This is a genomic window from Streptomyces sp. NPDC054975 (assembly GCF_053609105.1).
On sequence record NZ_JBSGWV010000021.1, the window covers coordinates 55,705 to 113,375 of the forward strand.

Sequence of the window (57,671 nt, forward strand, 5' to 3'; positions counted from 1 at the left end):
CCTCGGGCGGGAGGGGCGGGTGCCGGTGGGAGGGGCGTGGTCGCTCGGGGCGGGTGTCGGTGGGGGCGTGAGGACGGGTGCGGTGGGAGAGGCGTGGTCGCTCGGGGCGGGTGTCGGCGGGGGCGTGAGGGCGGGTGCGATGGGAGGGGCGTGGTCGCTCGGGGCGGGTGTCGGTGGGGTGCGGCATGATCGGGGTGTGACGCGACGCCTGATGCTCCTCGACACCGCCTCTCTCTACTTCCGCGCGTACTTCGGTGTGCCGGATTCGGTCCGGGCCCCGGACGGCACGCCTGTCAACGCCGTGCGCGGCCTGCTGGACTTCATCACCCGGCTCGTCCAGGACCACCACCCCGACGACCTGGTGGCCTGCATGGACGCCGACTGGCGCCCGCAGTGGCGGGTGGACCTGATCCCGTCGTACAAGGCGCACCGGGTCGCCGTGGAGACGGAGACCGGCCCGGACGTGGAGGAGATCCCCGACACCCTCTCCCCGCAGGTGCCGGTGATCGACGACGTCCTGGACGCGCTCGGCATCGCCCGCGTCGGGGTCGCGGGGTACGAGGCGGACGACGTGATCGGCACACTGGCCGGGCACGCGAAGGGCCCGGTGGACATCGTCACGGGCGACCGGGACCTCTTCCAACTGGTGGACGACGAGCGTGGGGTGCGCGTGCTGTATCCGCGCAAGGGCGTCGGCGACTGCGACCTGGTCGACGACGAGCTGATCCGTACGAAGTACGGGGTGCGGCCCGACCAGTACGCCGACTTCGCGGCGCTGCGCGGCGACACCAGCGACGGTCTGCCCGGGGTGAAGGGCATCGGCGAGAAGACGGCGGCGCAGCTGATCACGGAGTACGGCGATCTGGCGGGCGTGCGGACAGCGGCCCTGGACCGTACGTCGAAGCTGACCCCGGCCAAGCGGCGCGGGATCGTGGAGGCGGCGGCTTACCTGGACGTGGCGCCGACGGTCGTCCGGGTCGCCGGGGACGTCCCCCTGCCGGATGTCGACCCGGCGCTGCCGCGTGCGCCGAAGGACCCGGAGGCGCTGGCCGCCCTGGTCACGCGCTGGGGCCTCGGCGGGGCGGTCAGCCGCCTGCTGCCGGTCCTGGGGCGCTGAGGCGCCTTCGGCGGGCTGAGGCACTTCCTGCCGGCTGAGGCGGTTGGCTGGGCGCTCTGGGCCGCCGACCGCCCGGGATGCTAGCTTAGGTAAACCTAAGTTCGCAGAGTCAGGGAGACCGTCGTGGCAGAGCAGCCCGCGCGCAAGGCACCGCAGGCTTATGAAGCACGGGTGGTGCGCACGGAGCGGATCACCCCACACATGGTGCGGGTCGTGCTGGGCGGGGACGGCCTCGACGCGTTCTCGGTGGGCGAGTACACCGACCACTACGTGAAGCTGCTCTTCGCGCCGGAGGGCGTGAGCTACCCGGAGCCGTTCGACATGGAGCGGATCCGCGCGGAGTTCCCGCGCGAGCAGTGGCCGACCACGCGTACGTACACGGTACGGAGCTGGGACCCGGTCCACCGCGAGCTGACCGTCGACTTCGTGGTTCACGGCGACGAGGGCCTGGCCGGCCCGTGGGCGGCGCGGGCCCAGGCGGGCGATACGATGCGCTTCCTGGGGCCGGGCGGCGGCTACGCCCCGGACGCGGAGGCGGACTGGCACCTGCTGGTCGGCGACGAGAGCGCGCTGCCGGCGATCGCGGTGGCGCTGGAGCGGCTGCCCGGCGGCGCGACGGTGCACGCCTTCGTGGAGGTCGCGGACGCGGCCGAGGAGCAGAAGTTCGCCACGGCGGCGGGCATCGAGGTGACCTGGCTGCACCGGGGCGACCGCCCGACGGGCGCGGCCCTCCTCGACGCGGTCCGCACCCTGGACTTCCCGGCGGGCGACGTCCACGCCTTCGTCCACGGCGAGGCGGGCTTCGTGAAGGAACTCCGCCGCCACCTGCGCCTGGAGCGCGAGGTCCCGCGCGAGCGCCTGTCGATCTCGGGCTACTGGCGCCTGGGCAAGACGGACGAGGCCTGGCGCGCCATCAAGCGCGAATGGAACGACCAGGTGGAACGCGAACAGGAAAACTGACCCACCCCCCGCCGACCGAGGCGCCCACCCCGCCCGAGGCACCCCCCGCCGACCGAGGCGCCCACCCCGCCCAAGGCACCCACCCCGCCCGCGAACGCCCCACGCGCAGACGCCCGACCAACCCACGCCGACGCGGAACCGGGCCCCGACCGACGACCCGGAACCGGGCCCGGACCGACGCCTCACGCCCCCGGCAGTAGCCGGGTCTCGCCCGGTGGGAGTTTGGTCCACCAGTGGGCGTAGCGGCGGTAGACGTGGGGGTCGCGGTCGGCGAGGAAGGCCGTCAGGGCGCCGGCCTCCTCCGCGAGTCCCTCCCAGGTCTCCTCCGGCAGGTCGTGGAAGGCGGTCGCCTCGATGCCGCCCTCGGTCGGGCGCCACACCCCGGCGACGTAGCCGTCGACCAACAGGGTCGGCAGCACGTCTCCGTTCCTGCGGATGACTGCCGCGCGGTAGTCGGGCGGGATGACCCGAGCCCGGTCGGCGTAGGCCAGCAGGGTGCTGTCCCACATGGCCATGAGCCGGGGCGGGGCCGGGGTGGCCTCGTCCGGGCGGGGTGCGCCCGGTACGTCGAACAGGTCCTCGCCGTCCGGACCCTGACCCCGCTCCAGGTCGTCCGTCAGAGTCCCCAGGACCTTCCTCACCCTGGCCCGCTGGACCAGCGCGAACTGGGCCATGTCCCCCACCGTCGCGGGCCCGAAGCCCTCCAGGTAGCGGAGGACGAGCGTCCGCAGGGCCGCGTCGGAGGCCTCGGGCCCGGCCGGTGCAGGCGGGTCGGGAGGTGCGACGTACGAGGGGCGTTCCCCGAAGGACCACGGGGGCGTGGTCGGCGCGTGCACCAAGGGCGTGTAGTGCCGCAGCGCCCACCACGCGCCGGATTTCGGCGCGGCCCCCACCCGCTCCTGGATCCACGCCTCGTACTCCGCGCCCGTCCGGGGCCGGTCGGCAAAGGCCAGCAGCTCCGGAACGAGCACGTCCGCGTCCTCGGCGGTCAGCCCCGACGCCGCGAACCGGGGGTCGCCGATCCTGCCCGCTCTCAGCAGCGGATGCACCGCCTCCCGGAAGGTCCGGAAGTCGTCGGTGTGGACGGCATGCAGGGTGATCCGCATGAGCGTCGACTTGACGACCGTGCCGTCGGCGAAGGCTCTGTCGAGGTCGGCAGGGTCGAAGGCTACGGTCCGGTTCCACAGCGCGAGATACGGGGAGGCCGGCTGCTGGGCCTGCACCGCGACCACCTTCCGTACCGCCTCGGCCGCCCCGACCCGCTCCCGTCGGAGCAGCAACTGCCGGGCGAGCGTCGAACGGTTGAGGCCCCGCGCGCTGATCTTCATACCGGAATCCTCCCCCACCTCACGGGCGTGCGCGGACCGTGGCGAGGACTTCCCGGTCGGGCTGGAGGGTCAGGCTCGGCACGGGGCGTATCTCCCCGGCTCCGAGGTCCATGTCGAGCCGGAACCGGCGGGCCAGGACGGCGAGGATCAGGACGGCCTCGACCATCGCGAACCGGGTCCCCAGACAGGCCCGAGGTCCCCCGCCGAACGGGAACCACGCGTACTCGGGTATCTCCTCCGCGGGCTCGCCCTCCGCGGCGCCCCAGCGCTCCGGGCGGAACTCCTCCGGCTCGGCGAACCACCGCCCGTCCCGGTGCGTGGCCCACTGGCTGGACCACACGCGGGTCCCGGGCGGGATCGTCATCCCGCCGAGGGTCGCGCCCTCCCGGGCGATACCGGTGAGGAGCCAGATCGTCGGGTAGAGCCGGAGCGTCTCCTTCACCACCGCCTGGGTGTACGGCAGGCGGGCGTAGTCGTCGAAGCCCGGTTCCCGGTCGCCGAGGACCCGGTCGAGCTCCTCGGCCAGCGCGTCCCGCACGCGGGGGTTGTGGGAGAGCAGCTGCCAGGCCCAGACGAGGGTGGAGCTCGTGGTCTCGTGTCCGCCGATGTAGAGCGTGACGGTCTCGTCGCGGATCTCCTCGTCGGAGAGGTGCGCGCCGGTCTCGTCCTGGGCGGCCAGGAGCCGGCTGAGCAGGTCGGGCCGGTCGGTGTCCCCGTCACGGTGGCGGGCGACGACCCGGCCGACCTCGGCGTCGATGACGGCGGTCGCGCGCTTGATGCGGGCCCGTCCCGGTGTGGGCACCCAGTCGGGCAACAGGGCGCCGATCCCGCTGAATTCGGCGCCGATCTCCTTCTGCGCGACGTCCATGGCACGGCCGATGGCCTCGGCGTCGGCGGCGGTGTCGACACCGAAGATGGTGCGGACGGCGATCAGCTGCGTGAGCGCGGCCATCTCCTTCTTCACGTCGACGCGCTCTCCGTCTCCCCACCGGTTGGCCAGGGCGATGGCGCACTCGGCCATCGTGGCGGCGTAGGACCGCACCTGCTTGGGCCGGACGGAGGGCTGGACGAGGGAGCGTTTGCGGCGCCAGTCGGCACCCTTCGCGACGACCACGCCGTTCCCCAGCAACGTACGGAAGGCGATGCCCAGGTCGGGCTGGTCGAAGGTGCGCTCCACCTCGGTGAGGAGTTCCCCGATGGTCTCGGGGTGGGCGATGAAGAGCGCCGGGCCCGGCCCGAAGCGCCAGCTGACGAAGTCTCCGCGCTCGCGCAGCCGCTCGAAGAAGGCGAGCGGGTCCTTGCCGAACTCCGGCAGGTTTCCGAGCAGTGGCACGCCCCGTGGCCCCGGCACGATCTTCTGTCCGTCGGCCGTCTCCTCGACGGCGGCCGAACCGGCTTGCGTGGTCACGTGGGTCCCCTCCCAGCGGTCTTGCCCGGTGTGTACGTCCATGGAATCGGAGACGTCCGACACTCCGCCACCCCTGTGGACAACGCCCTGTGGACAACACCTCAGAACGTCGACAACACCCCGGGAAACGGGCCACACCCTCCGGCCGGGAGAGTCGGACAGCCCGACCCCTTCCCCGAACCCAAGAGGCCCGTGGCGTCAACCACGGGCCCCACAGGCGACATGACAGAACGTCAGCCGACCGAGCTGTACGCCACCACACCCCTCAGCAGCGAGTCGACGGCCTTTCGCGCGTTCTTGGCGACCGTGCTGTTCTCCTTGGGCGCGGCGGCGGCGATCTGCCCGAGGACGTCGATGACCTGCTTGCACCAGCGCACGAAGTCACCGGCGGGCATCTCGGCCTCCCGCAGGACCTCGTCGAGTCCCTTGTCGGAGGCCCACTGGTAGGCCGCCCAGGCGAAGCCGAGGTCGGGCTCGCGCTGGCCGACGCCCTCCGCCTGGTTGATCTTGAACTCTTCCTCCAGGGCGTCGAGACGCCCCCAGATCCGCACCATCTCGCCGAGCGCGGCCTTGGCGTTCCCGGCCGGAACCTTCGGCGGCACGGCGTCGTCGGACTGCCGGGCCTCGAAGACCAACGCCGAGACGCACGCCGCCAGTTCGGCCGGGGTCAGCCCCTCCCAGACCCGGTCGCGCAGGCACTCGCTGGCCAGCAGGTCGAGTTCGCCGTAGAGCCGGGCGAGCCGCTTGCCGTTGTCCGTGACGTCGTCACCGCGCAGATAGTCGAGGTCCGTGAGAAGCGCGACGATCCGGTCGAAGGTACGGGCGATGGTGTTCGTCCGGCCTTCGATCCGCCGCTCCAGCTGCCGGGTGTCGCGCTGCAGCCGGTGGTAGCGCTCGGCCCACCGGGCGTGGTCCTCGCGCTCGTCGCAGCCGTGGCAGGGGTGCGCCCGCAGCTCGGTGCGGAGCCGGTTGATCTCGCGGTCGTCGGCGGCGGGCGAACGCTCCCGGCGGTGCCGCTCCGGGTTCAGGTGCCCGGCCTTCGTGCGCAGGGCGGAGGCAAGGTCCCGACGGGACTGCGGCGAGCGGGGGTTGAAGGACTTCGGGATCCTCATCCGCTCCATGGCCTCGACGGGGATCGGGAAGTCGATCGACGCGAGCCGCTTGACCTGACGCTCGGCGGTGAGCACGAGCGGGCGCGGCCCGTCGTAGTGCTCGAAGCCCCGGTGGCCGTTGGTCCGCCCGGGAATCCCCGGGTCGAGCACGAGCGCGAGGCCGGCGAACTTGCCCGTGGGCACATGGATGACGTCGCCCGGCTTCAGCTTCTCCAGGGACGCGGCGGCCGCGGCACGGCGCTGCGCGGCGCCCTGCTTGGCCAGTTCGGTCTCACGGTCCTTGAGGTCGCGGCGCAGTCGCGCGTACTCCTCGAAGTCCCCGAGGTGGCAGGTCATGCCCTCGCGGTAGCCCGCGAGGCCCTCCTCGTTCTTCTGGACCTGGCGGGAGATGCCGACGACGGACCGGTCCGCCTGGAACTGCGCGAACGAGGTCTCCAGGAGCTCGCGCGAGCGGTGGCGGCCGAACTGGTCGACCAGGTTGACCGCCATGTTGTACGACGGCTTGAAGCTGGAGCGCAGCGGGTACGTGCGGGTGCCCGCGAGTCCGGCGAGGTGGCCGGGGTCCAGGCCGCGCTGCCAGAGGACGACGGCGTGCCCCTCGACGTCGATGCCGCGGCGTCCGGCGCGACCGGTCAGCTGGGTGTACTCGCCGGGGGTGATGTCGGCGTGCTGCTCGCCGTTCCACTTGACGAGCTTCTCCAGGATGACCGTCCGGGCGGGCATGTTGATGCCGAGCGCGAGCGTCTCGGTGGCGAAGACCGCCTTCACGAGGCCGCGGACGAACAGCTCCTCGACGACCTCCTTGAAGGTCGGCAGCATGCCGGCGTGGTGGGCGGCGATGCCGCGCTCCAGGCCCTCCAGCCACTCGTAGTACCCGAGGACGTGGAGGTCCTCGGACGGGATCGAGGCGGTGCGCGCCTCGACGATCTCGCGGACACGCTGCCGCGCCTCGTCGTTGTTGAGCCGCAGCCCCGCGTAGAGGCACTGCTGGACGGCCGCCTCGCAGCCGGCGCGGCTGAAGATGAAGGTGATGGCGGGCAACAGCCCTTCGGCGTCGAGGCGTTCGATGACCTCGGGCCGTCCGGGCGTCCAGATGCGGGAGCGCTGGCGGCGCTCGCGCTCCCGGTCGGCCTCGCGGACCATCTTGCCGCGCCGCCGCTCACGCGGGTTGTACGTCCGGGTGTTCTCCGTGCGGGCCAGGCGCAGCAGGTCGGGGTTGACCTCGCGGCGGGACGCGCCGCGGCCGCCGTGGTCGGTCTCCTCCTCGAAGAGGTCGTACATCCGGCGGCCGGCCAGGACGTGCTGCCAGAGCGGCACGGGGCGGCTCTCGGAGACGATGACCTCGGTGTCGCCGCGTACGGTGTCGAGCCAGTCGCCGAACTCCTCGGCGTTGGAGACGGTCGCGGAGAGTGAGACGAGCGTCACCGACTCGGGGAGGTGGATGATCACTTCCTCCCAGACGGCGCCGCGGAAGCGGTCCGAGAGGTAGTGCACCTCGTCCATGACCACGTACCCGAGGCCGCTGAGGGCCTGGGATCCGGCGTACAGCATGTTGCGGAGGACCTCGGTGGTCATGACGATGACCGGAGCGTCTCCGTTGACACTGTTGTCGCCGGTGAGGAGGCCGACCTTGTCGGGTCCGTACCGCTTCACGAGGTCGGCGTACTTCTGGTTCGACAGCGCCTTGATGGGTGTCGTGTAGAAGCACTTGCGCCCCTGGAGCAGGGCGAGGTGGACGGCGAACTCGCCGACGATGGTCTTGCCGGAGCCCGTGGGCGCGGCGACGAGCACGCCTTTGCCCGCTTCGAGGGCCTGGCAGGCCTCGATCTGGAAGGGGTCCAGACCGAACTCGTACATCTCGCGGAAGGGGGCCAGCGCCGTGGCCTGCTCGGCGTTGCGGGCGCGAGCAGCTGCGTACGCTTCGGCTGGTGTGAGGTCCTCTGTCATCTTGTTGTCGAGCCTACCCGCCACCTCTGACAGTGACGCGATCTTTAATGAGGGAGCGGAATCCCGGCCGGCGGCGCCAGCACGCGCAGCGCTCCGGGGACACAGGTGGCGGTGAGCGGCAGCGGTCCGAGCGGCTCGCCGTCGGCGTAGCCGGTGACACGGGGTGCGTCGAGCGTGACGGAGCGGACGCGGTGGACGGTGACGACCGGGTGGTCGAGGTGGGTGCCCCGGTAGACCCTCGGGAAGACCTTGATCAGCGTCGTACGGCTGCACTCCCCGACGACCGTGACGTCGAAGAGGCCGTCGTCCATGCGGGCGTCGGCGCAGATCCGCATCCCGCCGCCGTAGGACGTCCCGTTGCCGACGGCCACGAGGGTCGCGCCGACCTCCCGTTCGGTGCCGTCGTCGAAGGTGAGGCGGTAGGGGACGGGCCGGAACGCGGCCAGTTCGGCGATCATGGCGAGGTCGTACTTGAACCGCCCGGCGGGCAGCCGCATGCGGTTGCCGCGGTCGTTGACGCGCGAGTCGAAGCCGGAGGCGAGGACGGTGCCGAACCAGCGGTCGCCGACCCGGCCGAGGTCGATGTCACGCCCACCGCCGCCCTTGAGGAGCTCGGCGGCGAGCCGGCCCGCGGCCGCCGGTCGGCGGACGGGCAGGCCGAGGGAGCGGGCGAAGTCGTTGCCGGTACCGACGGCCACCACGCCGAGGGGGGTGCGGGTGCCGGCCAGGGCCTGGAGGGCGAGGGAGACCATGCCGTCGCCGCCGACGGCGACCAGCGCGTCGGTGCCGCCCGCGACGGCCTCGCGGGCGCGTCGCAGGGCGTCCTCCGCGTCGGCGCCGAGGACGGTACGGACCGAGTATCCGGCGTCCCGGAGCGCGCGGGCGGCCGGCTGCGCGGCGTGCGCGCCCCGGCCGCGTCCCGCGGTCGGGTTGACGAAGAGGGTGATCTCGCTGGTCATGGGTGTCCCCCCGGACGGAGTCTGGGGGGAGGACCCTACAAGATCAGGTGACGTCGTCGTAACTGCCGGGACCGAGGGCCCTGCCGCCGTCGGCGGCTCCGCCGGACTGCTCGGGCAGGACGCGGGCCGCGCCGACGGGTTCGACGGCTCCGACGGTCTCGGGCGTGAGGTCGAGGATGGAGGCCTCGTCGTCGTCCAGCTCGGCGTCCGGGTCGTTACGGGCCCGTCGCCGGTCGTTGAGCAGCGAGATACCGACCGCGATGAAGTAGAGGACGATGATCGGCCCGGAGAGGGCGATCATGCCGAGGGGGTCGGTGGACGGGGTGGCGACCGCGCCGAAGACGAAGATGCCCATGATCACGCCGCGCCACCAGCCGGCCATGCGCCTTCCGGTCACGACGCCGGCGAAGTTGAGCATGATCAGCAGCAGGGGCAGTTCGAAGGCGAGCCCGAAGACGAGCACCATGCGGGTGGTGAAGTCCAGGACGTCGTCGAGCGAGAGGAAGTTCGAGGCGACGTCGGGGGTGATGCTGATCAGGACCCGCACGCTGACCGGCATGATCAGGTAGGCGAGGTAGGCACCGGCGGCGAAGAGCGGCACGGCGACGGCCGCGAAGTAGTACGTGTACCGCTTCTCACTCTTGTGCAGGCCGGGCGCGACGAAGGCCCACAGCTGGTACAGCCAGACCGGGGAGGCGGCGAGCACACCCGCCAGCATGATCACCTTCACCGTGGAGGTGAAGGGCGACAGCATGGTCTGGTACGCGATGGTGACGCACTGACCGCCGGTGGTGGCGGCGATCGGGGAGCCGGGCGTGCACTTCGGCACGGGCGAGGAGAGGAAGTCCATGAGCTGCTGGCTGAAGAACGCGGCCACCACCGAGGCCACGATCACCGCGAGCATCGCCTTGGCGACGCGGTTGCGGAGTTCGCGCAGATGCTCCACGAGCGGCATCCGCCCCTCGGGGTCCTTCTCCTTCTTCGTGCGGGCAGGCTTGAGCAACCCACGTCCTCATCTCGTGCGGCAGGCCGGCGTGCGGCGGCCTTGGGGGTCGAACGGGGTCAGCGCTGCGTGGTGTCCGAGGGCTCGGTCACGGGGCGGGCGGAGGTGACGTCGCCGGGCGCGGCCTTGATGGTGCGCTGCGCGGCGGGCTGCTCGGCCGGCGGGTCGGCGGGGGCGGGCTGCTGGCCACCCTCCGTCTTCATCGCCTTCGCCTCGCTCTTCAGGATGCGCGCCGACTTGCCGAGAGAACGGGCCATCTCGGGAAGCTTCTTGGCGCCGAAGAGGAGAACGATGACAAGGAGGATCAGGCTGATCTCGAGGGGACCGATCTGACGGAACATAAGCGTGGTCTACCTTCTCATCGAGGCGGCTGGGGGTGGTGCTGGCGGTCGCCGCCCGGACTGGTGCCCGAACTCCGACCTCAGCGATCGTAACGCGCACGAGTAAACGCACGGCAATCCCCGTGCGTACACCCGTTTGCGACCCGCACCTCTTGATCTGGGCCGCGCTCAGCAGCGTACCCCGCGGTGTCTCACGGGAGGAGGGTGCTACCGGCCGCCCGGCAGGAGCGCAAGCCCGCGCTCCGGCCCACCGCCCCGCCCGCTAGCGCAACGCCCCGCCGGTCCGGGTCAGATCCTCGGCCGCCCTTTCGAGCTCCTCGGCGGCGCGGTTGATGCGCTCGGCGGTGTGGGTCACCTGGCGGCCGAGCCGCTGGGCCTCGAGGAAGACCTTGATGCCGAGGACACCGAGCACGGCGATGCCGAGGAATCCGAGGGCGATGGCGAGCATGGGCCAGAACATGGGGCGAGCCTAGACGGTTCGGAGTCAGACGGTGGAGTGCAGGCGCAGAGTACGGACGCCGCCGCCGGTGAGGAGTTCGACGATCCGCTCGCCCGCGGGCTTGCGGACGGCGCTGCCGCACTCGGGGCAGGTGAACGAGTAGAAGGTCGTACGGCGGCTGGCGCCGATGGCCAGGCGCAGGGAGCCCGCGGCGAGTTCGAAGCGGGCGCGGCAGTCGGGGCAGGCGGCCTTGAAGAGGACCGGTGCGATCGAAGCCGTCATTCCGTGCATCACGGACATGTCCCTCATCCCTCTCGATTCGCCCGCGGCCTCAGGCCTGGCCCTCGTAGGCCGCGAGCGCCGCGGCCGCCGCCTCCCTCGCGCTGTCGGCGAGGTCCTGCGGGGAGACGATCCGGCCGTCGCTGCCCAGCCGCAGCGCGAGGCGCCGCAGCGAGGCGGGCGCGGGGGTCCGCAGCGTGATGCGCAGCCCGCCGTCGGGCAGCTCGTCGGCCCGGTCGTGCGGGTAGTACTCCGCGACCCAGCGGCCACCGGGGCCCACCTCGACGACGACCTCGGGATCCTCGGCGGCCGGCTGGACCAGCCCCTCCGAGAGGTCCCGGAGCTCGATCTCCGGCGGCGCGGCGTGCTCGTCCAGGATCCGGATCTCGGCGACCCGGTCGAGGCGGAAGGTGCGGCGCGCCTCGGAGAGCCGGCACCACGCCTCCATGTACGTGTGGCCGACGGCGAACAGCCGGATCGGGTCCACCTCGCGCTCGGTCAGCTCGTCGCGGGCGGGCGAGTAGTACCGCACCCACAGCCGCCTACGCTCCGAGATCGCCCGGTCCACCTCCGCGAAGACACCGCCCTCGGACTCGAAGGTGACCGAGAGCCGCGCGCTCGCCCCGGCGGCCTCACCGGCGGCGGTCTCCAGCTTGGCGGTGGCCCGCAGCAGGGCTTCCCGGTCACTCTCGCGCAGCCCGGGCAGGGTCGACACGGCCCGCGCGGCGACCAGCAGGGCCGTCGCCTCGTCCGCGGCGAGGCGCAGCGGCTCGGCCACGTCGTCCGGGTTGTGCCACCAGATCCGGTCGCCGTCGGTGTCGATGTCGAGCAGGTCCCCGCCGCGGAAGCTCGTGCCGCACATCGGCAGCACGTCGAGGTCCGAGATCAGCTCGTCCTCGGTGATCCCGAAGGCGCGTGCCACATCGGCGACATGCGCGCCGGGTCGCTCGCGGAGGTAGGTGACGAGGGAGAGCATCCGCCTCGTCTGGTCGATCGCGTTCGCAGCCATGCCGTACGTCTCCCCTTCAGCCCTTGGCCACGGCGCGCAGCCGGTCCACCACGTCGGCCCGCAGATCCGCGGGCTCCAGTACGACGACATCGGGACCGAACTCGACGAGCCAGGCGTCCAGGCCGTGTCCGTACGGAATCTCCAGCTCGTCCCAGCCGTCCGCGCCCTCGCGCACGGACTGGGCGCGGGCGCGCAGCGGGTAGCCGCTGCCGGCGCGCAGCCGGATCCGCGCGGTGCGGGTGGCGGTCTCGCCGGCCCAGCTCTCCACGGTCTCGCGGACGGTGACGACGTCGGGCACGGGCGCGGTGAAGGCGCCGGCCCGGGAGCGGACCTTGCCGGTGATACGGGAGAGGCGGAAGACGCGCTCGGCGCCGCGGTCGCGGTCCCAGCCGGCCAGGTACCAGTGGCCGCGCCAGCATTCCAGGGTCCACGGCTCGACCTGGCGGGTCTCGGGGCGGGCCGCGGTGGCCTTGCGGTAGTCGAAGACGACCGGTCTGCGGTCGCGACAGGCCAGCATCAGGGGCTCGAACGCGGCCTCATGGACCGGGATGCGCGGTTCGAGGGCGCTGTGCTGGGCGTCGTAGGAGTCCTCGGCCTCGGGCATGCCGGCCGCGCGGAGCTTCTGCAGCGCGCCGCTGGCGGCCCCGGCGAGCCGGGCCTGCTGCCAGACCTTGGCGGCCAGGCCTAGCGCGGCGGCCTCCTCGGCGTCCAGGGTGATCGGCGGGAGGCGGTTGGAGTCACGGCGGGCCAGGTAGCCGGTCTCACCCTCCAGGTTCTCGACGGTCTCGATGACCAGGCCGAGTTCGCGCAGATCGTCCTTGTCCCGCTCGAACATCCGGTTGAAGGAATCGTCCGTTCCGGCTTCCATGTAGGCCTCGATGGAGCCGCGCAGCTCGCGCTTGCTGAGCGGTCTGCGGGTCCCGAGCAGGCAGAGGGCCAGATTCATCAGCCGCTCGGCCTTGGCAATCGCCATCGACGCCCTGCACCTCTTCTGCCGGATTGACTTCTGGGACGTCCGACCGTACCGCCCCGGGGTGTCGTGGCAAAAGCCGAGGGCCCCCGCCGTCCGGCGGGGGCCCTGCGGTGACCGTGTCGGGTCGTGACGGGATCGATCAGACCCCGACGAGGTCGCAGACGAAGATCAGGGTCTCGCCCGGGGCGATCTTGCCGCCGGCACCGCGGTCGCCGTAGGCGAGGTGCGCGGGGATGATCAGCTGGCGGCGGCCGCCGACCTTCATGCCCTGGACGCCCTGGTCCCAGCCCGCGATGACCTGACCGGCACCGAGCTTGAACTCCAGCGGGGTGCCCCGGTTCCAGGAGGAATCGAACTCCTCGCCGGAGGAGAAGGAGACGCCCACGTAGTGGACCTTGACGAAGTCGCCGGCCTTGGCCTCGGCGCCGTCGCCCTCCCAGATGTCCTTGATCTCCAGGTTGGCCGGCGGCTCGCCGCCCGGGAAGTCGACCTCGGGCTTCTCGATGCTCACTGCAGTGTGCTCCTCAAAACTGATGAACCGCGCAACGATGAACTGCGCGAACGGGACAGTCTTACATCTTCGCCAGGATGTCCACGGCGAACACCAGCGTGGAGTTCTTCGGGATTCCCTGCTGCTCCTTGTCACCGAACGCCTCGGCCGGCGGGGCGACGATCAGGACGCGGCTGCCGACCTTCTTGCCGGTGATGCCGTCCTTGAGGCCCTTCAGGGTCAGCTGCGCCAGCGGGAAGTTGGCGGTCTTGCCCGTCTGGTACGTCGAGTCGAAGACCTTGCCGTCCTTCCAGAGCGCGGCGACGTAGTTCACCACGACCGTGTCGGTGGCGGCGACGGTCTCGCCCTTGGACTCCAGGATGTAGTTGGAGACCAGCTTGGTCGGCGGGTCGACCTTCGGCACCGTCAGCGAGGGGGCCTTGCCGTCGGTGTTGGTACCGACCTTCGGCAGGTCCTTGTTCTCCTGCGCGACCTCGGTGCCCTCGGCGGACTTCGGGATCGTGGTGGACTTCAGGATGTCCACGACGAAGACGAGCGTGGCGTTCGGCTTGATGTCGCCCTGGCCCTGGGCACCGTAACCGAGCTCCGGCGGGATGCCGATCTCGATGCGGCTGCCGACCTTCTGGCCCTCGAGACCCTGGTCCCAGCCCTTGATGACCTGGCCGGCGCCGAGGGTCAGGTCGAACGGCTGCCCCCGGTCGAAGCTGTTGTCGAAGGGGGTGGTGGAGTCCCACGCCTGGCCCAGGTAGTTCACCTGGAGCGCGTCGCCCTTCTTCGTGACGGCGCCCTTGCCCTCGCTGATCACATTGACCTTGAGTTCCTTGGGCGGGTCGCCCTCGCCCTTGGCGAGGGTCGGCTTCTCGCCGAACTTCGCACCCGCGGTGATGGCGGGCAGTCCGTTCTTCATCGAGGCGTTATCGGAGCCCTTGTCGTCGCTGCCGCACGCCGCTGTCGAGAGCAGCAGCAGTGGGACGACCAGTAGGCCGGCAAGTCGGCGCACGTGTTCCTCAGATCTCAGACGGCACAGTAGTTGCTCGACACTCTAGGGGACCGCCCGCGCAGGCCAAGGGCCCCGCACGCCACACGCGCGGGGCCCTGGCACTTCGTACAGCGTTGTCCTACATTCCGGCGATCAGCTTTTCCACCCGGTCGTCGACCGACCGGAAGGGGTCCTTGCACAACACCGTGCGCTGCGCCTGGTCGTTGAGCTTGAGGTGGACCCAGTCGACGGTGAAGTCCCGCCGCTGCTCCTGGGCGCGCCGGATGAAGTCGCCGCGCAGCCGTGCCCTGGTGGTCTGCGGGGGCACGGACTTGCCCTCGAAGATCTTCAGGTCGTTGCAGATCCGGGCGGCCTGCCCCTTCCGCTCCAGGAGGTAGTACAGCCCGCGGCGGCGGTGGATGTCGTGGTACGCGAGGTCTATCTGCGCGACCCGGGGGTTCGACATGGTCATGTTGTTCTTCGCCCGGTACCGCTCGATGAGCTTGTACTTCATGACCCAGTCGATCTCGGTGCCGATCCTGTCCAGGTCCTCGGCCTCGATGGCGTCGAGCGTACGGCCCCACAGCTCCAGGACCTGGGCGACCGTGCCCGTACGGATGCCCCGGCGGTCGACGAAGTCGGCGGCCTTCTCGTAGTACTCGCGCTGGACCTCCAGGGCGGAGGCCTCGCGGCCGCTGGCGAGGCGGACCTTGCGCTGGCCGGTGATGTCGTGGCTGACCTCGCGGATGGCACGGATCGGGTTCTCCAGCGTCAGGTCGCGCATCACGGTGCCCGCCTCGATCATGCGCAGCACGAGGTCGGTGGCGCCGACCTTCAGGAGCATGGTCGTCTCGGACATGTTCGAGTCGCCGACGATGACGTGGAGGCGGCGGTAGCGCTCGGCGTCCGCGTGCGGCTCGTCACGGGTGTTGATGATGGGGCGGGAGCGGGTCGTCGCGGAGCTGACGCCCTCCCAGATGTGCTCGGCCCGCTGGGAGACGCAGTAGACCGCGCCGCGCGGGGTCTGGAGCACCTTTCCGGCGCCGCAGATGAGCTGTCGGGTGACGAGGAAGGGAATGAGGATGTCCGCGAGCCGGGAGAACTCCCCGTGCCGGGCCACCAGATAGTTCTCGTGGCAGCCGTAGGAGTTTCCGGCCGAGTCGGTGTTGTTCTTGAAGAGATAGACGTCGCCGGCGATTCCCTCCTCGTGCAGGCGGCGTTCGGCGTCGACCAGCAGACCTTCGAGAATGCGCTCGCCGGCCTTGTCGTGCGTGACCAGTTCGGTCACGTTGTCGCATTCCGGCGTTGCGTATTCCGGATGCGAACCCACGTCGAGGTACAGGCGGGCGCCGTTCCGCAGGAAGACATTGCTGCTGCGGCCCCATGACACGACACGGCGGAAGAGGTAGCGCGCCACTTCGTCAGGAGACAGTCGGCGCTGTCCCCTGAACGTGCACGTGACGCCGTACTCGTTCTCCAGCCCGAAAATGCGGCGGTCCATGACTGAACATTACGCCTGATGGCCTGAGCTGAAACCGGGTTCGACAGCCCCGTTTCGATCATTTTCCGATGAGTGCGTGTTCTTTTCGGTGTGGGCGGTCCCGCCGGTGCCCACGCTGACGGCGTGTCGCACGCCGGGGCGCGGCGCCCGCAGCACCCGGCCGGTCGCCAGCAGCACCAGGAGGGCCACCAGACCGCCGCCTCCGGCGACGGCGAAGCCCGCGGTGGTTCCGGCGAGTTCGACGGCCGGTCCCGCGACGGCGGAGCCGAGCGCCGCGCCCACACCGAAGGTGGTGACGAGCCAGGAGAAGGCCTCGGTGACGGTGCCGCTCGGTGCGTGCCGGTCGACGACGATGAAGCCGCAGGCGAGGGCGGGGGCGAGGAAGACGCCGGAGAGTGCGGCCAGGGCCGTCATGGGCAGCACACCGGGGGTGAGCATGAGCGGCAGGTAGCCCAGCGCGAGCAGGCCGATGATGACCCGCAGCCGGCGCTCGGGGGCGCCGGACCAGCGGCGGGCTCCGTAGGCGACGCCGCCGATGAGCGCGCCGAGGCCGAGAGCGGCCATCAGCCAGCCGTACGCGGCCTCGTTGCCCCGGTCGTCGGCATAGGCGAGGCCCGCGACGGTGATGGAGCCGAGCGCGAGCCCGACGAAGAAGAAGGAGCCGAGCAGGGCCAGCAGCCCGGGCGAGCGCAGGGCGCCCAACCAGTGGGCCTCGCGGGGCGCCGAGCGCCACGCGCGCGAGGGCTCGGAGAGGACGACGGAGAGGGCGCCGAGGACCCCGAGGACGTTGATGACGAGCAGGGCCGCGGCCGGGGACCAGAGGGCGACCAGGAGGGTCACGAGCAGCGGTCCGACGGTGAACATGACCTCCTGGGCCACGGCGTCCAGGGCGTAGGCCCGGTGGACGCGGTCCTCACGGCCGAGGACGCTCGGCCACAGGGCGCGCAGCCCGCCTTCGAGCGGCGGGGTGAAGAGTCCGGCCACGACGACCGCCGCGTAGGCGAGCACGAGGGGGCTGATTCCGGCCACGGCGAGGACGATCATGCCGAGCGCGGAGATCAGCGCGGCGGGCAGCTGGACGCGCGGCTGGCCCTTCAGGTCGACGGCGCGGCCGAGGAGCGGCTGGCCGACGGCGGTGGCGATGCCGTACGCGGCGGTGAGGCCGCCAGCCAGGCTGTAGCTGCCGCCCTCGGAGCGGACGAAGAGTACGACGGCGATGGGCCCGGTGCCGTTGGGGAGCCGGCCGACGAGGGTGCCGGTGAGCAGTCGCAGGGCGTGCGGGGCCCTGAGTATGTCGAGATAGCCGCCGCTCTCCTTGGCCTCCGTGGCCATGTCCGTCTCCTCTCCCCCGGTGTCCACCCCCGAGGTTTTACGTATAACGTCAGACGTCATACGTACCATGGCGGCATCCCGCGGGTCCACCCCGCGATCGGCGACCACCTCTCCCGGAGGCACCAGTGCAGACCCCAGAATCGCCCGGCGCGGCGCGGCCCACCAGCCGGGACGTCGCCAGGGCCGCGGGGGTGTCGCAGGCCACCGTCTCCCTCGTCCTCGGCGACAAGTGGCGGGGCAGGGTCTCCGAACGCACCGCGGACGCCGTACGTGGGGCCGCCCGTGAGCTCGGGTACCGGCCGAATCTCGCCGCCCGCAACCTCCGCCTCGGCCGCACCAGGACCGCGCTGCTCGTCGTCCCGGCCCTCACCAACGAGTTCTTCGCCCGCGTCTACACCGGCGCGGCCACGGTCGCCGCCCGGCACGGCTTCGGCGTCGTGCTCTACCCCTCCCCCGACGGCGTCGGCCCCGCCAAGGACCCCTTCGCCTCCGCCCGCGCCGCGCTCGACGGCATCATCGCCTCGTCCATGGCCGCCGACGCGCTGAAGGCCTTCCACGGCACCGACCTGCCCCTGGTCATGCTCGACAGCGACCCCTCCGACACCGAGGCCGCCGCCCACGTCAACCTCGACATCGCCGACGGGATGCGCCAGGTCACGGCCCACCTGCTGAGTCTGGGCCACCGCCGCTTCGTCCACCTCGCCTCGGCCGTGCCGTCCTGGACCTTCGACGTCCGCGCGGCAGCGCTCGCCGCCGAGCTGGGCGGGGCGACGGTACGGACCGTCCGCGCGCCCCTCGACGTGGACGGGGCCCGCGCCGCCGCGGAAGCCGCCCTGACCGGCCCCGGGCCCCGCCCCACCGCCCTGATCTGCGACGACGACATCCTGGCCGCCGGCGCCTGCAAGGCCGTACGGCGCCTCGGGCTGCGCGTCCCGGAGGACGTCTCCGTCACCGGCTTCGATGACCTGGCCCTCGCCACCGCGGTCGAGCCGGAGCTCACCACCGTCCGGCTGCCGGCCGAGCGGATCGGCGAACGCGGCATGGCCGCGCTCCTGGCCGTCCTCGCGGGCCGGAGCCCCGAGCCCGGCGACCTCCCGGTCACGCTGATGCCCCGCGACTCCTCCGGCCCGGCCCCGGCCTGAGGTCCGAGCACGACGAGGCCCCGGCCCGCCGAAGCGGACCGGGGCCGTCGAGCGTGCGCGAAGGGCCTACTCGTCCAGGTCGTCCAGGATGTCGTCCGACGGCTCGTCCGTCTTCGCGATCGCCGCGTTGTCCGAGTCCAGGAGGCGCGCCAGCTGACGCCCCACGATCCGCTTGAACTTCCGCTGCTGCGGACGCGTGCGGTCCAGGACGGCCACCTCCAGGCGCTCGGCGGGGATCTCCCGCTCGCTGCCGTTGGTGTCCCGCGAAAGGGCCTGCACAGCCAGCTTCAGCGCCTCGGCGAGCGACATCCCGTCGCGGTGCCTCTGGTCGAGGAAGCTGCTGATCTGCTCCGCGTTGCCGCCGACCGCGACCGAACCGTGCTCGTCCACGATCGACCCGTCGTGCGGCAGCCGGTAGATCTGGTCGCCGTCGGGCTCCGCGCCCACCTCGGCGACGACCAGCTCCACCTCGTACGGCTTCTCACCGGCGCTGGAGAAGATCGTGCCCAGCGTCTGCGCGTACACGTTCGCCAGGCCCCGGGCCGTCACGTCGTCCCGGTCGTAGGTGTAGCCCCGCAGATCGGCGTAGCGCACGCCGCCGATGCGGAGGTTCTCGTACTCGTTGTACTTGCCGGCGGCGGCGAACCCGATCCGGTCGTAGATCTCGCTGAACTTGTGCAGCGCGCGGGACGGGTTCTCGCCGACGAACACGATGCCGTCGGTGTACTGAAGGACGACCAGACTGCGGCCGCGGGCGATGCCCTTGCGGGCGTACTCCGCCCGGTCGGCCATGGCCTGTTGGGGTGAGACATAGAACGGAGTCGACACCGGCTACCCGTCCCTTTCTTCTGGGGTTCTACGGACGACGAGGGATCAGAGCAGGGCCGCGCGCGGGCCGTCGGGCTGCTCCAGGCGCCGATCGGTGACCGAGCGGGCGAGCGCCGAGGACTCGTCCTCGGTGAGCCGGCGGAAGCCCTCGTCGGTGATGACGGTGACGATGGGGTAGATACGGCGGTACAGATCCGGACCGCCGGTCGCCGAGTCGTCGTCGGCGGCGTCGTAGAGGGCCTGCACGACCAGCGTGGTCGCCTGCTCCTCCGTCAGGTCGGGGCGGTACAGCTTCTTCATGGAGCCGCGGGCGAAGACCGAACCGGAGCCGGTGGCCGCGAAGCCGTGCTCCTCGGAACGGCCGCCGGTCACGTCGTAGGAGAAGATCCGGCCCTTCTCCTTGCCCTCGTCCCAGCCGGCGAAGAGCGGCACGACGGCCAGACCCTGCATGGCCATGCCGAGATTGCCGCGGATCATGGTGGACAGGCGGTTCGCCTTGCCCTCCAGGGAGAGCGTCGCGCCCTCCACCTTCTCGAAGTGCTCCAGCTCCAGCTGGAAGAGTTTGACCATCTCGACGGCGAGGCCGGCGGTGCCGGCGATGCCCACGGCCGAGTACTCGTCGGCCGGGAAGACCTTCTCGATGTCGCGCTGCGCGATCATGTTCCCCATGGTCGCCCGCCGGTCACCGGCGAGCACGACACCGCCGGGGAAGGTCACGGCGACGATGGTGGTGCCGTGCGGCGCCTCGACGACCCCCTCGGGCAGCTTCCGGTTCCCCGGGAGCATCTCCGGCGAGTGGTCGGACAGGAAGTCCATGAACGAGGACGACCCCGGCGTCAGGAAGGCAGCTGGTAGACGCCCGGTGCTACGAGTGTTGGCTTCCACGCGTGTCCCTCCAAAGATTGGCCGCATTGCAGTTGAAGCACGGTACGTCACGGACCCTACCCGGCTCGTGACGGTGATCCACATCGGCTTCGGGGGCAGCGGTCGGCCGTGCCGGCACCCGGTGTGCCGAAGGGGACCGGACGGTGCGGGCACAGCGACCGCACCGTCCGGTGACCCTCTTCGCAAACCCGCCCCCACCTTCGATTCGAAGGTCAAGCGACCTTACTGGCCACCCTTTTGAACGAAGGAACGCACGAAGTCCTCGGCGTTCTCCTCCAGGACGTCATCGATCTCGTCCAGGACGGAGTCCACGTCGTCGCTCAGCTTCTCCTGGCGTTCCTTGAGGTCGGAGGTTTCCTCCGTGGTGGTCTCCTCGACCTCCTCCGTGGAACGCGTCGCCTTCTGCTGTCCGCCGCCGGTGTCCTTGGTCGCCATATCCTCACCCCGCTCGAATCGGCCCGCTCGGTTGGGTCTCTCAAGATCAGACCCTACAAGCCAGGTCTGACTTCGGCCCCGCAGTTTCGTACAACGTCCGGGCACTAGTCCCATGATTCCCAGTGCCCGGGTATTTCAGCCGCGCGTCAGCCGCCGGAAAGGACGCGGACCAGTTCTTCCGCCGTCCTGCACCGGTCCAGAAGTTCCTTCACGTGGTTCCTGGTCCCCCGCAGGGGCTCCAGGGTCGGGACCCGCTGGAGGGAGTCGCGGCCCGGGAGGTCGAAGATCACCGAGTCCCAGGACGCGGCCGCCACGTCGTCCGCGTACTGCTCCAGGCAGCGGCCCCGGAAATACGCCCTGGTGTCCTCCGGAGGCTTCGTCTCCGCCCTTTCGACCTCGGACTCGTCCAACAGCCGCTTCATCCGCCCCCGCGCCGCCAGACGGTTGTACAGGCCCTTCTCGGGGCGTACGTCCGCGTACTGGAGGTCCACGAGGTGCAGGCGGGCCGCGTCCCAGTCGAGGTTGTCGCGCCGGCGGTAGCCCTCCATGAGCTCCCGCTTGGCGATCCAGTCCAGCTCCCCGGCCAGGCTCATGGGGTCGTTCTCGAGCCGGTTGAGGGTGTCCTCCCAGCGGACCAGGACATCCTTGGTCTGCTCGTCGGCGTCCGCGCCGTAGCGCTCCTCCACGTACTTCCTGGCCAGCTCGAAGTACTCCATCTGCAGCTGGACCGCGGTGAGTGTGCGGCCGCTGCGCAGCGTGACCAGATGCTGGAGCCCGGGGTCGTGGGAGACCTGGTGGAGGGTGCGCACGGGCTGGTCGACGGCGAGGTCGACGTTGATGAACGAGTCCTCGATCATGGACAGGACCAGGGAGGTCGTGCCCAGCTTGAGGTACGTGGAGATCTCGGAGAGGTTCGCGTCGCCGATGATCACATGGAGCCGGCGGTACTTCTCGGCATCCGCGTGCGGCTCGTCGCGGGTGTTGATGATGGGGCGCTTGAGGGTGGTCTCCAGCCCCACCTCCACCTCGAAGTAGTCCGCGCGCTGACTGATCTGGAAGCCGTGCTCCCGGCCGTCCTGGCCGATGCCGACGCGTCCCGCGCCGGTGACGACCTGGCGGGAGACGAAGAACGGCGTGAGGTGGCGGACGATGTCCGAGAAGGGCGTCTCCCGCTTCATCAGGTAGTTCTCGTGGGTGCCGTAGGAGGCGCCCTTGTTGTCGGTGTTGTTCTTGTACAGGTGGATGGGCTGGGCGCCGGGGAGCTGGGCGGCCCGCTCGGCGGCCTCCGCCATGATCCGTTCCCCGGCCTTGTCCCAGAGGACGGCGTCCCGGGGGTTGGTGACCTCGGGCGCGCTGTACTCGGGGTGGGCGTGGTCCACGTAGAGCCGGGCTCCGTTGGTGAGGATCACGTTGGCCAGGCCGATGTCCTCGTCCGTGAGCTGACTGGAGTCGGCGGCCTCACGGGCGAGGTCGAAGCCGCGGGCGTCCCGCAGCGGGTTCTCCTCCTCGAAGTCCCAGCGGGCGCGGCGCGCCCGGTGCATCGCCGCCGCGTAGGCGTTGACGATCTGGGACGAGGTGAGCATGGCATTGGCGTTCGGGTGGCCCGGAACGGAGATCCCGTACTCCGTTTCGATGCCCATTACTCGCCGTACGGTCATGCGGCCCTCCTTGCCCGGCGGCGCTCCCCATCGGGTGCGGCGCTACAAGTACCGACGAGCCTAGAGCGACTCCGCGCCGGTGGGGAGATCGATTACGTCATTCCCGCGGGAAAACGCGGGGAAAAGCGTCCGGCTGCGGAGGTCCGTGGGTCCGGACCTCCGCAGCCGGTGTGCGATCTACAGGTACTGACCGGTGTTGGCCACCGTGTCGATGGAGCGTCCGGTGTCCGCGCCCTGCTTTCCGGTGACGAGCGTGCGGATGAACACGATCCGCTCGCCCTTCTTTCCGGAGATCCGGGCCCAGTCGTCGGGGTTGGTGGTGTTGGGCAGGTCCTCGTTCTCCTTGAACTCGTCCACGCATGCCTGGAGGAGGTGGGAGACGCGGATGCCCTTCTGGTTGTGGTCGAGGAAGGCTTTGATGGCCATCTTCTTGGCCCGGTCGACGATGTTCTGGATCATCGCTCCGGAGTTGAAGTCCTTGAAGTACAGGACTTCCTTGTCACCGTTGGCGTACGTCACCTCGAGGAAGCGGTTCTCCTCGGATTCGGCGTACATCTGCTCGACCACGGACTGGATCATTCCGTGGGCCGCGGCCTCCTTGGACCCGTGGTGCTCGGAGAGGTCGTCGGAGTGCAGCGGCAGCGTGGCCGTGAGGTACTTCGCGAAGATGTCCTTCGCGGCCTCCGCGTCCGGACGCTCGATCTTGATCTTGACGTCGAGCCGGCCGGGCCGCAGGATCGCCGGGTCGATCATGTCCTCGCGGTTGGAGGCGCCGATGACGATGACGTTCTCCAGGCCTTCCACGCCGTCGATCTCGGCGAGCAGCTGCGGGACGATCGTGTTCTCGACGTCCGAGCTGACTCCGGATCCTCGGGTGCGGAAGAGGGACTCCATCTCGTCGAAGAAGACGATGACGGGGGTGCCCTCGCTCGCCTTCTCCCGGGCACGCTGGAAGACGAGGCGGATGTGCCGCTCGGTCTCACCGACGTACTTGTTGAGGAGCTCGGGGCCCTTGATGTTCAGGAAGTAGGACTTCCCGGCGGGCTGCCCGGTCACCTCGGCGACCTTCTTGGCAAGGGAGTTGGCGACGGCCTTCGCGATCAGCGTCTTGCCGCAGCCGGGCGGGCCGTAGAGCAGGATGCCCTTCGGCGGCCGCAGCTCGTGCTCCTTGAAGAGGTCCGGGTAGAGGTACGGAAGCTCTACCGCGTCCCGGATCATCTCGATCTGGCCGCCGAGGCCGCCGATCTTGTCGTAGTCGACGTCCGGTACCTCTTCGAGGACCAGTTCCTCGACCTCGCTCTTCGGCACGACTTCGTAGACGTAGCCGGAGCGGGGTTCGAGCAGCAGGGCGTCGCCGGGGCGGATGGTGATGTCCAGCAGCGGCTCGGCGAGCCTGACCACCCGTTCCTCGTCGGTGTGCCCGATCACCAGGGCGCGCTCGCCGTCCTCGAGGATCTCCTTGAGGGTGACGATGTCCCCGGCACGCTCGAACTCCATGGCCTCGACCACGTTGAGCGCTTCGTTGAGCATGACTTCCTGGCCGCGCCGGAGCTCTTCGAGCTCGACGCTTGGGCTGACGTTCACCCGGAGCTTGCGGCCCCCGGTGAAGATGTCGCATGTGCCGTCCTCGTTGGCCTGCAGGAAGACACCGAAGCCGGCCGGCGGCTGCGCGAGCCGGTCGACCTCCTCCTTGAGAGCCACGATCTGGTCGCGGGCCTCACGGAGTGTGTTCGCGAGCCGCTCGTTCTGCGCGGACACGCCGGCCAGGTTGGTCTGCAGCTCGACGATCCGCTCTTCGAGAATCCTCGTATGACGCGGAGAGTCGGCGAGCTTGCGGCGCAGGACGGCGATTTCCTGCTCGAGATAGGCAACCTGGCCGGCAGGGTCTTCAGACCCCCGCCCCGGCCGGATGCCGCGGTTGATGTCGTCGTCGTGGGCTGCCACGGTCCTCACCTCCTCCAAGGGGAGCTGGACGCTTCCTGACCCTACCTGCGTGGGTGGTGATTGAAACCCCTAGATCACAAAGACTGTCGGGGTGTGTCCGATCTTCACCCTTGCGCTTCCCCTCACGCCAGGTGAATACCCACCCATCAACATCGGAAAGCAGGCGGTTGTATCGTCGTCAGTGGTCAACACCCGTCAGGCTTGGCCGGACTTAGACGATTGATCTCTTTTTCGAGCTCAGGAACGGCAGGAGACATGACCGTGCAGCACGAGGCCCCGACACAGGGCGCCGGCGAGGCGCTGGAGGTCTGGATCGACCAGGATCTCTGCACCGGGGACGGGATCTGCGCGCAGTACGCTCCGGAGGTCTTCGAGCTGGACATCGACGGCCTCGCGTATGTGAAGAGCGCGGACGACGAGCTGCTGCAGGACGCCGGGGCGACGACTCCCGTGCCCCTGCCGCTGCTCCAGGACGTCGTGGACTCCGCGAAGGAGTGCCCGGGCGACTGCATTCACGTACGGCGGGTTTCGGACAGGGTCGAGGTCTACGGCCCTGACTCGGAGTGAGCGGTCACACACGCCGGGCGTCGGCCTGGGCGGCGCGCACGAAGCTTCCGCTCGTCCAGCGCCAACTGACGTCCTCTCGCTCGTCCGGGCAGCAACTGGGCACCTCGGGGGACGAGTAGCCGAGCAGGGTGGCGGTGACCGCTCCGTCGCGTACGGCGAGGGCGGCGACGTTCTTCTGCTGGGTGGGCTCGACGAGCGTGGCGACCACGCGTGCGTGCGGGCCCTTCTTCGCGTGGGTCAGAACGTAGACGGCGTGCGGGGGTGTCCCTGAGCCGGCTTCGCAATGTACGACTGCGACGGTCTCGGGGTTTCCGTCTCCGTCGAGGTCCCCGCTCGCGCGTCGCGCGACCTTGGCGGGAGCTCCCCCGCACTCCAGGGGGTAGTCCGCCGTCGCGGCGTCGGGCGCGGGAAGAACCGACACGGGATTGCTGCCTGCGGCGGCGGTGGTCGCGGTGGCAGGGCCGGGTTGCAGCAGGCCCGCGGCGGCCACGACGGCTGCCATGGCGGTCGCGGTGGCCAGCCAGTGCACCGGCCGGGCGTGGGTGTGCGCGAGGTCCGGGACGGCGGGGAGCTGCACGCGGGATGTCTCCTGTGAACGTGGTGCGGAAGGAGTTGCGGGCATCGTGCCATACGTCACAGGTGGGTGGAACAGGTGGGGTGAGGGCTGTCCGCAAAGATGCCGAACGTGAAGGTGCCGCTGTCGAGTTCCCTGCCCTGGGGCGGGAACTCGACGGCGGCACACGTTCGTTGTCGGGGCGTCAGCCCTTGTTGGGGCCTTCGTAGTCCTCGCCGTAGGCGCCCTTGGCGGGGCGGCGGCGGCGCATGGGGGGCTCGACGCCGTCGGCGAGGCGCCGGGCGGTGACGAGGAAGCCGGTGTGCCCGATCATGCGGTGGTCGGGGCGGACGGCCAGGCCCTCCACGTGCCAGTTGCGGATCATGGATTCCCAGGGCTGCGGTTCGGCGTAGCAGCCGAACTCGCGGATGGACTCCACGGTGCGCGCGAGCTGGGTGGTGGTCGCCACGTAGCAGCAGAGGATGCCGCCGGGGACGAGGGCCTTGGAGACGGCCTCCAGGCACTCCCAGGGGGCGAGCATGTCCAGGATGACGCGGTCGACGTCGGTGTCGGACAGGTTGTCCTGGAGGTCGCCGACGGTCAGCTGCCAGGCGGGGTGCGGGCCACCGAAGTAGCGCTCGACGTTGCCCTTGGCGATCTCGGCGAAGTCCTCGCGGCGCTCGTAGGAGTGCAGCATGCCGCTGTCTCCGATGGCCCGCAGGAGGAAGCTGCTGAGAGAGCCCGATCCCACGCCGGCCTCCACGACGCGCGCGCCGGGGAAGATGTCGGCGAAGGCCAGGATCTGCCCCGCGTCCTTGGGGTAGACCACGGCGGCGCCGCGGGGCATGGACAGGACGTAGTCGGGGAGCAGGGGGCGCAGCGCGAGGTAGGCGACGTTTCCCGTGGTACGGACAACACTGCCCTCGGGAGCACCGATCAGCTCGTCGTGGGGGAAGGAACCCTTGTGGGTGTGGAAGTTCTTCCCGGCCTCGAGCGTGAACGTGTAGTGGCGTCCCTTGGGGTCGGTGAGCTGGACCTGGTCCCCGACCTTGAAGGGCCCGCGACGGCGGGCGGCACCGGTCGGTTCGGACATGTGACCAGAGTACCGGGGTTATGCGGAGGGTCGTGCCATGGCCTTGACGAAGGCGCGTTCCACGTCGGCGGTGGAGAGGACTCCGTAGATCTCTCCGGTGTCCTCGACGACGAGGTACTCGGTGGCGGGGCTGGCGCGGAGGTGGTCGAGGAGGGGCTGCCCGGCGAGTTCGGCGGGGACCCGCATGCCGTCGGTGAGGTCCTGGGCGAGCGTGGAGACGGCCACCCAGGGGCGGCGGTGCTGCGGGACCGAGGCGATGCCGCTCTCGCGGACGAGGCCGGTGGGGTTGCCCTGGCCGTCGACGACGACGAGGGCACGGGCTCCTGCTTCGTTGGCGCGGCGGAGGGCCTCGGAGAGCGGGGTGGCGGGTTCGACGGGGATGGCGCGGCGGGTGAGGGCGCGGGCGCGGAGTTCGGGGAGGTGCTCGCGGAGGCGGGCCATGCGCAGGCTGTTGCCGGCGCCGGTCCAGATGATGGCGGCGAGGATCGCGGCGAGCAGGGCGTCGGTGACGGTGTCCACGCCGCTGATCTCGTCGGTGTTGTTGCCGAGGAGGCCGGTGCGGGTGAGGAGCGGGAGACCGATGAGGACGGCGACGGCGAGGGCACGGCCGACCCAGGCGGCGGCGATGGTGCCGCTCATGGGCTTGCCGGTGATCTTCCAGACGACGGCCCGCAGCATGCGGCCGCCGTCGAGGGGCAGTCCGGGCAGCAGGTTGAAGATCGCGACGATCAGGTTGGAGATCATCAGGCCGGCGAGGAGGACACCGGGGACGGTGCCGGGTTCGACGGCGTACATCGTGAGATAGAAGACGCCCGCGAGGACGAGGGAGAGCAGGGGGCCGACGAAGGCGAGGACGAATTCGCGGCCGGGGGTCTCGGTCTCCTTCTCGATCTCGGAGACGCCGCCGAAGAACTGGAGCTGGATGCGGCGCACCGGGAGCTTGAAGCGGAGGGCGGCGATCGTGTGGGCCAGTTCGTGGACGAGCACGGAGGCGTAGAAGGCGATCGCGAAGAAGAGGGAGACCAGGTAGCGGGCGGCGCCGAGGTCGGGCAGGACGCGCTGGATCTGGTCGCCGAAGACCCAGGTGATGAGGGCGGCGACGAGGAACCAGCTCGGGGCGACGTAGACGGGCACGCCGAAGGGGCGGCCCATGAGGATCCCTCCGCCGGGTTCCTCGCCGCGCCGGGTGCGGGAGTCGGCGCCGGCCGGCGGTTCCGCGTCGCCGGACCGCGGCCGCTGGTTCTCGCCGCGCTCGTCGTCCTGGTTCACGGGTTCCTCTCGTAGCCTTCCGCACGACCCCTGTCGTACGTCACTCTTCGATCATGCAGCGTGACGGGGTCTGGCGTCGATGGTATTCGGCTCGCTGTCAGTGGCGGGTCGTAGGGTCTGAGTCATGAGTACGAGCGAGCAGCCGCCCGTGGGGTCCAGGGCGCCCATGTCGTTGTCGCCTTCGCGGGCGAGCGACTTCATGCAGTGTCCCCTGCTGTACCGGTTCCGGGTGATCGACAGGCTGCCGGAGAAGCCGAGCGAGGCGGCGACGCGGGGCACGCTGGTGCACGCGGTCCTCGAGCGGCTCTTCGACGCTCCGGCGGTGGAGCGGACGGCGCCGCGCGCGAAGGCCTTGATCCCAGGGCAGTGGGACCGGCTTCTGGAGTCGCGGCCGGAGCTGGGCGAGCTGTTCGCGGAGGACGCGGAGGGGGTCCGGCTGGCGCGCTGGCTGGTCGAGGCCGAGCAGCTGGTGGAGCGGTGGTTCACGCTGGAGGATCCGACGCGTCTGGAGCCGGCCGAGCGTGAGCTGTTCGTGGAGACGGAGCTGGAGTCGGGGCTGCGGCTGCGCGGGGTGATCGACCGGGTGGACGTGGCGCCGACGGGCGATGTCCGGATCGTCGACTACAAGACGGGCAAGGCGCCCCGCCCGGAGTACAGCGAGGGCGCGCTGTTCCAGATGAAGTTCTACGCGCTGGTTGTCTGGCGGCTGAAGCAGGTGGTGCCGCGCCGGCTGCAGCTGGTGTATCTGGGCAGCGGTGACGTGCTGACGTACGACCCGGTGGAGGCGGATCTGCTGCGGGTGGAGCGGAAGCTGCTCGCGCTGTGGGAGGCGATCCGGCTGGCGACGGAGACGGGCGAGTGGCGGCCCCGGCCGACGAAGCTGTGCGGCTGGTGCGACCACCAGGCGGTGTGCCCGGAGTTCGGGGGGACTCCCCCGGTGTATCCGCTGGAGATCCGGCCGGGGGCCGGGGCGGAGGTCCCGACGGAGACTTCGGCCGAGGCCGGCGCGGAGGTCCGGACGGAGACTTCGGCCGAGGCCGGGGCCAAGGTCCCGACGGAGACTTCGGCCGAGGCCGGGGCGGAGGTCCCCGCTGGAGCCGAGGCGATCGTGGCGGAGATCATCTCCGCGCGCCCGCCTGAGTCGGGCGATTCGGGGCAGGGCAGAATGGGGCCGGTCCAGCCCGCGCCGTGAAGGAGTTCTCGTGGCTATCCGCGTCCTACTGGTCGACGACCAGCCGCTGCTGCGTACCGGTTTCCGGATGATTCTGGAGGCGGAGCAGGACATCGCGGTCGTCGGTGAGGCCGGGGACGGCCTCCAGGCCCTGGACCAGGTGCGGGCGTTGCAGCCCGACGTGGTGCTGATGGACATCCGGATGCCGCGGATGGACGGGGTCGAGGCGACGCGGCAGATCACGGGTCCGGGCCGGGACGGGCCGGCGAAGGTTCTGGTGCTGACGACGTTCGACCTGGACGAGTACGTGGTGGAGGCGCTGCGCGCCGGCGCCAGCGGCTTCCTGCTGAAGGACGCGCCGGCCAACGAGCTGGTGCAGGCGATCCGGGTGGTGGCGGCGGGCGAGGCGATGCTCGCGCCCTCGATCACGCGTCGTCTGCTGGACAAGTACTCGGCGCATCTGCCCTCGGGTGACGAGCAGGTGCCGGACACGCTGAACACCCTGACCGAGCGTGAGGTCGAGGTGCTGAAGCTGGTGGCGCGCGGCCTGTCGAACGCGGAGATCGCGGCGGACCTGTTCGTCAGCGAGACGACGGTGAAGACCCACGTCGGCCACGTGCTGACGAAGCTGAGGCTGCGCGACCGGGTCCAGGCGGCGGTGTACGCGTACGAGAGCGGTCTGGTGCGCCCCGGGGCGCAGTAGGCCCGGCGTGCTCGAAGCGAAGGTACGGGAAGGGGCCCGGTTCGCGTGTCGCGCGCCGGGCCCCTTCCCGTGGGGCGGTTGCGGGTGGCGGCCCGCCGGCCCGGGTCCGTCAGCCCTTCTTGAGCTCCCAGAAGCGGAAGACGGTCGAGGCGTCGAGGGTCCACTCCAGGCCGGTGACACCGTCCTTGGCGACGGCGTACTGCTTGCCCTGCCAGAGCGGAAGCAGCGGAAGCTCCTCGGCGACGAGGTCCTGGAGCTTGCCGAAGTCCTCCTCGGTGCTCGCGCGGTCGGCGGCGGCCGAGGTCTTCGGCAGCAGGCTGCCCGTGATGGTGGCGTTGGCGTAGTTGTTGCCGAGGACGTTGCCCTCGCCGAAGAACGGGGCGGTGAAGTTGTCGGCGTCGGGGTAGTCCGGAACCCAGCCCTTGACGTACACGCCGTACTTGCCGGCCGCGATGTCCTTCTCGTACTGCTCGAACTCGACCGACTTGACCTCGGCGTCGAACAGACCGCTGGTGTTGAGCTGTTCGGCTATCGCCTTCAGCTCCTGGTCGGTGGCCGGGCCGTAACGGCTGGGCGTGGACCAGAGGGTGAGCTTCACCTTGTCGGTGATCCCGGCCTTGCGGAGCGCCTTCTTGGCCTTGGCGGCGTCGGGGCGGTCGCCGTAGGTGTCGATGAACGCGGTGTTGTGGCCCGGGACGCCCGCCGGGACGATCGAGTACAGCGGCGTGGCGGTCGACTTGTAGACATGCTGGACGAGCGCCTCGCGGTCCACGAGGTGGGCGATGGCCTGGCGCACGCCGAGCTTGCCGACGACGGGGTCCTTGACGTTGAAGACGAGGTGCTGGACCTCGGCGCTGGTGCCCTGGACGACGTCGACGCCCTTGTCGTCGGTGTCGGCGGAGGTTTCGAGGGCGGCGATGTCGTCGGCGGCGAGGCCTCGGTAGGCGATGTCGATGTCGTCGCTCGCCAGCGCCTTGGAGAGGGCGGCGCGGTCACCGCGGTACAGCTTGAGGGTGACGCCGCCGTTCTGCGGCTGGGCGTGGCCCTTGTACTCCGTGTTGACCGAGAAGACGGCCTCGCTCGCGCTGAGGGACTCCAGCTTGTACGGGCCGGAGCCGACCGCCTTGCCGTCGGTGCGCAGCGCGCCGTCGGCGTACTCGCGGTGGTCGACGATCGAGCCGGCACCCGAGGCGATCTTGCTGGGGAAGGTGGCGTCGGGGGTCTTCAGCCGGAAGACGACGGTCCGGTCGTCGGGGGTCTCGATGGACTTGATGGAGGACAGCAGCGGCGCCGGGCCGGACGGGTCGGCGATCTTCAGCGCGCGGTCGAAGGAGAACTTGACGTCCTTGGAGGTCAGCGGGTTCCCGTTGGAGAACTTCAGCCCCTCGCGCAGGGTGCAGCGGTAGACCTTGCTGCCGCCTTCGAAGTCGCACTTCTCGGCGGCTTCCGGCTGGGGCTCGGTGGTGCCCTTGGGGAAGCTGAGCAGGGACTGGAAGACGTTGTTGAACAGCAGCCAGGAGCCGGGGTCGTAGCCGGCGGCCGGGTCGGTGCTGAGGACCTCGTCGGACATGCCGACGCGGACGTTGCCTCCGGAGCCCGTGGTACCGCCGCCCTGCTGGCTGCCGCAGCCGCTGAGCAGTGCGGCGGACAGGCCCGCGGCGAGGGGTGCCGTCAGCCACTTGTTGTGCTTCACAGAACGTGCCTCTTGATCTCTTGCCAGACCGGTCGCGCGCGGGTGCGCGACCGGTGGAGCCGAACTGGTTGAGGGGTCAGGCGCTCCCGCGACCGAGCTCCCACAGGAGCAGGTCGGAGGAGGTGTTCAGCGCCCATTCGACGCCGGTCACGTCGTCGCGAGCGGCGACGTACTGCTTGCCCTGCCAGAGCGGCAGGACGGGAACGTCCTGGGCGACGATCTTCTGGATCTGTCCGAAGACGGGACCGGCGGCGGTGCGGTCGGCCGAGCGGCGCGACCGCGGGATCAGCTGGTCCCGTACCGAGGCGTTGACGTAGGGGGTGTTGAGGAAGTTGTCCGCGTCGAGGAAGGGGGCGACGTAGTTGTCCGGGTCGGGGAAGTCGGGGAACCAGCCGAGGCCGTAGACGGGGAAGTCGCCGCGCTTCTGCGCGGGGCGGAAGGTGGACCACTCGCTGCCCTTGACGGTGACGTCGAAGAGGCCGGTGGCGTTGAGCTGGTCGCGCAGCGCCTCGAACTCCTGCTTCGTACCGGTGCCGTAGTGGTCGGTGGTGTAGTTCAGGGTGAGGGCGACGGGGGCGGTGATGTCGGCCTTGCGCAGGATGTCGGCCGCGCGGCTCTTGCTGGGCTCGCCGTAGGCGTCGAAGAAGGCCGTGGAGTGGCCGGTGATGCTGGAGGGGATCAGCGAGTAGAGCGGCTGGGCGGTGGGGCCGTAGACGGCGTTGACGATCGCGCCCCGGTCGACGACGGCGGCGATGGCCTGCCGGACGGCCTTGTCCTTGACGGAGGGGGCCTCGGTGTCGAAGGCGAGGTAGCGGATCTCCAGGCCGGGGACCTCGGTGAGGTCGATGCCGTCCTTGGGCTTCTCCGTGAGCGTCTTGATCTGTTCGAGCGACATGGCGCGGGTCATCATGTCGATGTCGCGCTTGTCCAGGGCCTCGCCCATGGACCGCGCGTCGGCGAAGGAGCGCAGCTCGACCTTGTCGTTGCGCAGCTTGATGTCGCCCTTGTACGAGGGGTTCTTGGTGAAGACGGCCTTGACGAAGCGGTCGCCCTCGCGCTCGGTCTTCATCGTGTACGGGCCGGAGCCGTCGACGTCGAAGCCCTCGCGCAGCTTCTTGCCGTCGTACTTGTCCTTGCTGAGGATGCCGGCGACCGGGGTGGAGAGCTTGTACGGGAAGGTCGCGTCGGGCGTCTTGAGGTGGAAGACGACCTCGCGTTCGCCGTTGGTCTCGACGGCGTCGACGTTGGCGAGGAGGGCGGCGGTCCCGTTGTCGGACTTGATGGCGAGGACGCGCTCGACGGAGAACTTGACGTCGGCGGCGGTCAGGGGCGTGCCGTCGGCGAAGGTCAGTCCTTCACGGAGCGTGCAGCGGTAGCGCTCGCTGGCCCGGTCGCTGAAGGAGCAGCTCTCGGCGGCCTCGGGGACGGGCTCACCGCCGCCGCGGGGCACGTGCATCAGGGTCTGCACGGTCTGCCGGAGGATGTTCCAGGTGCCGGTGTCGTAGGCGAAGGCCGGGTCGAGGGGTGCGGGGGCGTCGCTGGTGGCGACGAACTGGTCCGTGGTGCCCACGACGATGGCTCTCGACTCGTCCGCACCGCCGCACGCGGTGAGCAGGGGGGCGAGCAGGCCGGCGATGGCCGGCAGGGCCAGGGTCTTGCGGTGCATCAGGGACTTTCTCCTCATCCGGCACTGGGATACAGCGGTGTACGGACACTCCGCCGCGTCCGCCCGGTCAGGGCGTGGCGATCGGGCCGGGATGGTGAGCGATCGGTCCTGTGTTCACGGCGACTTGGGTGAGCGCCGGTGCACGCGGAAGCTGCGGCGTTGTTCTCGCGAAAGGTTAGTGCGAGACGCCGTGACGGCGGACCGCGGTGGGTCCGCCGTGGATGCGGATAGTGATCATGAATACGGGGGGCTCGATAGTCATGCGCGGGAATGATTCAGCAGGGAAGGCGCGAATCGGGACAGATGCCGGCCCTCAATCCCGGCCTTACGGACATCGGGCGCGAGGTGGCCGACCACGGTCCGGCACGCTGCGTGACGAAGGTCACGCGCGCGTGCCGTTCCGCGGACGGCCGGTCACATGGTCACGGTCCGCTGATCAGCGTGCGCAGGAAGGGCACGTCCACGTCCTCCAGGGAGCGGACCACGACCCGCCCCGGGGAGGGGGCGATCGGGGCCACGGAGGGCACGGCGACCACGCGGCAGCCGGCGGCCTCGGCCGCCGCCACGCCCGTCGCGGTGTCCTCGATGACCGCGCACAGCGCCGGTTCGGCGCCGACGCCGCTCGCCGCCGTCAGATACGGCTCGGGGTGCGGCTTGGTGCGCACCACCTCGTCGCCGGCCACGGTGAGCGTGAAGCGGTCGCGGCCCAGGGAGGCGAGGACCCGGTCGATGATGCGGCGGTGCGAGGCGGAGACCAGGGCGGTCGGGATGTTGTGCAGGGCCAGCTCGGCGAGGAGCCGCTCGGCGCCCGGCATCAGCGGCACGCCCCGGCCGATGCGCTGCTCGAACTTCTCGTTGAGCAGCACGGTGAGCTCGGCGAGGGTGATGTCGGCGCCGGTGGCCTCGATGAGGTAGCCCGCGCTGCGGGTCATGGGCCCGCCCACGACGACGTCGCGCCAGGACTCGTCCAGCCGGTGTCCGAGATCGGCGAAGACCTCGACCTCCGCGTCCCACCAGAAACCCTCGGTGTCGACCAGGGTGCCGTCCATGTCGAGGAAGACCGCCTGCAGCGCGGAGCTTCCGTTGGCGTGGAACAGGGACGTGGGGACCGTACTGGTCATCCGGCACACCTCCATGGAGGGACGAGAAGGCCGGTCTCCCTCCCCGGTACGGGGTGGGGCGACCGGCCTGCACTGGACCGACCAGTGTACGTCCCGAGCACGCGAGGTGCGCTGATTTGCTCCCGGGGCGGGTGTTACCGCGCGTTGAAATACTTCGCCTCGGGGTGGTGGATCACGATGGCGTCCGTGGACTGCTCGGGGTGGAGCTGGTACTCCTCCGAGAGATGGACGCCGATCCGCTCCGGCTGGAGGAGATCCGCGATCTTCGCCCGGTCCTCCAGGTCGGGGCAGGCGCCGTAGCCGAGCGAGAAGCGCGCGCCCCGGTACTTGAGGGCGAACATGTCCTCGACGTCGGCCGGGTCCTCGCCCGCGAAGCCCAGCTCGGCGCGGACGCGGGCGTGCCAGTACTCGGCCAGGGCCTCGGCGAGCTGCACGGACAGGCCGTGGAGCTCCAGGTACTCGCGGTAGGAGTCGGACTCGAACAGCTTGGCCGTGGCCTCGCCGATCCTGGAGCCGACGGTGACGACCTGGAGGCCGACGACATCGGTCTCGCCGGACTCCTCCGGGCGGAAGAAGTCCGCGAGGCAGAGGCGGCGGCCACGGCGCTGACGCGGGAAGGTGAAACGGGTCCGCTCGTTGCCGGCCTCGTCGAGGATGAGCAGGTCGTCGCCCTTGGAGACGCACGGGAAGTAGCCGTGGACCACGGCGGCCTCGAGGAGGTTCTCGGTGTGCAGCTTGTCCAGCAGACCGCGCAGCCGGGGCCGGCCCTCGGTCTCGACCAGCTCCTCGTACGTCGGACCGCCCGCGCGGGCCTGCTTGAGCCCCCACTGGCCCTTGAACAGGGCGCCTTCGTCCAGCCAGGACGCGTAGTCCTTCAGCGGGATGCCCTTGACGACGCGGGTGCCCCAGAACGGCGGGGTGGGGACCGGGTTGTCGACGGCGACGTCGGACCGGCCGCCCGGCTCCGGCTCTTCCACCTGGAGGGCCGGCGTGTCCCGCTTGGCGACCCGGCGCTGCTTGAGCTCGGGCAGGACGGCCCCGGGGACACCGCGCTTGACGGCGATGAGCGCGTCCATCAGCCGCAGGCCCTCGAAGGCGTCGCGGGCGTAGCGGACCTCGCCCTGGTAGATCTCGTGCAGGTCCTGCTCGACGTAGGCCCGCGTGAGCGCGGCCCCGCCGAGGATCACGGGGTACTTGGCGGCCAGCTCGCGCTGGTTGAGCTCCTCCAGGTTCTCCTTCATGATCACCGTGGACTTGACCAGCAGGCCGGACATGCCGATGACGTCGGCGCGGTGCTCCTCGGCGGCCTCCAGGATCGCGGAGACCGGCTGCTTGATGCCGAGGTTGACGACGTTGTAGCCGTTGTTGGACAGGATGATGTCGACGAGGTTCTTGCCGATGTCGTGGACGTCTCCGCGCACGGTGGCGAGGACGATCGTGCCCTTGCCCTCGGCGTCCGACTTCTCCATGTGCGGTTCGAGGTAGGCGACGGCCGTCTTCATGACCTCGGCGGACTGGAGCACGAACGGCAGCTGCATCTGGCCGGAGCCGAAGAGCTCGCCGACGACCTTCATGCCGTCGAGCAGGGTCTCGTTGACGATGTCCAGGGCGGGGCGCTCCTGGAGGGCTTCGTCGAGGTCGGCCTCCAGGCCGTTCTTCTCGCCGTCGATGATGCGGCGCTTGAGGCGCTCCTCCAGCGGCAGGGCGAGGAGCTCCTCGGCCTTGCCGGCCTTCAGGGACTTGGTGGTGGCGCCTTCGAAGAGCGCCATCAGCTTCTGCAGCGGGTCGTAGCCCTCGGAGCGCCGGTCGTAGATCAGGTCGAGGGCGGTGGTGACCTGCTCCTCGTCGAACCGGGCGATCGGCAGGATCTTGGAGGCGTGCACGATCGCCGAGTCGAGGCCCGCCTTGACGCACTCGTCCAGGAAGACCGAGTTCAGCAGGATGCGGGCGGCCGGGTTGAGGCCGAAGGAGATGTTGGACAGGCCCAGCGTGGTCTGGACGTCCGGGTGGCGCCGCTTGAGTTCACGGATGGCCTCGATGGTGGCGATGCCGTCCTTGCGGGACTCCTCCTGCCCGGTGCAGATGGTGAAGGTGAGCGTGTCGATGAGGATGTCCGACTCGTGGATGCCCCAGTTGCCGGTCAGGTCGTCGATGAGCCGCTCGGCGATGGCCACCTTGTTCTCGACGGTGCGGGCCTGGCCCTCCTCGTCGATGGTGAGCGCGATGAGCGCGGCGCCGTGCTCCTGGGCCAGCCGGGTGACCTTCGCGAACCGCGACTCCGGTCCGTCGCCGTCCTCGTAGTTGACCGAGTTGATGACGGCGCGGCCACCGAGCTTCTCCAGGCCCGCCTTGATGACGTCGACCTCGGTGGAGTCGAGGACGATCGGCAGCGTGGAGGCGGTGGCGAAGCGGCCGGCGAGCTCCTCCATGTCGGCGACGCCGTCGCGGCCGACGTAGTCGACGCAGAGGTCGAGCATGTGCGCGCCCTCGCGGATCTGGTCGCGGGCCATCTCGACGCAGTCGTCCCAGCGGCCCTCCAGCATGGCCTCGCGGAACTTCTTGGAGCCGTTGGCGTTGGTGCGCTCACCGATCGCCATGTACGAGGTGTCCTGGCGGAACGGGACCGTCTGGTAGAGCGAGGCGGCGCCCGGCTCGGGGCGCGGGTCGCGGACCGTCGGCGTGAGGCCGCGGACCCGCTCCACGACCTGGCGCAGGTGCTCGGGGGTCGTACCGCAGCAGCCGCCGATCAGGGAGAGCCCGTACTCGCGGACGAAGGTCTCCTGGGCGTCGGCGAGCTCGGCGGCGGAGAGCGGGTAGTGCGCGCCGTTCTTGCCGAGGACGGGCAGGCCGGCGTTGGGCATGCAGGACAGCGGGATACGGGAGTGGCGGGCCAGGTAGCGCAGGTGCTCGCTCATCTCGGCCGGGCCGGTGGCGCAGTTCAGGCCGATCATGTCGATGCCGAGCGGCTCCAGCGCGGTCAGCGCGGCGCCGATCTCGGAGCCGAGGAGCATGGTGCCGGTGGTCTCGACGGTGACGGAGACGATGAGCGGCACGTCGATGCCGAGGGACTCCAGCGCGCGGCGGGCGCCGATGACGGACGCCTTGGTCTGGAGGAGGTCCTGGGTGGTCTCGACGAGCAGCGCGTCGGCGCCGCCGGCGAGCATGCCCTCGGCGTTCTGCTGGTAGGCGTCGCGCAGGAGGGTGTACGGGGCGTGGCCCAGGGTGGGCAGCTTGGTGCCGGGGCCCATGGAGCCGAGCACCCAGCGCTGCTGTCCGGTGGAGGCGGTGAACTCGTCGGCGACCTCGCGGGCGATCCGGGCGCCGGACTCGGAGAGCTCGTACACCCGCTCGGGGATGTCGTACTCCCCCAGTGCCGCGTGGTTCGCACCGAAGGTGTTGGTCTCGACGCAGTCGACCCCCGCGGCGAAGTACTCCTGGTGCACCGAGCGGACGATGTCGGGCCGCGTCACGTTGAGGATCTCGTTGCAGCCTTCGAGGTTCTGGAAGTCCTCGAGGCTGGGGTCCTGAGCCTGGAGCATGGTGCCCATGGCTCCGTCGGCCACGACCACACGGGTCGCGAGCGCCTCGCGGAGTGCGGCGGCGCGGGTCCGGCTGTCAACGGAAGGGGTCGGCGACGAGGCCATGGATGAGCTCCCTGGGATGCGACGGCTGTCGGCTTTGCACGCTCGGTGGAGGGTGCACGGGGCCAGCGTAACCGCGTGGGTGCCGGGGTGGACATCGCGTTCCAGTGGGCGGACGGCATCCTGTTCTCCGGGGGCTCCCGGTCGGGCCCGTTCATGGCCGACACTGTGTAGGTAACGCGCGGTCGGCATCGACCGATAGTGTTCAGCATTGTCGAACACCATGATCCAAGCGATCCTGTCCTCAGGATCCACGGGAGAACCAGGGTCGTGGGCTCAGGGACAGGGAGAAGGGGCCGGGCGATGGCGAAGAACATCCAGTCGCTTGAACGAGCGGCGGCGATGCTGCGACTGCTCGCGGGCGGCGAGCGCCGGCTCGGCCTCTCCGACATCGCCTCGTCCCTGGGTCTGGCCAAGGGCACGGCCCACGGCATCCTGCGCACCTTGCAGGCCGAGGGGTTCGTGGAGCAGGAGGCGGCCTCGGGCCGCTACCAGCTGGGCGCGGAGCTGCTGCGCCTGGGCAACAGCTATCTGGACGTGCACGAGCTGCGCGCGCGGGCGCTGGTCTGGACGGACGACCTGGCGCGCTCCAGCGGCGAGAGCGTCCACCTGGGGGTGCTGCACCAGCAGGGCGTGCTGATCGTGCACCACGTCTTCCGGCCGGACGACAGCCGGCAGGTCCTGGAGGTGGGCGCCATGCAGCCGCTGCACTCCACGGCCCTGGGCAAGGTGCTGTCGGCGTACGACCCGGTGGCGCACAGCGAGGTCCTGGAGGTGCCGCGCGAGGGCTTCACCCCCCGTACGGTCACCGATCTGACGGAGTTCGAGGCGCTCCTCGACATGACGCGGGCCCGGGGCTGGGCGGCGGACGTGGAGGAGACCTGGGAGGGCGTGGCCTCGGTGGCGGCGCCGATCCACGACCGGCGCCGGATGCCCGTGGGCGCGGTGGCCATCACGGGCGCGGTGGAGCGGGTCTGCGACGGTGGCGAGCTGCGCCCGGGGCTGGTGGCGGCGGTCCGGGACTGCGCCCGCGCCGTCTCCCGCGACCTGGGCGCCGGGCGCTTCTGACCCCCGCGCCAGCTGCGCTTCGCCGCTCTCACGACCCGTCGGTAACGATCCCGTTATCGGCGGGTTTTTCGTTACCGCAGCCCTTGACGCGCTGTTAACCGGAGGGCAAAACTTCCGTGCATCGGTCGGCATTGTCGAACACCTACCGGCAATACGCGCTAGAGTGTGGCAGTGCCAAGGGCCGGCAACGCCCTCATAGGAGGGCGCGGACCACCGGAGGGACCCGGGGTTCGCCTTCCCCTGGACGAAGGACAAAGGAGTCGCGGGTGTCCAGCTCCGACATCTTCATCGGCGAGATCATTGGTACCGCCGTACTCATTCTGCTCGGCGGTGGCGTTGTCGCCGCCGTGGTGCTCAAGCGCTCGAAGGCTCAGAACGCCGGGTGGCTCGCCATCACCTTCGGGTGGGGCTTCGCGGTCATGACTGCCGTGTACATGACGGGTACCCTCTCGGGCGCCCACCTGAACCCCGCCGTCACGGTGGGCATCGCGATCAAGGACGGGGACTGGAGCAACGTTCCGGTCTACTTCGCCGGCCAGCTGCTCGGCGCCATGCTCGGCGCCTTCCTGGTCTGGGTCGCGTACTACGGACAGTTCCAGGCTCACCTCACGGACCCGGAGATCATCTCCGCGCCTCCGCACGAGGAGGGCATGGTCGACCAGAAGGCCGCCCCGAACGCCGGTCCGGTGCTCGGCGTCTTCTCCACCGGACCCGAGGTCCGGGTGGTCTGGCAGAACCTGGCCACGGAGATCATCGGCACGGTCGTGCTGGTCCTGGCGGTGCTCACGCAGGGCCTCAACGACAGCGGCAAGGGTCTCGGCGTCATCGGCGCCCTGATCACCGCGTTCGTCGTGGTCTCCATCGGCCTCTCGCTCGGTGGCCCGACCGGCTACGCCATCAACCCGGCCCGTGACCTCGGTCCGCGCATCGTGCACGCCCTGCTCCCGCTGCCGAACAAGGGCGGCTCCGACTGGAGCTACGCCTGGATCCCGGTCGTCGGCCCCCTGGTGGGCGGCGCCATCGCCGCGGGTATCTACAACATCGCGTTCGCCTGAGCCGTCCTTCTTCCAGACTTCCCTTGGAGCACATCGTGACCGACGCACACACCGCCGGCCCGTTCATCGCCGCCATCGACCAGGGCACCACCTCCTCCCGCTGCATCGTCTTCGACACGGACGGCCGGATCGTCTCCGTCGACCAGAAGGAGCACGAGCAGATCTTCCCGAAGCCGGGCTGGGTCGAGCACGACGCCGCCGAGATCTGGACCAACGTCCAGGAAGTGGTCGCCGCCGCGATCTCCAAGGCCGGTATCACCTCCGCCGACGTCAAGGCCGTCGGCATCACCAACCAGCGCGAGACCACGCTGCTGTGGGACAAGAACACCGGTGAGCCCGTCCACAACGCCCTCGTCTGGCAGGACACCCGCACCGACGCCCTCTGCAAGGAGCTCGGCCGCAACGTCGGCCAGGACCGCTTCCGCCGCGAGACCGGCCTCCCCCTCGCCTCGTACTTCTCCGGCCCGAAGGTCCGCTGGCTGCTCGACAACGTCGAGGGCCTGCGCGAGCGCGCCGAGCGCGGCGACATCCTCTTCGGCACGATGGACTCCTGGCTCATCTGGAACCTCACCGGCGGTGTCGAGGGCGGCCACCACGTCACCGACGTCACCAACGCCTCGCGCACCATGCTGATGAACCTGCACACCATGGGCTGGGACGAGAAGATCCTGCAGTCCATGGAGATCCCGGCCGCCGTGCTGCCGGAGATCCGCTCCTCCGCCGAGGTGTACGGCACCGTCAAGGGCGGCGTCCTGAACGGCGTCCCGGTCGCCTCCGCGCTCGGCGACCAGCAGGCCGCCCTGTTCGGCCAGACCTGCTTCGCCGAGGGCGAGGCCAAGTCCACGTACGGCACCGGAACGTTCATGCTGATGAACACCGGCGACAAGATCATCAACTCCTACAGCGGGCTGCTGACGACCGTCGGCTACCAGATCGGCGACTCGAAGCCGGTCTACGCCCTGGAGGGCTCGATCGCCGTCACCGGTTCGCTGGTGCAGTGGATGCGCGACCAGATGGGCCTGATCAAGTCCGCCGCCGAGATCGAGACCCTCGCGTCCTCGGTCGAGGACAACGGCGGCACCTACTTCGTGCCGGCCTTCTCCGGTCTGTTCGCCCCGTACTGGCGCTCCGACGCCCGCGGTGTGATCGCCGGCCTCACCCGGTACGTCACCAAGGCGCACATCGCCCGCGCCGTCCTGGAGGCCACCGCCTGGCAGACCCGCGAGATCACCGACGCCATGACGAAGGACTCCGGCGTCGAGCTGACCGCGCTCAAGGTCGACGGCGGCATGACCTCCAACAACCTGCTGATGCAGACCCTCTCGGACTTCCTCGACGCGCCGGTCGTGCGCCCGATGGTCGCCGAGACCACCTGCCTCGGTGCCGCCTACGCCGCCGGCCTGGCCGTCGGCTTCTGGCCCGACACCGACGCCCTGCGCGCCAACTGGCGCCGCGCGGCGGAATGGACCCCTCGCATGGACGCCGAGAAGCGTGAGAGCGAGTACAAGAGCTGGCTCAAGGCCGTCGAGCGGACCATGGGCTGGATCGAGGACGAGGAGTAGATCGACATGACCACCCTGCAGAGCGTCCCTGCCCTGGGGACGCGACCGGCCGCCGGTTCCCTGCCGAGCCGCGCCGAGACCCGGGAACAGCTTTCCAAGGCGACGTACGACCTCCTGGTGATCGGCGGCGGCATCCTGGGCATCTCCACCGCCTGGCACGCCGCGCAGTCGGGCCTGCGGGTGGCCCTGGTGGACGCCGGCGACTTCGCCGGCGCCACCTCCTCCGCCTCCTCCAAGCTGCTCCACGGCGGCCTGCGCTACCTGCAGACCGGCGCGGTGAAGCTGGTGGCGGAGAACCACTTCGAGCGGCGTGCGGTCTCCCGCCAGGTGGCACCGCACCTCGCCAACCCGCTCACCTTCTACCTGCCCGTCTACAAGGGCGGCCCGCACGGCGCGGCCAAGCTCGGCGCCGGTGTCTTCGCGTACTCCGCGCTGTCCGCCTTCGGTGACGGCGTCGGCCACCTGCTCAGCCCGGCCAAGGCCGCGCAGGACGTGCCGGAGCTGCGGACGGACAACCTGAAGGCCGTGGCCGTGTACGGCGACGACCAGATGAACGACGCCCGCATGGCGCTGATGACGGTACGCGCCGCGGTCGACGCCGGCGCCGTCGTCCTCAACCACGCCGAGGTCACCGGCCTTCGCTTCACCCGCGGCCGGGTCACGGGCGCGGAGCTGAAGGACCGTACGAGCGGTGAGGAGTTCGGCGTCACCGCCCGACTGGTGCTGAACGCGACCGGCCCGTGGGTCGACCACCTGCGGAAGATGGAGGACCCGAACGCGGCGCCCTCCATCCGGCTCTCCAAGGGCGCGCACCTGGTGCTGAAGCGGACCTCGCCGTGGAAGGCCGCGCTCGCGACCCCGATCGACAAGTACCGCATCACCTTCGCCCTCCCCTGGGAGGACATGCTGCTGCTCGGCACGACCGACGAGGAGTACGAGGGCGATCCCGGCCAGGTCGAGGTGACCGAGAAGGACACCGCGCAGATCCTCGACGAGGCCGCGTTCTCCATCCGCGACCAGCAGCTCTCGCGCGACCTGATCACGTACGCCTTCGCCGGTCTGCGGGTGCTGCCGGGTGGCCCCGGCGACACCTCCAAGGCCAAGCGCGAGACGGTCGTCACCGAGGGCCGCGGCGGCATGCTGTCGGTGGCCGGCGGCAAGTGGACGACGTTCCGTCACATCGGCCGTACGGTCATGAAGAAGCTGGAGTCCCTGCCGGGCCACCCGCTGGGCGAGGACTACGAGTCCGTCTCGACGCTGCCGAAGCGGCTCCCGCTGCCCGGCATCGCCAACCCGAACGCGGTCGCGCACCGGCTGCTCGTCGACGGACCGGCGCCCGGCCCGCGGATGGCCGCCGACACGGCCAAGCACCTGGCGACGCACTACGGTTCACTCGCCTTCGACATCGCGCGGATGGCGAACGAGAACCCGGCGCTCGCCGAGCGCGTCCACCCGGACGCCCCGGAGATCTGGGCGCAGGTCGCCTACGCCCGCGACCACGAGTGGGCCGAGACGGCGGACGACGTGCTGCGCCGCCGTACGACGCTGACGATACGGGGCCTGGCCACGGACGAGGTCCGCGGCAAGGTCGACGACATGCTGCGCCGGTGACGTGCTGATGGTGTGAGGTAAGGGGCGGTCTCCCTGGGAGGCCGCCCCTTACGCGTCTGCCCGATGCCCGTGTGCCGAGGGCCGTTCCTGGGTAGTCGATCAAGGCCGCGCATGGCGCTCGGTGGTGCACGAGGGCTGCTGACGGGTCCCTGGAAAGCCGTAAGGTTGGTCCGTGCGACAGGTACGACAGGAACGTCGAAAAGGAGGCACTGGGTGATCGAGCTCGAGGGGGTTCCCGAGCTGATCGACCCGGTCATGGTGGCTGCGTTCGAGGGCTGGAACGACGCCGGCGACGCCGCCTCCACCGCGGTCGCCCATCTGGACCGGGAATGGAAGGGCGAGGTGTTCGCGGCGCTCGACGCCGAGGACTACTACGACTTCCAGGTCAACCGGCCCACGGTGTGGCTGGACAACGGGGTCCGGAAGATCACCTGGCCGACGACCAGGCTCTCCGTGGTCCGGGTCGGCGGCGAGAAGCCGCGCGACCTGGTGCTGGTGCGCGGGATCGAGCCGTCGATGCGCTGGCGCTCGTTCTGCAACGAGATCCTGGGCTTCGCCCATGAGCTGGGCGTGGAGATGGTGGTGATCCTGGGCGCGCTGCTCGGCGACACCCCGCACACCCGGCCGGTCCCGGTCAGCGGGGTCACCTCCGACCCCGACCTGGCGCGGACGATGGACCTGGAGGAGACCCGCTACGAAGGCCCCACGGGCATCGTCGGCATCCTCCAGGAGGCCTGCACGCACGCGGGCGTCCCCGCCGTCAGCCTCTGGGCCGCCGTGCCGCACTACGTCTCGCAGCCGCCGAACCCCAAGGCGACCCTGGCGCTCCTGAACCGCCTGGAGGATCTGATCGACCTGCGCATCCCGCTGGGCGAACTGCCCGAGGACGCGCGGGCCTGGCAGCTGGGTGTGGACCAACTGGCCTCCGAGGACAGCGAGGTGGCGGAGTACGTCCAGACGCTGGAGGAGGCGCGGGACACGGCGGAGCTGCCGGAGGCCTCGGGCGAGGCCATCGCCCGGGAGTTCGAGCGCTATCTGCGGCGGCGCGACGGCGGCCCCGGGCCCGCTCAGGGACCCGGGATCGCCACGGAGGGCGGTGACACCTCGTACCTGCGGGAGACCGGCGGGGGCCGGACCCGGCCGCCGAAGCCGGAGCAACCGGGCCCGGAGTCAGCACCGGAGGCCGCGGACGCTCCGGAGACTCCGGAAGCGCCCGAGACGCCCGAGGCATCGCAGGGCGACGACGACGGTTCGGCGGGCGGCGACGCCGAGGCGGGTGGCGACGCCGAGAAGTGAGCCGTACGGAGAAGGGGGCCGCACCGGGATCGGTGCGGCCCCCTTCCGTCTGCTCCGGCAGCCGGTCAGGCGCAGGTGAAGCGGGCTGCCGCCCAGTCCCCGTGGTCGCCGCTCTTGGAGCCGTTGGTGTCGGTGATCCGCAGCCGGACGTGGCGGGCGCCGCCGACGTCCACCTGGACGGGGAGCGTCGCCGAGGCGCCCGTCAGCTTCGGTGAGGTCCACAGGACCTTGCCGTCGGCCTCGACGGAGAACGCCACCTCCCCATAGCCGTTGATCTCGTCGTCGATACCGACGTCGGCCGTGAACGCGGTGCAGCGGCCGCCGAGGTAGAGCTCGATGTCGGAGTCGGCGTGGGCGCCGATGCCCTTCTCGTACGTGGTGCCGGCCAGGGTCAGCGTCCGGCCGTCGTTCGCGCCCGACTCGCCGTTGGACCGGTCGCGTTCGGGCGGCCCCCAGCCGTTGGTGGACGTCAGCCAGGTGAGGTCGCTCGCCCAGACGTCCGTGGACGGCGGCTCGGGCATCACCCCGACGGCGAAGCGCTGGACGGCGGTACGGTCCTGGTGCGCGGCGCGGTGGCGGACGGTCGCGGTGAGCCTGGCCTCGCCCGGCTCGGCGTCCTTGGCCGGGGTGACGGAGACCTCGACCCGCCGCGTGGTGCCGGCCGGGATCCGCCCGATCGGCGCGGCCGGGGTGACCTGCCAGCCGGCGGGTGCGGTGAGCGACACCTCGACGCCGGTGGCGTCCCTGGTGCCCGCCGTCACGTCGACGGCGACGGTGCCGGGCACGCCCGCGCCCAGCTCCTGTCCGGCCGGGACGGCGGCCGTGGCGGCGGCGCCCGGGACGGCTCCGCCGACGGCGCTGGTGTCCTCCAGTTCGAGGGTGAAGGCACGGTCGGTGCGCTGGGCGGCGGTCTTGACCTTCACCACTCCCCCGCGGTCGTCCCGGTCGTACCACCAGCCCTGCGCGGCGGCCTCGTAGGCGGCCTTGGAGGCGAGACGGGGCAGCGCCCGCCCGCCGAGGGCGACCTGGCTCGGGGCGTCGCCGGTGTGGGCGGTGAACTGGTACGGCCTGGCGGTGGACTTGCCCGCGAAGGAGCCCTTGCTCGCGCCGATCCGCACCGTCACGTCGCCCGCCCCGCGCCGCGGCGCGTGGACCTCGGCGGTCTGGGTGGCGTACTGGCCGGTGCGGTGGGCGCGGGTGACGCCGTCGTCCTCGTACAGCTCGAAGGACGAGCTGCCCTGCGGGTAGATGTCCCAGGCGAGCGGCGAGTCCGGGGTGCGGTCGGTGTACGACCGGATGCCGCCGGGCCACATGGGGACGGTGGCGCCGGCCCGGACGAAGAGCGGCAGGGTGTCGAGCGGGGCGCTGTAGTCGTCGACGGTGACCGGACCTTCGTAGGTGCGACCGCTCCAGTAGTCGATCCAGGTGCCCTTGGGGAGGTAGATCCCGTCGCGTTCGACGGCGTCCTGGTAGACGGGGGCGACGAGGAAGTCCTCGCCGCTGAGGAACTCGTACTTGGCCGACTCGCTCGCGGCCTTCGGGTCGTCCGGGTACTCCAGGACCAGTGGCCGGGCGAGGCCGACTCCGGTCGTGGTGGCGCGGTGGGCGTGCGAGTAGATGTAGGGCAGCAGTGCCTCGTGGAGCTTCAGGTAGTCGCGGTTGATCGAGGTGTACGGCTCGCCGTGGCGGAAGGGCTGCTTGTCGTTGGCGGCCCAGCCGTCCATCGTCATGGTGACGGGCAGGAACATCTTCCACTGCAGGTCACGGGTGTACGTCTTGGCGCTGCCGCCGAAGATGCCGTCGACATCGCCGGTGGTGTAGGCGAGTCCGGACATCGATGCGCCCGCGTACGTGGGGATCTGCCAGCGGATGTACTCCCAGGTGCCCGCCTGGTCGCCGGACCACTGGACGCCGCAGGCCTGCGCGCCGGACCAGCTCTCGGGGGCCCAGGTGAAGCCGCGGGCGTCGCTGTGCGCCTCGATGCCGGAGTAGGCGTCCTTGCACCCGTCGAGGGCGAACTTGTAGCCCGCGCCGACCCAGGCCACGTCGAGCTTGGCGACCCGCTGGCCGGCCTTGACCTGATCGGCGAGCTTGTCGAGGCCGTCCTCGGTCCACAGGCCGAGCTGCATGCCGCGCTGCTGGAGTCCCTGCGCCGTCTCGGCGAGGTTCTCGTAGCCGCAGCCGTAGCCGTCGTTGACGAGCATCCAGCCGTTGGGCATGTCGTTCTGGACGTAGCCGTCGGCGACCTTGAGGGAGTCCAGGGTGTGGCGCTCGCCCCGGTTGGCGTTGTGGAGGTAGCAGTCGGCGTCGCCGATCTCCAGGCCGTAGAGGGGCGGCAGGAACGGTTTGCCGGTCAGGTTCGTGTACTGGCCGATGACGTCCTTGAGCGCGTCGGAGCCGGAGCCGGTGAAGTAGTAGGCGTCGAAGCGCTGTTCGTGGGCGCTGGTGGTGACGGGCTCGCCGAAGGCGTAGGTGTTCGGGGCGTAGGTGTTGCGGTAGACGCCGTATCCGGCCGAGGAGAGGTAGAACGGCACGGAGTTGGGGTGCCCGCCGTCGTTCCAGTTGTAGTCGACGCCGACCTCGACGGTCTTGCCCCGGTGCGAGGTGTTGCCGCGTCCGTTCTGCATGCCGGCGCCGTAGAACTGCTCGTCGGCGCCGCGCGCCAGCGTCTGGGTGGTGCGGTCCTTGCTCCAGCTGAGACCGGTGGTCTCGGACCAGAGCGGGGTGCCGTCGGCGCGCAGGGCGGCGAAGCGGAGCGGCGCCTTGTAGGCGCGCAGGGTCACCTTCGCGGTGGTGAGTTCGTAGCGGTCACCGCGGTCGTGCCAGCGGGTCGGGGGCGGGGTGCCCTGCGGGCGGACGATGTCCTGTCCGGTGGGGTCGGTGAACCGTCCGTCGGGGGCGAGTTCGATACGGAAGGTCTCGTCGGTGACGAAGCTGACGCGGGCCTGGGCGGTGCCGGCGGTCAGCCGGTACACGGCCCCGTCGGCCTCGAAGCCGGTGACATCCCCGACGGTGGTCGGTGAGGGCTCGGCGGACTGGGCGCTGCCAGGCCCCGCGAACACCGCGAGGAGCCCGAGCATGGCGCCGGCGAATGCAGCCTTCATGCGCAATGTTGATTGCATGGACGCTGTTTAGCGCAGGAACAAGCACCGGTGCCAGGACAAAACGGAACCGCCCTCGGACTTCGTGAGAAGCCCAAGGGCGGTTGTCCGCACGGAAGTTGTACGGGTGGGGCTAGAGGGCCACTCCGAGCAGGGCGTCCACGGCACGGGAGACGAGACCGGGCGCGGACTCGTCCGTACCGCCCTCGGCGTGCTGCCGCTCGGCCCACCGGTCGACCGCGGCGAGCGCGGCCGGCGCGTCGAGGTCGTCGGCGAGCGCCGCGCGGACCTCCTCGACGAGCGCGTCGGCGGAGGGGCCGTCGGGGCGGGAGACGGCGGCGCGCCACCGGTCCAGACGCTCCACGGCGTCCTGGAGGACCTGGTCGGTCCACTCCCAGTCGGCGCGGTAGTGGTGCGAGAGGAGCGAGAGGCGGATGGCGGCCGGGTCGACGCCCTGGCGGCGGAGCGCCGAGACGAAGACCAGGTTGCCCTTGGACTTGGACATCTTCTCGCCGTCCAGGGCGACCAGGCCGGCGTGCACGTACGCCTTGGCCATGGGGAACTCGCCGGTCAGCGTCTGGGCGTGGGAGGCGCCCATCTCGTGGTGCGGGAAGATCAGGTCGGAGCCGCCGCCCTGGACGTCGAAGCCCATGCCCAGGTGGTCGAGGGCGATGGCGACGCACTCGATGTGCCAGCCGGGGCGTCCGGGGCCGAGGCTGCCGCCCTCCCAGCTCGGCTCGCCCTCACGGGCGGCCATCCACAGCATCGGGTCGAGCGGGTTCTTCTTGCCCGGGCGGTCCGGGTCGCCACCGCGCTCGGCGGAGAGGTGGCGCATCAGCTCGGTGTCGTAGTTCGACACCTGACCGAAGTGCGGGTCGGCCTCGACGGAGAAGTAGATGTCCCCGTCGAGTTCGTAGGCCGCGCCGGAGTCCCGCAGCCGCTCGACGAGCGGCACGATGCCCGGTATGGCCTCGACCGCGCCGATGTAGTGCTGCGGCGGCAGCATCCGCAGGGCGGTCATGTCCTCGCGGAAGAGGGCGGTCTCGCGCTCGGCGAGGCCGACCCAGTCGACGCCGTCACGGATCGCCCGCTCCAGGAGCGGATCGTCGACGTCGGTGACGTTCTGGACGTAGTGGACCTGCCGCTTGGTGTCGAGCCACACGCGCTGAACGAGGTCGAACGCGTTGTAGGTCGCCGCGTGACCCATGTGGGTCGCGTCGTACGGCGTGATGCCGCAGACGTAGATACGGGCGACGGGGCCGGGGGCGAGGGTCACTCGTCCGCCGGTCGCGGTGTCGTGGATCCGGAGGTCGCGGCCCTTGCCGGGCAGGGCGGGGACCTCAGAAGCGGGCCAGGCATGCATGACCTGAGCGTAACCGGACACTCGTTCCGGATACGAACCGGATGCGGGATCTTGGCCGACGAGGCGCTCTTGCAGCTCGCGGCCGTTCGTGCATACCCCCTGGGGGGTACGGCCCCCGGCTCGCGGTTGGCCGGATTCGATCGGTCCGAACGCGGACCGGGCAGCCAAAGCGGGTCGCCTGGGGTCAGACCGGCGGCCAGGGGATCGCCGGCCACTGCCCGGAGGGCTCCGGGTGGCGGCCGGTGGTGCGCAGGGCGGTGACACGTCCGCGCAGGGCGTCCACCTCGGCGGGGGTGAGCAGCTCGGCCAGTCGGGTGCTGAGCGGGGTGCCGGGGGCCAGGAAGGCGTCGAGCCGGTCCAGGACGTCGGAGGCCTCGGCGGGCAGCTCCTCACCGGCCCAGCCCCACAGCAGGGTGCGCAGCTTGTCGTCCACGTGGAAGGTCACCCCGTGGTCGATGCCGTAGAGACGTCCGTCCGGGGCGGGCAGCAGGTGCCCGCCCTTGCGGTCGCCGTTGTTGATGACGGCGTCCAGGACGGCGAGCCGGCGCAGTTCGGGGCGGTCGGCGTGGACGAGGAGGGCGCTGCGGTCCTCGCCCACCTGGGCGGGCCCGACGGCCTTCCAGCCCTCCCCCGCCTCCTCGTCCTCGGTGAGGGCGAGCAGGCTCGCCCCGGGGTCGGCGTCGATCCACAGCTGGACCATGCCCTCGCCGTACGGGCCGTCCCGAAGCACGGTGGGCGGGACGAGCCCCCAGCCGGTGGCCTCGGAAAGCTCGTAGGCCGCGACCTCCCGCTGGGCGAGGGTCCCGTCGGGGAAGTCCCAGAGGGGCCGCTCGCCGGCGACGGGCTTGTAGACGCAGTCGGCCTCGACGCCGTCGAGGGAGACGGAGCAGACGAGCACCGCGTTGGACGCCTCGCGCACCTGACCGCGCACGGTCAGCTCGCCCTTGGCGAGCAGGTCGACGACCGCCCGGTTGTCGGAACCGCTCATGCTCCGCGCCGGTATCCGTTCTGGCGGGGGCACACATGGCCCTCGGGGTCGAGCGGCAGGCTGCACAGCGGGCACGGCGGGCGACCGGCGTTGACGACGTCGAGAGCGCGCTTGGCGAAGGCCCTGGCCTGCGCTCCGGTGAGGCGGACGCGCAGCATCGGCGGCCCGTTCTCCTCGTCCTGGAGCAGCCGCTCCTCGGCGGCGGCGAGGTCCTCCTCGGACTCGGCGTCGAGCTCGACGAGCGCCTGCGCCTCGACGATCATGCGCTGCTCCTCGCCGTCCCAGGCGAGCGCCATGGTGCCGACCCGGAACTCCTCCTCCACGGGGACGTCCAGCGGCGCGGTGTCGGCCACGTCGGCGGGGGCGACGGCCGGGACGGGGGCGTTGCCGCCGGTGCGGCGGACGACCTCGTCCAGGAGTTCGTCGATGCGTTCGGCGAGCGCGGCGACCTGGGTCTTCTCCAGGGCCACGCTGGTGACCCGGCCGGCCGCGGACGCCTGCAGGAAGAACGTACGGCGGCCAGGCAGCCCGACCGTGCCGGCCACGAAACGGTCCGGTGGGTCGTAGAGGAACACCTGACGGGACACGTCCCTGACTCCCTTGGGTCTCGGCAGTGATGGAGGCCCGCGCTACAGCGGCCCGTCCACCCTACTGCGCGGATGGATCACGGTGCGCCCGCACCGCCCCCGACCTCGGCCGCCCCGTTCGGATCCGTGGCCTCCTTGGGGGCGAGAGCGGCGAAGTCGCCGGTGTCGCCGAGGCGTACGAGGAAGGGACGCATCCGGGTGTAGCGGATGACGGTGAGGGAACAGGGGTCGACATGGATGCGCTGGAAGAGGTCGAGATGCATGCCCAGGGCGTCGGCGACGATCGACTTGATGATGTCGCCGTGGGAGCACATGGCATAGACGGCGTCCTCGCCGTGCTCGGCCTCCACGCGCGCGTTCCAGTCCCGTACGGCGTCGACGGCCCGTGCCTGCATGGCGCGCATCGACTCGCCGCCGGGGAAGGCGGCGGCGGAGGCGTGGGCCTGGACGACCTGCATGAGGGGCTCGTCGGCCAGTTCGGCGAGCTTGCGGCCGGACCAGTCGCCGTAGTCGCACTCGCTGATCCGCTCCTCGGTGTGGAGCGGCAGTCCGGGCCGTGCGTCGAGGAGGGGCCTCAGGGTCTCGCGGCAGCGCTGGAGCGGACTGGTGACGACGGCGGCGAGCGGCACTCCGGCCAGTCGCCCGGGCAGCGCGGCGGCCTGCGCGAGCCCGCGCTCGTCGAGGGCGACCCCGGGCAGCCGCCCGGCGAGGACACCCGAGGTGTTGGCGGTGGAGCGTCCGTGCCGGACGAGAATCAGCGTGGCCATGGCGGCAAGGGTAGGCGTACCCACGCGCGCGTGGGGAGGAGTGCCCCGCACGCGCGTGTGGGCCTCTGCGGATGCGCGATCCCGCGGGGCGAAGGAGAATACGGCGGATGATTGTGGACTCTGCCATCTACCGGGACGGGCGCCGCACGGCGGGGCCCGCCGATCTGTCCGACGCCCTGGCAGAGGCGCGGGCGTCCGGGGACGCGTTTCTCTGGATCGGGCTGCACGAACCGACGGCGGCCGAGTTCGACCACGTCTCGGCCGAGTTCGCGCTGCATCCGCTCGCCGTCGAGGACGCCCTGAAGGCCCATCAGCGCCCCAAGCTGGAGATCTACGACGACTCGCTGTTCGTCGTCCTCAAGCCGGTGGTGTACGAACCGGAGAGCGACCGGGTCTCCACGGACGAGCTGATGCTGTTCGTCGGCGACTCCTTCGTGGTGACGGTCCGGCACGGACAGGGGGCGCCGCTGGCGGCCGTACGGAGACGTCTGGAGGCCGAGCCGCACGTCCTGAGGCAGGGCCCGACCGCGGTGCTGTACGCGGTCAGCGACGAGGTGGTGGACCACTACATCGACGTGGCCGGTGAACTCCAGATCGACCTGGAGCAGCTGGAGGCGGACGTGTTCGCCCCGGTGGGCGCCCACGCGTCGAACACGGCGGAGCGGATCTACACGGCCAAGCGGCAGGTCCTGGAGTTCCGGCGGGCCGGCGGGCCGCTCGCGGGACCGATGGCACGGCTGGCGGCCGGAGACGTGCCGTTCGTGCACGAGAGCGCGCGGCCCTTCTTCCGTGACGTGAGCGATCATCTGATCCGCGCCAACGAGCAGGTGGAGGGCCTCGACCGGCTGCTGTCCGACGTCCTGGCGGCCCACCTCGCGCAGATGGGTGTGCGGCAGAACGACGACATGCGGAAGATCTCGGCGTGGGCCGCCATGGCCGCGGTCCCCACGATGGTCGCGGGGATCTACGGCATGAACTTCGACCACATGCCGGAGCTGACGTGGACCTGGTCGTATCCGGCCTTGATCCTGCTGATGGTCGGCATCGAGGTGGGTCTGTACCGGCTGTTCAAGCGCCGGGGCTGGCTGTAGCCCCGGCGCCAGGAGGCCGCGCCACGGGCCGGGCGGTTCAGAACGCGGGGGCCGGGGTCGCGGGCCCGCCCAGCGCGTCACGGCGCTCGGGCATCGTGAGGCCGACCATCTTGTGCCAGCCGGCGAAGCGTTCGTACGCGTACATCCCGTGGATCCCGACGGCGAGCGCGCCGGCCTTGGCCTTCGGCCACTTCAGGATGCGGCCCATGTGGCTCATCACGGCGAGGCTGACGTCGCGGTAGACCTTGATCTCGGCGAGCGCGGACGCGCGCAGGGTGTTCTGGATGAGCCGCCCGTGCCCCGCCTGCGCGAGGCGCAGCAGCTCCTCGTGGCAGTACGCGAGGTGGTTGGCCTCGTCGTTGTCGATCATGTGGATGGCCTTGCCGAGCTCGGGATGGTCGCCGAAGTACGTGACCAGCATGTCCATCTGGTCGGCCGCCCGCTGCTCGGTGACCCGGCTGTGCGCGAGGTAGACGATGATGTCCTCCTCGGTCAGCGGCTCGTCACGGCGGAGCTTGTCGTGGGCGAGGCCGATGCCGTTGCGTTCGAGGAGCATCGTGTAGTCGGTCTCGGGCGGCACCGGTACGGGTTCGAGGCCGCGCTTCTTCAACAGCGCCTGGAAGATCCGGCCGTGCTTGTCCTCGTCGGCTCCGTGCCGGGTGATCTTGGGAGCCAGCTCCCGCATGCCGGGGGCGACAAGGGCCGCGATGCGGGCGTTCTCCCAGCCTCCCTGGGTCTCGCCGCTGGCGGCGATGGAGCAGAAGAGCTGGAAGGACTCGTCGTTGTCGATGATTTCCTGGAACAGGCTCTTGGCCGTGAGCATTGCTGCCACCTCCATGCGAGCGTCCGCACACCGCACGCCGCAAAGAACGAGTCAAGTGCGGTGTGGACGGGTGGGCAACAGGAGGGGCGGGCCATTCGGCTGAAAGAAGGAGCGCTCCGCTCGTAACCGCGCGCCTGTGTGACGCGTTGTGCTGCATGACGGCCGTGGCGGGGAAGACCCCCCGAGCCCCCACCACGGCCGCAGACTTTCCGTCGGCTTCTGCTAGGCGAGGCCCGCGTGCTCCAGGGCCTCGGTGCCCGCCCGCAGCGCCGCCAGCCGCTCGTCGAGGGTGAAGCCGGCCGGGTTGAGGCTCAGGGTGGTCACGCCGGCCTCCGCGTAGGCCTTCATCCGGTCGGCGATCCGCTCGATCGAGCCGAGCAGGGTGGTCTGGTCGATCAGCTGGCGCGGTACGGCGGCCGCGGCGCCCGCCTTGTCGCCGGCGAGGTACTTCTCCTGGATCTCGGCGGCCTGCTTCTCGTAGCCCATACGCTGGGCCAGCTGGTTGTAGAAGTTCTGCTTGGGGCTGCCCATACCGCCGACGTACAGGGCGGTGTACGGGCGGAAGATGTCGGCCAGGGCGTCGATGTCGTCGCCGAGGGCGATCGGCACGGTGGGGTGGACGTCGAAGCCCTCCATCGTCAGCCCGGCCTTCTCACGTCCCGCGCGCAGCGGACGGAGAGCGGTCTCCTCCAGGTGCTCGGCGGAGGGGAAGATCAGCAGCGCGCCGTCGGCGATCTCGCCGGTCTGCTCCAGGTTCTTCGGGCCGATCGCGGCGATGTAGAGCGGGATGTGCTCGCGCTGCGGGTGGACGGTGAGCTTGATGGGCTTGCCCGGGCCGTCCGGCAGCGGGAGCGTCCAGTGCTGCCCCTCGTACGTGAGCCGCTCGCGCGACATGGCCTTGCGGACGATCTCGACGTACTCGCGGGTGCGGGCCAGCGGCTTGTCGAACTTGACGCCGTACCAGCCCTCGGAGACCTGCGGGCCTGACACGCCGAGGCCGAGACGGAACCGGCCGCCGGAGAGCGAGTCGAGGGTGGCGGCCGTCATCGCCGTCATCGCGGGCTGGCGCGCCGGGATCTGCATGATCGCGGAACCGACGTCGATCCGCTCGGTCTTGGCGGCCACCCACGAGAGCACGGTGGGCGCGTCGGAGCCGTAGGCCTCGGCGGCCCAGCAGACGTCGTAGCCGAGGCGGTCCGCCTCCTGGGCGACGGCGAGGTTGTCGCCGTCCATTCCGGCGCCCCAGTAACCGAGGTTGATGCCGAGCCTCATGACCACACCCTCTTTACCGATCAGTAACGTCCCTTGCGGCGGACTCTAGCGCGCGGGTGAGCGATCCGTCAGGGGGAGGTTGTCCACAGGCTCTCTCCGCGTGGGGTCTTGGCCAGTAATCTCGCGCCCATGGAGCAGAGGCATCTCGGACGTACCGGCCTGCGCGTGTCCCGGCTCGGGCTCGGCACCCTCACATGGGGCCGGGACACCGACGAGCACGACGCCGCCGACCAGTTGAAGGCGTTCTGGGACGCGGGCGGCACGCTCGTCGACACGGCGGACGTGTACGGCGGCGGCGAGGCCGAGTACGTGCTGGGCCAGCTCATGGAGCGCCTGGTGCCGCGGCGGGATCTGGTCATCTCCACCAAGGCCGGCAGCGTGCCCGACCCGGACCGGCGCGTGGACGGTTCGCGCGGACATCTGCTGGCCGCGCTCGACGCGTCCCTGGCCCGGCTCGGCACGGACCACGTGGACCTGTGGCAGCTGCACGCCTTCGATCCGCACACCCCGCTGGAGGAGTCCCTGCAGGCGCTGGACATCGCCGTCAGCAGCGGCCGCGCCCGGTACGTGGGGGTGTCGAACTTCTGCGGCTGGCAGCTGGCGAAGGCGGGCACCTGGCAGCTCGGGGCGACGGGCGCGGGGCGGACCCGGCTCGCGGCGACGCAGATGGAGTACTCGCTGCTCCAGCGGGGCGTCGAGCGGGAGGTGCTGCCCGCGGCGGTGGACCTGGGCATAGGTCTGCTGCCGTCCTCGCCGCTGGGCCGCGGGGTGCTGACGGGGAAGTACCGCACCGGCACGCCGACCGACTCCCGGGGCGGCTCGGAGACGATGGCCCCGTTCGTGGAGCCGTATCTCGACGAGGCCGCGAGCCGGATCGTGGACGCGGTCGCCACGGCGGCGGACGGCCTGGCGACGACGCCGCTCCACGTGGCGCTCGCCTGGGTCCGCGACCGGCCCGGAGTGACCGCCCCGATCGTCGGTGCGCGCAACGCGCAGCAGCTCAGCGGGGCTCTGTCAGTGGAGAGCCTTAGTCTTCCTGACGAGATCTGCCGGGCGCTCGACGATGTGTCGGCGCCCGTGCACCGCTATCCGGACCAGGACTGGAGCACCTTGTGACCGAGCCTTCGCGGGAGACCCCGCCCGAGGCCACCGAGCCCGAGCCGGGCGAGACCGGCGAGGCCGCGACCGAGCGCGCCCCGGAGCCCGCCGAGGAGGCGACCGAGGCCGCCGAGGCCACCGGCGGGGAGACGGCGGCCGCCGACGGGGAGGCGAAGGCCGTTGAGGTGTCCGAGGCGCAGGCGGAGCTGGCCGCGCAGCGGGAGCTGCGGGCCCGGATCGAGCAGCGCAAGGCCGAGAAGGCGGCGCCGGTGGACGCGGGGGCCAAGCTGAGCGGCACGGCGGCCGACCTGCTCGCGGCGGTACGGGCGGTGGAGAGCGGTACGAAGTCGGGCAGCGCGTTCTTCGAGGCACCGGAGCCCACGCCGGCCCCCGCGCCCTCGTCCTCTCCGTCGCCCGAGTCCCGACGCCCCGCGTCCGTCCCGGCGCCCGCCGCAGCCGTACCGGCCGCCCCCGTGCGCCCGGTCGAGGCGCGGGCGGCCGCCCCGGAGACGCTGGCGGCCGTGCGGGAGGTCCTCGCGCGCGGCGGTGCGCCCGAGTCGCTGGCCGGTCAGGTCGCCACCACCCTGGGCGAGGGCGCCGCGGAGGCGCTGCGGGAGGACCCGTGGCAGCTGCTGGCCGTGCCCGGGGTGCAGCCCGAGCACGCCGACGGCTTCGCCCGGGCCCTGCTCGGCGCCGCGTGCGGACCTGGCGACCCCCGCCGGGGCGTGGCCCTGGTGACGTGGCTGCTCGAACGGGCCGCGCTGAAGGGACACACGGCCCTGGAGGACACCGCCGTACGGGCCGGGCTTGCCAAGCTGTCGGTGCCCGACCCGGACGAGGCCGTCCGGGAGGCGGCCGCCGAGGGCGCGGTGCTGCTGTTCCAGGAGGAGGAGCAGGCCCCCGAGGCGGACGAGGACGAGGGCGGGGACGACGGCGACGAGACGTCCGGTGCCGAGGCCGCCGAGGCGCCCGAGGAGCCGGCCCTGCTGGGGCTCGACCGGTACGCCCTGGCCGAGGAGAGCCTCGCCGACGGTCTGGCCCGAGTGGTCAAGACCGTCTCCGGGGAGGTCTGGGAGGGCCCCGAGCTGGTCCGCGCGGCCGGCGCGCACGGCCTGGTCCTGCACATCGGCGGCGAGGCGGCCCGCAGCGAGCCGGTCGCGCTCGCCGAGAGCGCCCGGGAGCGGGGCCTGCGGGTCGCCGTGGCCGTGCACAGCGAGAACGGGGTCGAGCGCCTCGGCGCACAGGCGGTGACCGTCGCCGCCCTGCTGTCCGGCGCCGCCGGGCCCGGCCGGGACGAGGAGGGCGCCCTGGCCCTGGACCTGCTGGTCGTCCTGGACGCGCCGCAGCTGGACGTCGAGAGCGCGACGACGCTCGTGGAGTCCCTGCCCGACGGCTGCCGTCTCGTGCTCGGCGGGGACCCCGGTGTCCTCGGATCGGCGGGCGCGGGCCGGGTGTTCGGCGATGTGCTGGCGGCCCGGGTGTGCCCGGTGGTCGCCTCCCGCGTGCCCGACCCGGGCCCGATCGGCGAGCTGGTCTCGGGCATCGGCATCGGCGAGCTGAACCAGGTGGAGGCGCCCGGCAAGGAGGTCGTGATCGTCCCGGTCCGGGACGCGGGCGAGGCCGTCCACCGGACGGTCCAGCTCGTCGCCGACTCGATCCCCCGGGCGATCGACGTGCCGGCCGAGCGGACCCAGGTGATCACGGTCGGCCACGGCGGCTCCGCGGGCACCCGCGCGCTCAACGCGGCGCTCAAGGAGCGGCTGAATCCCGGCCCTGGCCGCTTCGGCGGTTTCGACCCGGGCGACCGGGTGGCCTATGTGCCGGCCCCGGGGCGGACGGTGGCCGGGACGGTCGTGGGCGCCGACGCCGAGGGGCTGCGCCTGGAGTGCGCGGGCGAGCCCCTCGTCGTACCGAAGGAGCGGGTGGAGTCCGCGCTCCGGCACGGGTGGGCGCTCACGGCGCACCAGGCGGCCGGGATGCGCTGGCCGGCCGCGGTCGTGGTGCTGCCTGGGGACTCGGCCCAGGGGCTGACCCGGGCGTGGGTGTACACGGCCTTCGGCCGGGGCGAGCGCCATCTCTCGGTCGTCCACGGCGTGGACCAGGCACTGCCGCGCGCGGTGGCCGAGGGCGTGCCCCCGGAGCGTACGACGCGGCTGAGGCCCCTTCTGGAGGCCCTGCTGGCGGCCGACGAGGGCTGAGCCCGACGCGGGGCTGGCGTGGGCGCAGGACGCGGGCTCATGAACACGACGGAGGGCGGGACACCGTGGGGTGCCCCGCCCTCCGTCGTACCGCTCAGACGACCCGCTCGGACGACCTGCTCAGGCGTCCTGCTCCTCCAGGTCGTCGTCCAGCTCGTCGTCGAAGACCGCGCTGACGTCGAAGCGGCAGACGATCCGCTCCGGATCGGCCTGCTCGAAGGGGG

Annotated in this window: 49 protein-coding genes (1 of these 49 running past the window's edge); 14 read left to right on the forward strand and 35 right to left on the reverse strand. The window is 71.0% G+C overall.

The features are described 5' to 3' along the window. Window positions 1-211 precede the first annotated feature (211 nt). Both ACWF79_RS20040 and ACWF79_RS20045 read left to right on the forward strand, forming a co-directional pair. Window positions 212-1,117 carry a 5'-3' exonuclease gene (locus tag ACWF79_RS20040; RefSeq protein WP_453729489.1) on the forward strand — a complete coding sequence of 302 codons (906 nt, stop codon included), beginning with the start codon at window positions 212-214 and terminating at the stop codon, window positions 1,115-1,117. Between the two features lie 123 nt (window positions 1,118-1,240). Further along, window positions 1,241-2,077, forward strand: coding sequence for a siderophore-interacting protein (locus ACWF79_RS20045; protein WP_453729446.1), 837 nt, complete (start codon window positions 1,241-1,243; stop codon window positions 2,075-2,077). A gap of 182 nt (window positions 2,078-2,259) precedes the next feature. Here the strand turns inward: ACWF79_RS20045 and ACWF79_RS20050 are convergent, their stop codons facing one another. The 14 genes from ACWF79_RS20050 to ACWF79_RS20115 all read right to left on the reverse strand — a co-directional run bounded on the left by ACWF79_RS20050 (window position 2,260) and on the right by ACWF79_RS20115 (window position 17,198). Beyond that, on the reverse strand, window positions 2,260-3,405 hold the full coding sequence (locus ACWF79_RS20050; RefSeq protein ID WP_453729447.1) for a winged helix DNA-binding domain-containing protein: 1,146 nt from the start codon (window positions 3,403-3,405) through the stop codon (window positions 2,260-2,262). Between the two features lie 19 nt (window positions 3,406-3,424). Further along, entirely contained in the window at window positions 3,425-4,813 is a 1,389-nt protein-coding gene (locus ACWF79_RS20055) for a cytochrome P450 (protein WP_453729448.1), read from the reverse strand. A gap of 233 nt (window positions 4,814-5,046) precedes the next feature. Next, window positions 5,047-7,872: a DEAD/DEAH box helicase gene (locus tag ACWF79_RS20060; protein WP_453729449.1), complete on the reverse strand. Its 2,826-nt coding sequence runs from the start codon at window positions 7,870-7,872 to the stop codon at window positions 5,047-5,049. A gap of 44 nt (window positions 7,873-7,916) precedes the next feature. Beyond that, the gene (locus ACWF79_RS20065) at window positions 7,917-8,831 is read right to left on the reverse strand and encodes a diacylglycerol kinase (protein ID WP_453729450.1); all 915 of its coding nucleotides are present in this window, start codon (window positions 8,829-8,831) and stop codon (window positions 7,917-7,919) included. Between the two features lie 43 nt (window positions 8,832-8,874). Next, window positions 8,875-9,786, reverse strand: coding sequence for a twin-arginine translocase subunit TatC (tatC, locus tag ACWF79_RS20070; RefSeq protein WP_453729490.1), 912 nt, complete (start codon window positions 9,784-9,786; stop codon window positions 8,875-8,877). A gap of 107 nt (window positions 9,787-9,893) precedes the next feature. Continuing rightward, a complete protein-coding gene (gene tatA, locus ACWF79_RS20075) occupies window positions 9,894-10,175 on the reverse strand; it encodes a Sec-independent protein translocase subunit TatA (RefSeq protein ID WP_260230272.1) in 282 nt (93 codons plus the stop codon). Window positions 10,176-10,437: 262 nt separating this feature from the next. Further along, window positions 10,438-10,635, reverse strand: coding sequence for a hypothetical protein (locus tag ACWF79_RS20080; protein ID WP_453729451.1), 198 nt, complete (start codon window positions 10,633-10,635; stop codon window positions 10,438-10,440). Window positions 10,636-10,659: 24 nt separating this feature from the next. Continuing rightward, on the reverse strand, window positions 10,660-10,923 hold the full coding sequence (locus ACWF79_RS20085; protein WP_453729452.1) for a hypothetical protein: 264 nt from the start codon (window positions 10,921-10,923) through the stop codon (window positions 10,660-10,662). Window positions 10,924-10,945: 22 nt separating this feature from the next. Beyond that, window positions 10,946-11,902, reverse strand: a complete 957-nt coding sequence (locus ACWF79_RS20090) for a helix-turn-helix transcriptional regulator (protein ID WP_453729453.1) — start codon at window positions 11,900-11,902, stop codon at window positions 10,946-10,948. A 16-nt stretch (window positions 11,903-11,918) separates the two neighbouring features. After that, complete coding sequence (locus ACWF79_RS20095) at window positions 11,919-12,875, reverse strand: helix-turn-helix transcriptional regulator (protein WP_453729454.1); 957 nt, start codon at window positions 12,873-12,875, stop codon at window positions 11,919-11,921. A 139-nt stretch (window positions 12,876-13,014) separates the two neighbouring features. Then, window positions 13,015-13,386: an FKBP-type peptidyl-prolyl cis-trans isomerase gene (locus tag ACWF79_RS20100; RefSeq protein WP_453729455.1), complete on the reverse strand. Its 372-nt coding sequence runs from the start codon at window positions 13,384-13,386 to the stop codon at window positions 13,015-13,017. 61 nt (window positions 13,387-13,447) lie between these two features. Beyond that, window positions 13,448-14,386, reverse strand: a complete 939-nt coding sequence (locus tag ACWF79_RS20105) for an FKBP-type peptidyl-prolyl cis-trans isomerase (protein ID WP_453729456.1) — start codon at window positions 14,384-14,386, stop codon at window positions 13,448-13,450. A gap of 118 nt (window positions 14,387-14,504) precedes the next feature. Then, a complete protein-coding gene (gene pafA / locus ACWF79_RS20110) occupies window positions 14,505-15,866 on the reverse strand; it encodes a Pup--protein ligase (protein ID WP_401436268.1) in 1,362 nt (453 codons plus the stop codon). 9 nt (window positions 15,867-15,875) lie between these two features. Further along, window positions 15,876-17,198, reverse strand: a complete 1,323-nt coding sequence (locus tag ACWF79_RS20115) for an MFS transporter (RefSeq protein WP_453729457.1) — start codon at window positions 17,196-17,198, stop codon at window positions 15,876-15,878. Between the two features lie 125 nt (window positions 17,199-17,323). Here ACWF79_RS20115 and ACWF79_RS20120 point away from each other — a divergent pair, with 125 nt between their 5' ends. Further along, a complete protein-coding gene (locus tag ACWF79_RS20120; protein WP_453729458.1) occupies window positions 17,324-18,340 on the forward strand; it encodes a LacI family DNA-binding transcriptional regulator in 1,017 nt (338 codons plus the stop codon). 66 nt (window positions 18,341-18,406) lie between these two features. On the opposite strand, the gene prcA is transcribed toward ACWF79_RS20120, so the two are convergent. The 6 genes from prcA to arc form a co-directional block, all read right to left on the reverse strand. After that, window positions 18,407-19,168 carry a proteasome subunit alpha gene (prcA, locus tag ACWF79_RS20125; RefSeq protein ID WP_453729459.1) on the reverse strand — a complete coding sequence of 254 codons (762 nt, stop codon included), beginning with the start codon at window positions 19,166-19,168 and terminating at the stop codon, window positions 18,407-18,409. A 45-nt stretch (window positions 19,169-19,213) separates the two neighbouring features. Further along, window positions 19,214-20,053 (reverse strand): proteasome subunit beta, encoded by an 840-nt coding sequence (prcB, locus tag ACWF79_RS20130; protein ID WP_453729460.1) that lies wholly within the window; start codon window positions 20,051-20,053, stop codon window positions 19,214-19,216. Continuing rightward, window positions 20,034-20,171 carry an endonuclease domain-containing protein gene (locus ACWF79_RS20135; RefSeq protein WP_453729461.1) on the reverse strand — a complete coding sequence of 46 codons (138 nt, stop codon included), beginning with the start codon at window positions 20,169-20,171 and terminating at the stop codon, window positions 20,034-20,036. Before ACWF79_RS20135 ends, prcB begins: the two co-directional genes overlap by 20 nt. A 104-nt stretch (window positions 20,172-20,275) precedes the next feature. Beyond that, window positions 20,276-20,488, reverse strand: a complete 213-nt coding sequence (locus ACWF79_RS20140) for a ubiquitin-like protein Pup (RefSeq protein WP_392289645.1) — start codon at window positions 20,486-20,488, stop codon at window positions 20,276-20,278. Window positions 20,489-20,634: 146 nt separating this feature from the next. Next, window positions 20,635-22,146, reverse strand: coding sequence for a depupylase/deamidase Dop (dop, locus tag ACWF79_RS20145; RefSeq protein WP_453729462.1), 1,512 nt, complete (start codon window positions 22,144-22,146; stop codon window positions 20,635-20,637). 177 nt (window positions 22,147-22,323) lie between these two features. Then, window positions 22,324-24,090, reverse strand: coding sequence for a proteasome ATPase (gene arc / locus ACWF79_RS20150; protein WP_453729463.1), 1,767 nt, complete (start codon window positions 24,088-24,090; stop codon window positions 22,324-22,326). Between the two features lie 255 nt (window positions 24,091-24,345). On the opposite strand from arc, the gene ACWF79_RS20155 reads away from it, so the two are divergent. After that, window positions 24,346-24,657: a ferredoxin gene (locus tag ACWF79_RS20155; RefSeq protein ID WP_453729464.1), complete on the forward strand. Its 312-nt coding sequence runs from the start codon at window positions 24,346-24,348 to the stop codon at window positions 24,655-24,657. A 4-nt stretch (window positions 24,658-24,661) separates the two neighbouring features. On the opposite strand, the gene ACWF79_RS20160 is transcribed toward ACWF79_RS20155, so the two are convergent. The 3 genes from ACWF79_RS20160 to ACWF79_RS20170 all read right to left on the reverse strand — a co-directional run bounded on the left by ACWF79_RS20160 (window position 24,662) and on the right by ACWF79_RS20170 (window position 27,455). Beyond that, on the reverse strand, window positions 24,662-25,234 hold the full coding sequence (locus tag ACWF79_RS20160) for a hypothetical protein (RefSeq protein WP_453729465.1): 573 nt from the start codon (window positions 25,232-25,234) through the stop codon (window positions 24,662-24,664). Window positions 25,235-25,415: 181 nt separating this feature from the next. Then, window positions 25,416-26,303 carry a tRNA (adenine-N1)-methyltransferase gene (locus tag ACWF79_RS20165; protein ID WP_019884997.1) on the reverse strand — a complete coding sequence of 296 codons (888 nt, stop codon included), beginning with the start codon at window positions 26,301-26,303 and terminating at the stop codon, window positions 25,416-25,418. An 18-nt stretch (window positions 26,304-26,321) separates the two neighbouring features. Further along, a complete protein-coding gene (locus tag ACWF79_RS20170; RefSeq protein ID WP_453729491.1) occupies window positions 26,322-27,455 on the reverse strand; it encodes a site-2 protease family protein in 1,134 nt (377 codons plus the stop codon). 241 nt (window positions 27,456-27,696) lie between these two features. Between ACWF79_RS20170 and ACWF79_RS20175 the strand changes: the two genes are divergently transcribed. After that, window positions 27,697-28,764: a RecB family exonuclease gene (locus tag ACWF79_RS20175; RefSeq protein ID WP_453729466.1), complete on the forward strand. Its 1,068-nt coding sequence runs from the start codon at window positions 27,697-27,699 to the stop codon at window positions 28,762-28,764. 10 nt (window positions 28,765-28,774) lie between these two features. Next, on the forward strand, window positions 28,775-29,446 hold the full coding sequence (locus ACWF79_RS20180; RefSeq protein ID WP_453729467.1) for a response regulator: 672 nt from the start codon (window positions 28,775-28,777) through the stop codon (window positions 29,444-29,446). A gap of 109 nt (window positions 29,447-29,555) precedes the next feature. On the opposite strand, the gene ACWF79_RS20185 is transcribed toward ACWF79_RS20180, so the two are convergent. The 4 genes from ACWF79_RS20185 to metH all read right to left on the reverse strand — a co-directional run bounded on the left by ACWF79_RS20185 (window position 29,556) and on the right by metH (window position 37,570). Beyond that, window positions 29,556-31,139, reverse strand: a complete 1,584-nt coding sequence (locus tag ACWF79_RS20185) for an ABC transporter substrate-binding protein (protein WP_453729468.1) — start codon at window positions 31,137-31,139, stop codon at window positions 29,556-29,558. 76 nt (window positions 31,140-31,215) lie between these two features. Continuing rightward, entirely contained in the window at window positions 31,216-32,805 is a 1,590-nt protein-coding gene (locus ACWF79_RS20190) for an ABC transporter substrate-binding protein (protein ID WP_453729469.1), read from the reverse strand. A 422-nt stretch (window positions 32,806-33,227) separates the two neighbouring features. After that, entirely contained in the window at window positions 33,228-33,926 is a 699-nt protein-coding gene (locus ACWF79_RS20195) for an HAD family hydrolase (RefSeq protein ID WP_453729470.1), read from the reverse strand. Window positions 33,927-34,060: 134 nt separating this feature from the next. Then, window positions 34,061-37,570 carry a methionine synthase gene (gene metH / locus ACWF79_RS20200; protein WP_453729471.1) on the reverse strand — a complete coding sequence of 1,170 codons (3,510 nt, stop codon included), beginning with the start codon at window positions 37,568-37,570 and terminating at the stop codon, window positions 34,061-34,063. A 300-nt stretch (window positions 37,571-37,870) separates the two neighbouring features. Between metH and ACWF79_RS20205 the strand changes: the two genes are divergently transcribed. The 5 genes from ACWF79_RS20205 to ACWF79_RS20225 all read left to right on the forward strand — a co-directional run bounded on the left by ACWF79_RS20205 (window position 37,871) and on the right by ACWF79_RS20225 (window position 44,159). Then, the gene (locus ACWF79_RS20205; RefSeq protein ID WP_453729472.1) at window positions 37,871-38,635 is read left to right on the forward strand and encodes an IclR family transcriptional regulator; all 765 of its coding nucleotides are present in this window, start codon (window positions 37,871-37,873) and stop codon (window positions 38,633-38,635) included. Window positions 38,636-38,901: 266 nt separating this feature from the next. Further along, window positions 38,902-39,690, forward strand: a complete 789-nt coding sequence (locus tag ACWF79_RS20210; protein ID WP_453729473.1) for an MIP/aquaporin family protein — start codon at window positions 38,902-38,904, stop codon at window positions 39,688-39,690. Between the two features lie 35 nt (window positions 39,691-39,725). After that, a complete protein-coding gene (gene glpK / locus ACWF79_RS20215; protein ID WP_453729474.1) occupies window positions 39,726-41,252 on the forward strand; it encodes a glycerol kinase GlpK in 1,527 nt (508 codons plus the stop codon). A gap of 6 nt (window positions 41,253-41,258) precedes the next feature. Continuing rightward, the gene (locus tag ACWF79_RS20220; RefSeq protein ID WP_453729475.1) at window positions 41,259-42,863 is read left to right on the forward strand and encodes an FAD-dependent oxidoreductase; all 1,605 of its coding nucleotides are present in this window, start codon (window positions 41,259-41,261) and stop codon (window positions 42,861-42,863) included. A 213-nt stretch (window positions 42,864-43,076) separates the two neighbouring features. Next, complete coding sequence (locus ACWF79_RS20225) at window positions 43,077-44,159, forward strand: PAC2 family protein (RefSeq protein WP_453729476.1); 1,083 nt, start codon at window positions 43,077-43,079, stop codon at window positions 44,157-44,159. Between the two features lie 65 nt (window positions 44,160-44,224). On the opposite strand, the gene ACWF79_RS20230 is transcribed toward ACWF79_RS20225, so the two are convergent. The 5 genes from ACWF79_RS20230 to ACWF79_RS20250 form a co-directional block, all read right to left on the reverse strand. Continuing rightward, window positions 44,225-47,263, reverse strand: a complete 3,039-nt coding sequence (locus ACWF79_RS20230) for an NPCBM/NEW2 domain-containing protein (protein ID WP_453729477.1) — start codon at window positions 47,261-47,263, stop codon at window positions 44,225-44,227. A gap of 130 nt (window positions 47,264-47,393) precedes the next feature. After that, the gene (gene mshC, locus ACWF79_RS20235) at window positions 47,394-48,623 is read right to left on the reverse strand and encodes a cysteine--1-D-myo-inosityl 2-amino-2-deoxy-alpha-D-glucopyranoside ligase (protein WP_453729478.1); all 1,230 of its coding nucleotides are present in this window, start codon (window positions 48,621-48,623) and stop codon (window positions 47,394-47,396) included. A 184-nt stretch (window positions 48,624-48,807) separates the two neighbouring features. Beyond that, entirely contained in the window at window positions 48,808-49,644 is an 837-nt protein-coding gene (locus ACWF79_RS20240) for an SCO1664 family protein (RefSeq protein WP_453729479.1), read from the reverse strand. After that, window positions 49,608-50,198, reverse strand: coding sequence for a DUF3090 domain-containing protein (locus tag ACWF79_RS20245; RefSeq protein WP_453729480.1), 591 nt, complete (start codon window positions 50,196-50,198; stop codon window positions 49,608-49,610). Before ACWF79_RS20245 ends, ACWF79_RS20240 begins: the two co-directional genes overlap by 37 nt. Before the next feature lie 77 nt (window positions 50,199-50,275). Then, window positions 50,276-50,965: a histidine phosphatase family protein gene (locus ACWF79_RS20250; RefSeq protein ID WP_453729481.1), complete on the reverse strand. Its 690-nt coding sequence runs from the start codon at window positions 50,963-50,965 to the stop codon at window positions 50,276-50,278. A gap of 107 nt (window positions 50,966-51,072) precedes the next feature. Here ACWF79_RS20250 and corA point away from each other — a divergent pair, with 107 nt between their 5' ends. Further along, the gene (corA, locus tag ACWF79_RS20255) at window positions 51,073-52,056 is read left to right on the forward strand and encodes a magnesium/cobalt transporter CorA (RefSeq protein ID WP_453729482.1); all 984 of its coding nucleotides are present in this window, start codon (window positions 51,073-51,075) and stop codon (window positions 52,054-52,056) included. Between the two features lie 37 nt (window positions 52,057-52,093). Here corA and ACWF79_RS20260 read toward each other — a convergent pair whose 3' ends face one another. Together ACWF79_RS20260 and ACWF79_RS20265 are read right to left on the reverse strand one after the other, a co-directional pair. After that, window positions 52,094-52,879: a ferritin-like domain-containing protein gene (locus ACWF79_RS20260; protein WP_453729483.1), complete on the reverse strand. Its 786-nt coding sequence runs from the start codon at window positions 52,877-52,879 to the stop codon at window positions 52,094-52,096. 222 nt (window positions 52,880-53,101) lie between these two features. After that, a complete protein-coding gene (locus ACWF79_RS20265) occupies window positions 53,102-54,151 on the reverse strand; it encodes an LLM class F420-dependent oxidoreductase (RefSeq protein ID WP_453729484.1) in 1,050 nt (349 codons plus the stop codon). A gap of 129 nt (window positions 54,152-54,280) precedes the next feature. Between ACWF79_RS20265 and ACWF79_RS20270 the strand changes: the two genes are divergently transcribed. Beyond that, entirely contained in the window at window positions 54,281-55,267 is a 987-nt protein-coding gene (locus tag ACWF79_RS20270) for an aldo/keto reductase (RefSeq protein ID WP_453729485.1), read from the forward strand. After that, on the forward strand, window positions 55,264-57,447 hold the full coding sequence (locus ACWF79_RS20275) for a helix-hairpin-helix domain-containing protein (protein WP_453729486.1): 2,184 nt from the start codon (window positions 55,264-55,266) through the stop codon (window positions 57,445-57,447). Before ACWF79_RS20270 ends, ACWF79_RS20275 begins: the two co-directional genes overlap by 4 nt. A gap of 120 nt (window positions 57,448-57,567) precedes the next feature. Here the strand turns inward: ACWF79_RS20275 and ACWF79_RS20280 are convergent, their stop codons facing one another. Further along, window positions 57,568-57,671: the 3' end of a hypothetical protein gene (locus tag ACWF79_RS20280; RefSeq protein ID WP_453729487.1), read on the reverse strand. It continues 544 nt past the right edge of the window; the window shows 104 of its 648 coding nt (coding positions 545-648); its start codon lies off the right edge, out of view — the gene reads right to left on this strand; the stop codon is at window positions 57,568-57,570.

Bases quoted from the DNA above. Each gene is read 5' to 3' on its own strand.
- ACWF79_RS20175 (WP_453729466.1), top strand. From the start codon at position 27,697: ATGAGTACGAGCGAGCAGCCGCCCGTGGGGTCCAGGGCGCCCATGTCG.
- ACWF79_RS20170 (WP_453729491.1), bottom strand. From the start codon at position 27,455: ATGGGCCGCCCCTTCGGCGTGCCCGTCTACGTCGCCCCGAGCTGGTTC.
- ACWF79_RS20050 (WP_453729447.1), bottom strand. From the start codon at position 3,405: ATGAAGATCAGCGCGCGGGGCCTCAACCGTTCGACGCTCGCCCGGCAG.
- ACWF79_RS20205 (WP_453729472.1), top strand. From the start codon at position 37,871: ATGGCGAAGAACATCCAGTCGCTTGAACGAGCGGCGGCGATGCTGCGA.
- ACWF79_RS20190 (WP_453729469.1), bottom strand. From the start codon at position 32,805: ATGCACCGCAAGACCCTGGCCCTGCCGGCCATCGCCGGCCTGCTCGCC.
- ACWF79_RS20155 (WP_453729464.1), top strand. From the start codon at position 24,346: ATGACCGTGCAGCACGAGGCCCCGACACAGGGCGCCGGCGAGGCGCTG.
- ACWF79_RS20230 (WP_453729477.1), bottom strand. From the start codon at position 47,263: ATGAAGGCTGCATTCGCCGGCGCCATGCTCGGGCTCCTCGCGGTGTTC.
- tatA (WP_260230272.1), bottom strand. From the start codon at position 10,175: ATGTTCCGTCAGATCGGTCCCCTCGAGATCAGCCTGATCCTCCTTGTC.
- ACWF79_RS20095 (WP_453729454.1), bottom strand. From the start codon at position 12,875: ATGGCGATTGCCAAGGCCGAGCGGCTGATGAATCTGGCCCTCTGCCTG.
- ACWF79_RS20090 (WP_453729453.1), bottom strand. From the start codon at position 11,902: ATGGCTGCGAACGCGATCGACCAGACGAGGCGGATGCTCTCCCTCGTC.
- ACWF79_RS20065 (WP_453729450.1), bottom strand. From the start codon at position 8,831: ATGACCAGCGAGATCACCCTCTTCGTCAACCCGACCGCGGGACGCGGC.
- ACWF79_RS20265 (WP_453729484.1), bottom strand. From the start codon at position 54,151: ATGAGGCTCGGCATCAACCTCGGTTACTGGGGCGCCGGAATGGACGGC.
- ACWF79_RS20115 (WP_453729457.1), bottom strand. From the start codon at position 17,198: ATGGCCACGGAGGCCAAGGAGAGCGGCGGCTATCTCGACATACTCAGG.
- mshC (WP_453729478.1), bottom strand. From the start codon at position 48,623: ATGCATGCCTGGCCCGCTTCTGAGGTCCCCGCCCTGCCCGGCAAGGGC.
- ACWF79_RS20040 (WP_453729489.1), top strand. From the start codon at position 212: ATGCTCCTCGACACCGCCTCTCTCTACTTCCGCGCGTACTTCGGTGTG.
- ACWF79_RS20165 (WP_019884997.1), bottom strand. From the start codon at position 26,303: ATGTCCGAACCGACCGGTGCCGCCCGCCGTCGCGGGCCCTTCAAGGTC.
- corA (WP_453729482.1), top strand. From the start codon at position 51,073: ATGATTGTGGACTCTGCCATCTACCGGGACGGGCGCCGCACGGCGGGG.
- tatC (WP_453729490.1), bottom strand. From the start codon at position 9,786: ATGCCGCTCGTGGAGCATCTGCGCGAACTCCGCAACCGCGTCGCCAAG.
- pafA (WP_401436268.1), bottom strand. From the start codon at position 15,866: ATGGACCGCCGCATTTTCGGGCTGGAGAACGAGTACGGCGTCACGTGC.
- ACWF79_RS20140 (WP_392289645.1), bottom strand. From the start codon at position 20,488: ATGGCGACCAAGGACACCGGCGGCGGACAGCAGAAGGCGACGCGTTCC.
- ACWF79_RS20270 (WP_453729485.1), top strand. From the start codon at position 54,281: ATGGAGCAGAGGCATCTCGGACGTACCGGCCTGCGCGTGTCCCGGCTC.
- ACWF79_RS20195 (WP_453729470.1), bottom strand. From the start codon at position 33,926: ATGACCAGTACGGTCCCCACGTCCCTGTTCCACGCCAACGGAAGCTCC.
- ACWF79_RS20085 (WP_453729452.1), bottom strand. From the start codon at position 10,923: ATGAGGGACATGTCCGTGATGCACGGAATGACGGCTTCGATCGCACCG.
- ACWF79_RS20250 (WP_453729481.1), bottom strand. From the start codon at position 50,965: ATGGCCACGCTGATTCTCGTCCGGCACGGACGCTCCACCGCCAACACC.
- ACWF79_RS20260 (WP_453729483.1), bottom strand. From the start codon at position 52,879: ATGCTCACGGCCAAGAGCCTGTTCCAGGAAATCATCGACAACGACGAG.
- ACWF79_RS20060 (WP_453729449.1), bottom strand. From the start codon at position 7,872: ATGACAGAGGACCTCACACCAGCCGAAGCGTACGCAGCTGCTCGCGCC.
- ACWF79_RS20220 (WP_453729475.1), top strand. From the start codon at position 41,259: ATGACCACCCTGCAGAGCGTCCCTGCCCTGGGGACGCGACCGGCCGCC.
- dop (WP_453729462.1), bottom strand. From the start codon at position 22,146: ATGACCGTACGGCGAGTAATGGGCATCGAAACGGAGTACGGGATCTCC.
- metH (WP_453729471.1), bottom strand. From the start codon at position 37,570: ATGGCCTCGTCGCCGACCCCTTCCGTTGACAGCCGGACCCGCGCCGCC.
- ACWF79_RS20080 (WP_453729451.1), bottom strand. From the start codon at position 10,635: ATGTTCTGGCCCATGCTCGCCATCGCCCTCGGATTCCTCGGCATCGCC.